Genomic DNA, 55695 nt, shown 5'->3' on the forward strand with positions numbered 1-55695 from the left:
GCCGACCGGGAGGTACGCGGCGCCGGCCATCATCACGCCGTACGCGGCGGCCACCTGCTCCGGGCCCTTGTCGAGGGTGATGCCGACGAGCCGGTCCCGCAGTTGCTCGCCGCGGGTGGCGTCGGCGACCCGGTGCCGTACGGCGTCGGCGCGGGCGGCGAGTTCACCGTAGGAGACCTCCCGGGTGGCGGTCAGTACGGCGGGCCGCTCGGGATGGGCGGCGGCGCGGTCCAGGAACGGCTCGTGCAGCAGTCCGGTGGGGCGCGGGCCGTCGGTGGTGTTGGCCCGCTCGCGGCCGGTGAGCTGGTGCGCGGGGAGCGCGACGGCCAGTTCCTGGTCCCACGTCGTGTCCTCGCGGGCCAGCCGGGCGACCGCTTGGCAGTAGGTGGTGAACATGTCGTCGAGGAGGCCCTCGGGGAAGAGTTCCTCGACGCAGTCCCAGGTCAGGTCGAGGGATCCGGTGAAGTCGACCACCTGGTGGTCGAGCCACACCTGCGGCGTCTGGCTGACGCGGTAGGAGATGTCGCCGAAGTACGCCATGGCGTCCGAGACGTCCGCCGCGGTGCCCAGACCGCTGGTGAACACCACGGGCATCGTGTCGAAGCCGCTCTGGAGTCCGAGCCTGCGGCGTTCGCGCAGTGTCTGGAGCGCGCTGACCTGCCGGTGCCGCAGGTCCTTCTGGAGCTGGGTCTGGGTGGCCTCGGCGCGTTCGGTGAGCGAGCGGCCCGTGGACGCGTCCATCTCCAGCAGGCAGATGGAGGTGAAGTCGCCGACCATGCGGCGCAGGTGGGGGTGGACGATGCGTTTGCCGGCCTCGTTCCGCTCCAGCAGCAGGGGCAGACGGTTGAAGAGGGTGAGGTTGAGGGTGAAGCGCCGGGTGCCGCTCCACACCGCGAGGACCTCGGAGAAGATCGCGGCGAGTACGGCGGTCGGGGTCAGGCCGCGGGCCTCGCAGCGTTCCTGCAGGCGCTTCCAGTCCGCCTCGGGCAGGTGGTACTCGCGGTGGGTGAAGCGCGGCTTGTGGACGCCGACGGGCGACTTCGCCAGCGGCAGGTCCGGTGGCGGGGCGAGGGTGGTGGCGCGGGAGGTCCAGTAGTCGAGGGCGTTGCGGTGCCGGGGGGCCTGGGAGCCGCGTTCGAGGGCCAGTGCGTAGTCGCGGAACGTCACGTCGACCGGGGGCAGCCGGAGCCCGGGGTCCTTGCACAGCGCGCTCCACTCGCTGAACAGCAGGGTGAGGCTGGCCAGGTCGACCATGAGGAGGTCCAGGCTGACGTGCAGCCGGTCGTGCTCGGGGAGGCGCGAGAGACGGATGTCGAACAACGGCCAGTCGGCGGCCGTGTAGACGTGGTGGGACATCTCCTCGCGTACGGCGGTCAGGGCCCGTTCCGCCTCGTCGGGCGGCGCCGACCGCAGGTCGGTACATCGCACCTCGAACTCCGGGACGGTGGCGAGGACGCGTTGCCCGCCGTCCTCGTCCACGATCGCGCGGAGCATGTCGTGCCGCTCGATCAGGGTCCGCCAGGCCCGTGTGAGCACCTGCGGGTCGAGCCGGCGGCCTTCGAGTTCGAAGTACGCGTGGGGCGCCACGTTGCCCAGGACGAAGTTGGAGCCCCGGCCGACCCAGTAGGCGTACTGGATCTCGGTCAGCGGGAATTTCTCGAACCGGTCGGCGTCCCGGGGTGACCGGGTCGTGCGACTGTTGTCCGTCATTGCCGTCCCTCTCAGCCGAGTTCCGCCGGGTTGCGGTGGGACTCGTGCGGCCGGATACCATTGGTTGAAACCGGGAGAGTTGAAGAAGCAAGTGGAGTTGGTCCCGCGAAAGGCGGCGGCAGCGCGACACGGCCGCCTTCGGACGGCGGCACGGCCTTTCCGGTTCGATGTCCTCCTCGCAGTCCCCCGTGAAGCCCGTCCGGACGGCAGGTCCCCAGCTCCGGATGGGCCCGCCAATTAGAACCACGCCGACTTGGCCAGTCCACCGTGAGGACCGTCATGTCGGGGCCGGGTGGCCGGAATGCGCGCCCCTCTTTGTCGGTGCGTCACCCGTTGGCCAAGCCTTTCTCGTCGGAGCGGGTTATTCCCCGATCGCGCGAGTTGGCGTGAAGACGGCGGTGAGGGCGCCGGTACGGCCCCGTACGCCGGGAGACCGCGAGGTGTCCGCCGGGCCGCGCCCCCTCCCCCGCGCGGGTTTCCGCGAACCGCTTCCGGCGGCCGTCGCCGCTCCTACACTGGTGGCCCGGTCCACGAGGGGAAGGGCCGGGACACGGCTCCGCGGCTCCGGTGGGTGACCGGCGGGGCCGTGCGCGGGGGCGTGAGCAAGGGGACCGGTATGACGTCCGAGAATTCCACCGCGGGCAGGAACTGGGCGACCACGATGATGGTGCTCGCGTTACTGGGCCTGGTGGTGGCGGCCTTCGGCCTGATCCCCCCGTACTGGAGCACCTTCTTCGCCCCCGGCGGCCGGTCCGACGGCCCCGGCACCCGGCAGGACGCCGCACCGCCCGTACCGTCGTGGACTGCGGTGCCCCGCCCGGACGACGAGGCCGCGGCGCCCGCGCCGACGGGGAACGACGCGCCCACGGCCCCGGACGCACGGCAGGACCCGCCGGCTTCCGACGGCCCTGAGGGCGGCCGGGCCGACGCACCCACGGAAGGCGGCCGGGCGGACGGCCCCGCGGAGGGCGGCCGGGCCCAGGACGAGCCCGACGCCCCGGACGACACCGGGGCCCGGGCCCCCGAGCACTCCGGACCGCTGAACGTCTCGATCGACATGGGCAGCCGCGGCAGGATCGGACCCGACACCTATCGGCGGGGCGCGACCCCGGGGGCCGACACGGAGGTCTACGACCGGACCGGCCGCATCGACACCGGTTGCTACGTCCGGTGGGAGCTCACCCGGGCCGGTACCGTCGTACGGACCCACACCAGCGAGCGCTGCCGCCCGCCGAGCATCACACTGTTCAACTTCGGCGACAGCCTGGACGAGGCGGGGAGCTACCGTCTCACGGCCGATGTCACCACCGACTGGGGGCAGCAGGGGACCGCCTCGCTGGGCTTCACCGTGGTGGCCGGCGACTGAGCCCGCCGGCGCACCGGCACCCCGCCGCCGGCCCGAGGCCCCGGCCCCGGCCCCGGCCCCGATCGAGTGACACGGTCATGATCGGCGGGTGCGGGGGGCATACGGGCGACGTGGACGACGAAATGATCGACGGGCCGGACGCGGCCCACCGGCGCCCGGACGGGGTCTCGGACAGGACGGTGGAGGCGCTCGGCTCGCTGTCGAAGGCCCTGGAGACCACGGAACGGGCCCGCGGCCACCTCTACGGCTTCCACCAGCTCACCGGCACCGCCGACCTGGAGCTGGACAACGCCGTCCGGCTGCTGCGCGAGGCCGGCCACGACGAGGCGGCCGACCTGGTGGAACGCGAGATCCTGGGCCGCAACGTGATCCCGGGACACTGGACGTTCCAGATCGTCGAGGCCTACAACCGCACCTACTACCGGCCGTTCGCCGACATCGAGCAGGAGCTGGTACGCAGGCTCGCGGGCGGGCGCGACCACCTGTACGAGGCGGAGATGAAGGAAGCCCGCCGCACGCGCCGGCACCCCGACCACACCGCCCGGCCGCCCGGCTGACCGGTCGACCGGCCGACTGGCTGACCGGTCGACCGGCTGACCGCTGGGTGGGTGACCGCTCAGCGGCGCGGGGTGCCGGGGCCGGGTGGCGGTGGCGGGGAGCCGGGTGCCGGTGGCGGCGCGGTGTTCGCGGCGCGCCGGTGGGGCGGGGGCGGGGGGGATCAGTGGGTCAGGTGCCAGTCCGGGAAGGATGGCATCATGGCCGGCGTCAGGGAACGGGCACGCTGCCACATGCCGTGGGCCTGCTCGGCGGGGCGCTGCTGCTCGCCGTGCAGGGCGTTGAGGATCAGCAGGCCGCCGGTCAGGGCCGGCACCGCCCACTGCATGCAGGCGAGCTGACGCTGGGCCTTGTCGGTGTCGATCGGGTGCTTGGCCGCCTTTGCCGCGTCCTCGGGGTCGGACGACGCGGCGAGTTCGATCTTCTTGCCCAGGACCCGGCTGTACGCCGTGGCCGCGAGCGCGGCGCCGGTCAGCACGGTCTTGGCGAGCGTGGAGGCGGCGACACCCTGCTGGGTGGCGACGCGTGGCGCGTTCACCGCCAGCATGCCGCCGGAGCCGAACAGGTGGGCCGCGATGGCCGCGGCGTTGACGGGCGTCCACTTCGCCCAGCCGGAGCTGGCGATCCGCGCGGTGGTGGCCCAGGTGCCTCCCTCGTCCTGCGCCGCGCCGTTCAGTCCGACCGCTCCCATCAGGGACCCGCCGAACCAGGCGGCGAGGCCCACGTCGTGCAGGCTGCGTAGCGTCGTGTTCCGTCCGGACATGCGTTGAACTCCCTCACCGTGGGTCGACGGCGCCGGTGAAGTCGGCCGACGCCCTGCCCACCGTGACCCGCCCGCCGGGACCACGCCATCGCGGATGGTGCGAACGGAGCAGAGGGGGGTGCCACGGCGGCCGGGCCGGGCGGCGGGCCGCGCTGCACGACGGCTGACCCCGTGCGGCGGGCGGTGCCCGTCCGGTACGGCCGCGCGGGCGCCGCCCGGTCGCACCGGACGACACCCGTACCGCGCCCCACCCGTACCCCCGTACCGCGCGGGGCCGGTCCGCTCCCCGGCGCCGAGCCGTGCCCCTCGGCGGACCGCGCTCGCGCTGCGGGCCGTCAGAGTCCCAGCGCGCCCGCCTCGGTGATGCTGGCCCAGTCGTTCTCGGGATTGGCCCAGAAGGAGATCTTGAGGTAGCGGGCGTCCAGGGAGCCGGGGGTGAAGAGCACCGCCTCGGGCGCCGTGGTCGTGCCCGAGCTGCGGCCCTCCCACGCCTTCGTGTACGACACGCCGTCCTGGGAGACGTGGATGGTGTAGTCGTTCCAGCGCAGGTCGCCCCGGTGCCATGCCACCGTCGCGCCGCACAGCCGGCGGACCGCGCCCGTGTCGAGGATCAGGGCGGCGCCGAAGCCCTGGCCGGACCAGCGGGTGGTCAGGTCACCGTCGACGGCGTTGGCCGGCGGGTTGGCTGCCTCGTACGTCGTGGCGGAAGCGGAGGCCACGGGCGCCCCGCGCGAGCAGGTCCGCTGGGGAGCGACGTCGGCGTGGGTGGCGCGCTCGTCACCGAGGCGCAGGGCGTCGTAGCGCAGTACCCGCTGGGTGACGCTCGAGGGGGCTCCGGTGTTCCAGTCCCACTTGTAGATGCCGAACTTGAAGTACGGGGAGCGGGGTCCCCCACCGTGTGTCGCGCCCGTGCGGTGGACGACGCGCTCACCGTTCTTCCACACCTGCAGTACGCCCGTGCTATCCGTACGCCAGGTCACGTGGAACACCCAGTCGACCCAGACCCCGGTGGTGTACGGACCCAGGTCGATGAACTGGCCGCGGAAGTCGATCTTCCAGCGCCCTTCGTCGGTGAGCAGGGCCAGGGGCGGTGAACCCCCGGGGCAGTCGGTGTCGCACTGGTGCCACTGGCTCACGATCTCCGCCGAGGTGTCGTAGCTCCAGGTGCTGTCCAGATTGATGCTGAAGCCGTACCACCGGTCCGCGCCCACCGGTTGCTCGTCGCGCTGGGAGATCTCGGCCCGCTTGCTGCTGGAGACGACCGGGTCCGACTTGCGCAGCTCGAAGCGGGCGGCGTGGGCGCCGTCGCGCGTGGGACCGGTGATGTTCGTCGCTCCGTACGGCGTGGCCCACTGCTTGATGAACTGCGGTGGTGCCGCGGTGGGGAGCGTCCGGTCGGACGACTGCTCCCAGTCGAGGGTGCGCTGCACCCCGGCGGGGTCGGCCGCGGCCGGCCCCACCGGGGTCAGCGCCACTCCCGCCGCGAGGACGGTCGAGGTCACCGCCATGAGCCATGTCCTGAGTCGCGATCGCTGCATGCCCGCGTTCCCCCTTCGGGACGGGTCCTGTGTCGCCGTGCCGCACCTGTCCGGTGCCGGGCGCCGACTCTTCCCGCCGCCGCCGGGTGGCGGCAAGGCCCGACGACCGGCGCGCGGGAGCACGGCGGCCCCCTCCTCCGTACCCCCGACGGATGGGCCACACGGTCGCCCTGCGGCAGCCGTACGCCTCCTCCGCACCCCCGCCCGGGCCGCCCGGTCAACATGACCGGCGCACCCGATCACCCCACGGGTCACCGAGGACACCGGCCGCCCCGGGCCGTGGCCGGGTATCGGCCCCCGCGGGGCCACCTGATCGGATGGACGCTGCGGTGGAGCAGGCCGACGGTGCCGGGCAGCCCGCCGGACTCGGCACGTACCTCCAAGTGCCGTAGAAAGCCGGTGTTTCGGCCCCGCCCAGTGCGAGGCGGAGGCACGCACGTCCGGGTCGGGCCGCTGCCTGGTCACTCACACTTGAAGACGGACTCGATGTCGTCAACGGCCCAGAACGGAAGCTGGTCCCAGTTCTCGTGCGGACCGACCGCCATGACGTCCCCTGTCCGGTTCTGTCCGCTGTACAGGCAGACTCGCATGTCGGTCTGGTTCGAGAGGGACGACGTCACGTTGTTGAAGAGACCAAGAGACCGGGAGTAGCCACTGGTGCCGGCGTTGGCGAGGTTGTGCGACAGGACATTCAACTGGCCGCTCCGGTACTGGAAGTCCCGGTAGAGGCACAGGAGTCCTGGATTGCAGTTCGGCGGCGCCGAAGCAGCGGTTGCCGGGGGCCCCACCATCGCCCCCGCCACTACCAAGGTCGACACAACAACTCCAGCACGAAGCCGCGCAGTACCCATGTCTCTCCTTACGCCGTTGCTGGGACCTGTCCGAGCTTCTTCATGATCGCCCTGCGTCGTCCCGGCGACGGCGAGGCCGCCCAACCCCTTAGTGCGACAGCGGGGCGCTGCAGCGTCAAAGCCCGCTGATCGAGGGTAGCCCGGCGTACTGACGGCCTGCCAGACGGGCATTTCAGGCCGTCCGGCTTCTCGTGAGCATCCACGGCACCCCCATGATCCGATGGTCTGGCCCATACCGCGCGATGCCGGGTCCGCGTGGGACATGGCGATGGCCGCGGCCGCCGATCAGTGGCACTGTTGCATGACCGAGGCAGTCGAAACATCTGCCCGCCTTGAACAGCCGAGGTGACGAAGCGCAGGGCGGATCTCGGCACGGTGCCGACTCCACAGCGATTTCCGGGTTCTCACGTGCCAAGGTTGAGCGGGGCAGAGACCAAAGGCACCGGAAGCGGAACCGGCAGACCACCGTTCGTGCCGTGACCGCCCGGGCCGGACGGATCGGAGGTCGGAGCGCTGATCGATGCGGTCACCGCACTGGACGGCCCCTAGGCCGAGTATCGGAAGTGCTATTAGCGGAGCTGAACGAGGGTTGATTTTCACGGTGCGGTGCCCGGGGCGGGCTGAGACTCAGTCACCGGACCGTTCCAGGAAGCCGGCGAGGCTGCGGTTCGCCTCGGGCGGGATGGCGTGTGGAAGCGCGTGATGGGACACATCCGGCAGCACGGTCGTTGCGACGCGTGGCAGCAGCGCCTCGGCGCGGGCGGCCACCTTGGAGGGGTCATGGGTCCTGCTGCTTCCGGCGAGGAGCAACAGGACCGGCAGGTCCAGGCCGCGCAGGGCGTCCGGTGCCGGGCGCAGCCCGGCTACGGGTCGGAAAGAGGGGAAACCGGCGGCCGCCTCCTGGAGGGCGAGCCAGTCGGGATCGAGGGCGGAGCCTTTGGTCTCCCACTCCAGGAAGGCGCGGACCCGGCGGGGTGTGTTCCGCAGCAGCATGGGCAGTGCGTGCAGCAGGTAGGCCGGACTGAACCCGGCGAAGCACTGGGTCGGGTCCAGAAGGGCCAGGCGGCGTATCCGGTCGGGCGCGCGCATGGCGTGATGCAGCGCGATCCAGGCGCCGTACGAGTGTCCGCCCAGGTCGGTCTCGGCCACTCCGAGGCCGTCGAGGAGCGCGTCCAGCCAGGCCGACAGGTCGGCGACCGTACGGGGGCGGCGGTCGCCGTCGGGAGTGCTGCGTCCGGGGGCGCCGATCAGGTCGACGGCGAACACCCGGTGGGTGCGAGACAGTTCGGCCGCCTGCGCGTACCAGGACGCGGAGGTTGCGCCCCCTCCGCCGGGCAGGAGGACGAGCGAGGGCCTGTCGGCCGGGCCGCATACGTTGACGTGTGTCGTGCCGAAGGGCGTGGGAATGGTCGCCGTCTCGCGAGCGGCAGGCCACTTGGTCATGACCTTGTCGTAGGCCATGAGGAAGTTGTCGGCGTCGTAGGTATCGCGAGCGTTCATGAACGGCGACTCCTCTATTATCTCGCTCAGCAAGATACTTGTTGGGCGAGATGATACGTGGAGGTGGTCCGTGCCCGATCAGGAGGGTGAGGAACTCGTCGAACGAGCCGAGCCGGGGCCCGAGATGGAGATCGTCCACCTGCTGCGCGCGGTGGCCGTCGACCTGGGCAGGCACAGCACCCGGTTCGCACAGCGCAACGGCATGCACCCCACCGACGTGCGTGCGCTGATCGCCCTGATGGACGCCGCCCGCGCCGGCGAGGAGACCACAGCAGGGCACCTGGGCACCGCCCTTGGGCTCAACTCGGCAGGAACCACAGCACTGGTCGACCGCCTGGAACGGGCCGGGCATGTGCGGCGGGTGCGGGATGCGCGGGACCGCCGCAAGGTCACCATCGAAGTGGACGAGCGGGCGATCGCCCTCGGCTGGTCCCACTTCGGACCGCTCATCGATCGGGCGGTGGACCTGCTGCGGGGATACGACGAGCGGGAACTGGCCGCGATCAGGGGCTTTCTGACTGGGATGCGGAAGGCAGCGGTCTAGGATGTGTCTCGAATATGCTGGTCACAACCACTCGTTGATGGCCGCGACGAGAACGGTTGCCTCGTAACGAACCGCGAGTTCGTCGTATCTCGTGGCCACGGCACGATGCCTTTTGAGGCGATTGATGCCTCACTCGACCGCGTGGCGCTCGCGGTAGTCGACCGGGTCGAACTTCGGCGGCCGACCGCCGCGGTATCCGCGCTGCTTGCGGTGACGCGCCTGGTCGGCCTTGTCCGGGATGGTGCAGCGGATGCCTCGTCTACGCAGGTAGGCGCGATTCCTGCGGGAGGCGTAAGCCTTGTCAGCGCGCACGCGGTACGGGCGAATGCGTGGCCGGCCCACCCCGACGCGGGGCACGCGGATCTTCTCCAGCACGGCCTCGAACTGTGGCGAGTCGCCGCGCTGCCCGGCCGTCACCACGATCGATAGAGGCTTCTGGCCCTGCTCGACAGCCAAGTGCAGTTTGGTGGTGAACCCGCCGCGCCAGCGTCCCAGTCCGTGATCACGAGGCTCGGTGACGACACCGCCCGGCGGTTCCTTCTGCAGGTCACCGTGCTCTCGGGCCCCGGCCGCATGTTGATGAGCGCGACACACCGTGGAGTCGACGCTCAGGTCCCACGAGATCACCCCCTGCGCGTCGGCCAGAGCCTGGAGCCGGGTGAGAACCCGGTGCCAGGTGCCATCCCGCCGCCACCGGCGGAACAAGTCGTAGATCCGGCCCCACGGCCCGTACTCGACGGGCACATCCCGCCACGGAACACCGGTCCGGACACGGAACCGTATGCCGTCGACCAGCTGCCGCCGCGGCCAGACGGGCGGCCGCCCCACCTTCGCCCCCGTCGGCAACAGCGGCTCCAGCACAGCCCACTGTTCATCCGTGAGATCTCCCTGCCCCATGAAACACGATCATTCATAGGTCAAGATCCACTTTCGATACACGGCCTAGCACATCAACGGTCCCCACCCCGGCGGAATGCTCAACTCTACTGACGTATACGTTATTTGTGCCATGCTCGGCCCTGTGGGGGACACACTGGGACCCGGGGCGGTGCTGGCCGGCGGCCGCTACCGGATCGAGGCGAAGCTCGGCAGCGGCGGCATGGCCGATGTCTTCCGGGCCTACGACACGAAGCTGGCCCGGATGGTCGCTCTCAAGGCGATGAAGACCGGTCTGTCGTCCGACGGCGGATATCCGGCCCGGTTCCGACGCGAGGCGCAGGCCATGGCCGCCATCAGCCATCCGCATGTGGTGGCGGTCCACGACATGGGGGACGAGCCCGTCCCGTACATCGTGATGGAGCTCGTCGACGGTTCCAGCCTCGCGGATCTGCTGCGCGCAGGGCATCCCCTGCCGGTTGCGCAGGCCCTGCATCTCGCATCACACGTGCTGGCCGGGCTCGCAGTGGCCCACGCGCACGGACTGGTGCACCGTGACATCAAGCCGGGCAACGTGCTGCTGGCGGCGGACGGGACGGCGAAGGTGGCGGACTTCGGCATCGCCCGGGCCGCAGCGGGGGCCGGTGCCGCCCTCACACGAACCGGCCTGTTGATCGGCACCCCGCACTTCATGTCGCCCGAGCAACTGCTGGGCCGCTCCGACATCGACGGCCGGTCCGATCTCTACTCGGTCGGTGTGATGCTGTTTCAGATGCTCGCCGGACGGCTCCCCTTCGAGGCGGACTCCAGCTACGCGCTCGTATACCAGCACCTCAACGCTCCGCCGCCCACCCTTGCCTCCCTGGGCATCGCGGCAGGCCCGGCGGTGGAGGCCGTACTGGCCCGCGCCCTGGCCAAAGAGCCCGCCCACCGCTATCCGGACGCGGAGTCGATGCGCGCGGCACTGCACCAGCCCGCCCCCACGGCCCGGACGCGGCAGGCCCCCTACGTACCGCCGCGACCGTCTCAGCCCCCACCGACCGCCGCCCCCCGCGACCGGGTGTCACGCGCCCGCCGGCTATTCATCGCCCAGGTCGCCTGCCTGCTCGCGTGGCTGCTGGGAGCTCAGACCGAGACGACCTGGCTGGGGGTCGGGGCCCTCGCGGCGCCCATCGTCGCACTGCCGGGGCTGTGGGTGTCATGCTCGGCGGCGCTCCGGCATCGCAGGCCATGGAGCACGGCCTTCAAGATCAAGGCGACCGTCGCCATGCTTCTCCACGGAGGAGTGGTGCTCTTGCTCGTGACCGTCATGGTGATTGTGCTGGTGGCTCCGAACGGGCTGTGACCGCCACGGTCCACCCACCACACGCGGCGAGCCCGGCGGTTCGGGTGGTCAACCCGCGCCATCGCGCGGGGCGGCTGATGCACCTGCTCCGCATGATCCGGCAGCGTGCCGGTGGGCCCGGACGGTCGAGTCCATGGACGAAGATGAAGTCGATGGACACCGTCCAGTCGCGATCGTCGTCGATTTCCGCCGCTCCCACGCCCGCGGCGAGGATGCTCTTCCAGGCACCGTCCACGGCCCACTGCGGTCCCACGTCGCATCCGGTGACCACCATGGCCGCCGAGGTGGACCGACGGGCCGAGTCGGTGCCGTCGCGTTACGTGACGCGCGGCGCGTGAGGGCGACTCGCGGCGGGGCGACACCCGGGGTCAGGATTCGTCGTCCGGCCGCTGCCGCGCGGCCGCGTCCCCGGGGTGTGCGGGGGGTGGTGCGGGGGCGCCGCTCTCCGCGGGGGCTGCGGGTTTCGTGTGGAGGATGGCGCGGGCCTGTTCAGCGGCCCGGGCGATGCTTTCGGAGACGAAGTCCAGGAAGCGCGCCACGTTCTCGAGGCGGGTGGCGGCGGGGGTGCCCGGGCCGAGGACGCCGACGCCCTGGCGGGCGATCTCGACGATCTGGGCGGTGGACCGGGCGCTGGCCATCATCGACCGGTACCAGATGTCGTCGTCGACGACGTACCGTTCCCGGCGGCGCTCGTCGCGTTCCCGGCGGACGAGGCCCTGGCTGTCGAGGAACGCGATCGCCTTCGAGATGGACGCCGGGCTGACCTGGAGGCGCTGGACCAGCTCGGAGGCGGTGAGGCTGCCGCTGTCGGTCAGGGTGAGGCAGGCCATCACCCGGGACATCATCTTGGGCATGCCCGACGCCATCATCACGGTGGTGAGCACCTCCTCGTACTCGCGCACGGCCTCCGCGTCACGCCCGTGGACCTGCGGGGGCGCCCCCGTGAGACCGCGGGACGCCACCTGCCTGCGCCGCCGGGCGCGACGCTCCGTGGCGCGGTGGGCCAGGTCGGCGCGGTAGGCGGTGGGGCCACCGTTCCGCATCACTTCACGCGTGATCGTCGAGGTAGGGCGGTCGAGGCGCCTGGCGATCTCCGCGTAGGCGAGGCCGTCGGCCAGTCCCAGCGCGATCTGCTGCCGTTCCTGCTGGGTGAGTCTGCCTCCCGGCACCGTGTCCTCCTCGATGATCCGCACGTCCGCGCAGCATAGCTTTCACCCTCAGGTCATTGCAATCAAATTCGAGAGGAGCATTGCGTTACCTCCAAGGCCAATGCAACGAAATCAGGCGGTTGAGCTGCTCTTTTGTTGATTATACGCAACGAGAATGTTGCCGACTTGCCGAACGCAACGTAGCGTTTCTGTCATCGGAAACGACATGCCACAGGAGCTCACCATGCAGAAGTTCGCCACCCCCGCCCCGGTCTCCGCCGTCCTGGACATCCCGGCCGGGCACATCCGCCTCATCGCCGCCGACCGCGCCGACACCGTCGTGGAGGTCCTGCCGGCCGACCCCGCCAAGGACCGCGACGTCAGGGCCGCCGAGCGGACCACGGTCACCCTCGCCGACGGCGTCCTGCGCATCGACGGCGCGCCGGCGAAGAACCCGGTCCTCGGCACCTCGGGATCCGTGGAGATCACCGTCCAGCTGCCCGCCGGCTCCCACGTCGAGGCCACGGCGGCCGCCGCCGACATCCGCGGCGTCGGCCGGCTCGGCGACGTCACCGTCGAATGCGCCCAGGGGCCGCTCAAGCTCGACGAGACCGCGAGCGCCCGCCTCACCCTCATGGCCGGCGACATCACGGTCGGCCGCCTCGGCGGCCCCGCCGAGATCCGCACCCAGAAGGGCGACCTCCGGGTCGGCGAAGCCGTCCGCGGCACGGTCGCCCTGCGCACCGAATCCGGTGACATCACCCTCACCGCCGCCTCCGGCACCTCCGCGTCCCTCGACGCCTCCACCGGATACGGCCGCATCCACAACGCCCTCAGGAACAGCGAGGGCCCCCACGCCGATCTGGAGGTCCGGGCCACCACCGCCTACGGCGACATCACCGCCCGCAGCCTCTGAAGCCCCTGCGTACGGGCGCGCGGCGCGCACGGACGTGGCCGGGCTGCGATGCTGGGCGCAGGAGCGTTGCCGGAGCCGGACGGACGGTGGTGATGGCGCCATGGCCGGAATCGAGAAGAACGGTACGAGTCCGGCCTGGCCGCCAGCCGATCCCCAGGGAGAGCCGTTCCTGCAGACCCGGTTCGCGACACCGACGCTGCCGGTGACGTTCCTGCCGCGGAATCGCCTGATCAGGCACCTCGACCAGGCGATGGGGACATCGCTGACCATGGTCAACGGTGCCGCCGGCGCGGGCAAGACCCTGCTCGTCGCCCACTGGGTCGCCGGCCGGGACGAACCGGTCGCCTGGCTCACGACCGACGCGGCGGATCCGGGGCCCGGCATGCTGTGGGCCTACCTGCTCCAGGCGCTGCGGCTCTCGGGGATCGAGCTGCCCGCGCAGATCGGCTGCCCCACGGAGGCCGGTCGTGTGGACCACGGGCTGCTGGTGCGTCTGGCCTCCTTCCTGAGCACGCGCGACCGGCCGGTGATCGTGGTGCTGGACGAGTTCGACCGGGTGACGGACCCCGAGTTCGCGCGCCACCTGGAATTCGTCCTGCACCACGCGGGGCGGGGCATGCGGCTCGTCCTGGTCACCCGTACCGAACCGCTCCTCCCGCTGCACCGCTACCGGGCGGCCGGCGACCTGACCGAGATCCGGGGCGCGGAGCTGGCCTTCACCCCCGACGAGGCCTCCGCGCTGCTGGAGACGCACGGGCTCAGCCTCCCCGCGGAGGCCGTACGTTCCCTGCTGCGGCGCACCGGGGGGTGGGCGGCCGGCCTGCGGCTGAGCGCCCTGGCGGCCGGCGAGAGCCCCGCGCCGGAGAGGTACGTGAAGGAGTTCGAGGCGGACCGGACCACCGTCGCGGACTTCCTTCTGGCCGAGGTGCTCGAACGGCAGTCGCCCGAGAAGCAGGACCTCCTGCTGAAGGTCAGCGTTCTGGAGCGGTTCCGTCCGCCGCTGGTGGACGCGCTGACCGGACGGGCCGATGCGGAGGCCATCCTGCGGGAGCTCCACCGCGAGAACGCGTTCGTCGAGCACCTCGGCCACGCCTGGTACCGCCTCCACCCGCTGTTCGCCGAGATCCTCCGCGCCCACCTGCGCCTGCGGAGCCCCGGTTGCGAGCCCGAGCTGCACCGGAGGGCGGCGCACTGGCTGCGGCGCGGCGGGCCGCTGGAGGAGACCCTGGCGCACGGGGCGGCGGCGGGCGACTGGGCGTTCACCGCCGGCGCCCTGGTGGACGACCTCGCCATCGGCCAGCTGTTCACCGGGCTTCGCTCCGCCGACCTCACGGAGCTGTTCTCCCGCATGGGGCCGGAGGCCGCCGGCCCCGCGCCCGAACTCGTCCGGGCGGCGCGCGACCTGACGCGGTCCGACGTCGACCGGGGCCTGACCCATGTGCGCCGCGCCGAGGAGGGCCTGCGCGGGGACGGGCCCGACGGGGCGGCGGCCCGGCTGAGCTGCGCCCTGCTGGAAGCCCTCGCGGCGCGGCTCGCCGGTGCGCCGGGAAGGGCCGACGCGGCGGCGGAGGCCGCCCGGAGCGTACGCGAAGAGGTCCCCGCGCACCTCCTGGACAAGCATCCGGAACTGACCGCCCTCCTGCTCGCCCATGTGGGATCGACGCGGCTGTGGGCGGGGCGCTTCGACGACGCGCAGGCCGCGCTGTCCCAGGTGGCCACCACCGCCGGCGGCCCCTCGACGGCCCTGCCGCTCCAGGACGCGCTGGGCGGCCTGGCGCTGATCGACTACCTGAACGGGCGGCTCGCCAGGGCCGAGCGCAAGGCGCTGACGGCCGTCTCGGCGGCGGAGCGGTGCAGCGAGGAGCCGACGGCCGGTTCGGGCGTCGGGCGGCTGGTCCTCGCCGGCGTCGCCGTCGAGCGCAACGAGCTGGACAGGGCCCAGCGCCTCCTGGACGCGCCGGCCGGGGCGCCCCACGGGACCCGGGACCCCGTGGCACGGGCGGCCCGCGCCCTCGTCACCGCGCGTCTGCTGCTGGCCCGCGGGGAGCCGCGCACCGCGCTGCGTGCGGTGGAACCGGCGATCACGACCGATGTGGCCTCGCCCTGGGCGGACGGGTGCACCGCACTGGTCGCCTCGGCCGCCCACCTGGCGGAGGGCAGACCGGAGGCGGCCGCCAGGCTGCTGGGCACCGTGCCCGAGGACGAGCCGGCGTGCGCCGTGGAGGTCGCCCGGGCCCGGCTGGCGATCGGCGAGTCCGTCGCGGTGGAGGACCTGCTCGCCGCCCTGCCGCCCCGGGGCCGCGCCGGGCCCGGCCCCGCACTGACAGTCCGGGCCCTGCTGGTGCGGGCGCAGGCGGCGCACCTGGCGGAGGATTACGGGGCGGCGCGCCGGCTGGTCGCCCAGGCCCTTCAGGAGGCGCGCCGCGAACGGGTGCGGCGCCCCTTCTTCGAGGCCGGACCGTGGCTGCGGCCGCTCCTGGGCTCGGCGCCCCTGCGCGGTCTGGCCGAGGGGTGGCTCGCCCCCCGCCCCGCGACGCCCGGGGCACCGGCCCGGCCGGAGGAGGAGGGTCCGCCGCCGGTCCTGGAGGAGCTCAGTACACGGGAGCTCGACGTGCTGCGGCGGCTGGCGCAGATGATGTCGACCGAGGACATCGCCGCCGACCTCCAGGTGTCGGCGAACACCGTCAAGACGCATCTCAAGAGCGTCTACCGCAAGCTGGCGGTCAACCGGCGCAATGACGCGGTACGCCGCGCCCGCGAGCACCGGCTGCTGTGACGGGCCGCTTCCCCCTATGCCGACATGCAGACCTGCCGACATGCCGACCTGCGCCGAAGTTCCGGCGTGCCTGCCGGGCCGCGTCGGCGCGGCCCGCCCGGCCCGGCCACGCGGTCACCTCTGCGGGGTGAGGCCGCAGGGGGCCACGGGACGGAGGATCGAGTGGTACGCCGAACCCGCCTGTCCCGGGGCCGCCAGCGGGGAGCAGCTGATGCGCTACGAGATCCGCGTCGAAGGACACATGTCGGAACCGCTGACGAAGGCGTTTCCGGAGCTGGAACACGTGACGATGTCCGGCCAGACCGTACTGTTCGGACCGGTCGTCGACGAGGCGCAGCTGTACGGCCTGCTGGCCCGCTGCCAGTCGCTCGGGCTCACCGTCATGGAGATGCGCCGGCTTCCCGAGTGAGCGGCGCCCCAGCGGCACCCACTGTGCCCCCGTGCCGCGCCGCCGTACGGCGCCGTACCGCGCCGTCCCCGTCGTCCGCGTCGTACCGTGCCGTCCGCGCCGTACCACCCCGCTCGCACCCGCGCCGTACCGCATCCGCTTCGCAGCGGGCGCGGTACGGCGCGGACGCGGGACGACTTCGCGTCAGTCGGGGAACTCGGCGTGGATCCTGCCCGAACGGGCCGCGGCGCCCAGCGCCTCGAAGTCCCGTTCGTTCCGGTCGGCGTAGGCCTGGGCGAACTCGGCGAGTGCCCGGTCGAACCGGTCGCTGCCGCCCAGGTAGGCGCCGATGGCCACGGGGTCGCCGGACCGGGCGTGGGCGCGGGCCAGGCCGGCGCCGCACAGCTGGGCGAAGAGGCGCAGCATGGCGGGGTCCATGGTGTCCGGCCGGGCGATGCCCTTCCAGTCCCGCAGCTGGCGGACGTAGAAGTCCCGCCCGCGGCCGTCGAGGCCGACGACGTGCGTCCAGCCCAGGAAGATGTCGCTGGTGGTCTGCATGAGGCGCTGCCCCGCCACCACCCGGCGGCCCTCGTTGTCGTAGTGCTCGGCGTCCGTGTGCTCGGCGAGCACGGACCGCTGGGCCTCCTTGGCCTGGAGCAGCAGGGGGTCGTCGTCGTTCCTGCCGAGCAGGAGCAGGATCCAGCAGCGCGTTCCGACGCTGCCGACGCCCACCACCTTCCTGGCCACGTCGACCAGGTGGTACTGGCGCAGGAGGTGGCGGCGCTCCGAGGAGAGGCTTTCCTCGTACCGGTCCAGCAGGGCCCCGAGCCGGCGCCGGTCGTCGCCGGTCGGGTCGGTCAGCAGGTCCCGGAGCGGGGTGATGAGAGGCGGGTCGGGGGTGATGCGCCGGCCTTCCCCGGTGACCCGGGTGAGCTGCGCGAAGGCCTGAAGGTGGGTGCGGGTGCGCGCCTTGGCGGTGGCTTCCGCGGTGCGGCGCCGGACGTCCTTGCTCATCGACGAGGCGAGCAGCAGCCTCATGCGGTCGGCGTCGTCCTGCGCGTACCAGACGTCCAGGGCACGCATCCCGGCGAACTTGCGGATCCTTTCCCGGTACGCCTGGACGCACGCCCGCACGGCGGCGTTCTGCTCCTTGACCGAGAAGCCGTCGGCCCGGGCGGCGATGGCGAAGCTGGCCGCCAGCCGCTTCACGTCCCATTCGAACGGTCCGGGCAGGGTCTCGTCGAAGTCGTTGATGTCGAAGACCAGCCGGCGCTCGGGTGACGCCAGCAGCCGGAAGTTGAGCAGATGGGCGTCTCCGCAGAGCTGGACCGTCAGCCCGGTGTGCGGCAGGGGGCCGAGGTCGGCCGCCATGATCGCCGCCGCGCCGCGGTAGAACCGGAACGGGGACTCGAGCATGCGCCCGTAGCGGATGGGCACCAGCTCGGGCAGGCGTGAGGCGGACTGCCGCTCGACCACTGCCACGGGGTCGACCCGTTCCGCGTCCCTCTCGAACCGGCCGTGCGAGGAGCGCGTGGCACGGGAGCGTACGCTCCTGCCGTGCGCCGCCCTCTCGGACGGTGTCGGCGGGACCGTCATCATGTGTGGCAGGGCCATGGATCACACCTCCTGATGGGCTGTTCCCGTGACGGTCGGACGCTTCCGTGCCGCGGCCTACTCCGGCGGCGGTTCGCGGCCCTGACGCCGCAGTCCCGCCTGTACCGCGCCGGCGAGGAGTCGTGCCGCGACGCCGACGAGCATCAGCCCGCCGAACATCTGCAGCATCGTCACCACGCGCCCCGTCTGGGAGTCGGCGGTGATGTCGCCGAACCCGACCGTGGAGAATGTGGTCAGGGTGAAGTACAGGGCGTCCGTCTTGGTCAGCGGTTCGCTGAAGGATCCCGGGGAGGAGCGCTCCAGCAGGTAGTAGGCGCTGGCGAAGAGCACCAGGTACAGCGCCAGCGTGGTGGCCAGGGCCTCGACGGCCTTCAGGCGGGGCAGGGCCGACCGTGTGATGGCCCGCGCCTCCCACACCAGGATCACGACGACCGCGAGCAGCCCGCAGATCAGCAGCGCCGACGCCGCGCCCGTCCTGCCCCCCTCGAGGGGGATCAGGTAGTAGGCGGCCACGAGGCCCGCGGCGACGCCCACCGCCCGCGCGAGGACGACGCCCGCCGCCCGCCGCCCCCGGTCCGCTCCCCTGCCGTCCGATCCCCTCCGGTCCGCTGCCCGCCCACCGCCGGGCCCGGCCTCCGGCCCACCGCCCGGCCCGGCTCCGGATGCCGCTGGATCGGTCATGGGCGTCCCTCTTCGTCCGTGGCCCTGTGGGTGGGCGTGTGAGCCTGCGCGGGGCGTACGTCGCCATCGTCCCCCGTACAGCACGTCGGGGGTACGACACGTCGCCGTACGGCACGTCGCCGTGCGGGCCCGTACAGCGGCGAGCCGGCCGGACTCCCATCTCACCGCACCCGCCGCCCCGGCGGATCACCCGCCGGGTGTGACCCCGCTCGTCGCCGTCACGGGACGGGGGCGAACGGATGCAGTTCGTCCGCTCCCTGCCGTACGACGCCGTAGCTGTGCTCGGGGACCTCGTTCCACGCCCCCGGCAGTTCTCCCAGCGGTTCCGACACGACCAGCCGGGTTTCCTCGGACAGGTCCCGCAGGAAGGCGACGTCCGGGTGCAGCGCCTGCAGTGCCTGGATCCTGCTGCTGTAGAACAGCGACCGGGCGGTGCCCTCGCTGGCGTACCGGAACGCCCACACGGCCGTGCCGTCGGTCGTCGCGACGGTCATCTGGAGCGGGTGCGCCACGCCGTGCTCGCGCGCCGTCCGCTCGACGAACCCGACCATGCGGGCGACCGCCTGCGGCGGGTCGTCCCGCAGCCCGAACGTGAGCGCGAGGTAGAACATCACCTCGGAGTCCGTGGACCCCTCGATGCTCGTGAACAAGGAGGGGTCCACGGCCAGGCAGAGGTCGCGCCGGATGACGGGGAAGCCGGCTATGGCCCCGTTGTGCATCCACATCCAGCGGCCGTGCCGGAAGGGATGGGAGTTGGTCTGCTGGACCGCCGTGCCGGTCGAGGCCCTGATGTGGGCGAAGAACAGCGGGGAACTGACGTGGCCGGCGATCTCCCGCAGATTGCGGTTGTTCCAGGCCGGGCCGACGTCACGGACGACCGCGGGAGTGCCGTCCTCGGCGTCCGGTGTGTACCAGCCGACGCCGAAGCCGTCCCCGTTGGTGGTCTCGACGCCGAGCCGGGAGTGAAGGCTCTGGTCGATCAGTGAGTGGGCGGGCTTGTAGAGAATGGTGTCGAGGAGCAGGGGGCTCCCCGAGTACGCCAGCCACCGGCACATGGACGGTCACCCTTTCCCGGTCGGCGCTGCCCGGTACGCACGGGATGCCGACCGCGTTTCCGCCGGCACGTGCTCGTGCCGGCGCCACCACGCCGCCCTGCGCTCTCCGGTCACTCCGGACACTTCGGTCACTCCGAGACTGCCGCCCGCGGGCACCCGGCCGCCTCACCCGGACGGGGTGAGGCGGCCGGGCCACACCGGAAGCGTCGTACGACGGAAGAACCGCGGCGCGCGGCCTTTGCCGGCCCCGGAGCCGACACCCGCCCAAGCCCCCGCCCAAGCCTTCGCCCCGCCCCCGCCCCCGCCCCCGTGCCGGCTCCGGTCGGCACGCCGACGAGGTCTGGAGCGTGCGCGTTCGGCCCCCGGAGACCGCCGGTGGTGGGGGGCTGGCCCTACCAGTGATCGACCAGCCAGCCGGATGGCCCGGGGAACGCCGTGTCGGCGATCGTGAGGGTGCCCGAGCAAGTCCCTTAGAGAAAAGGCAACATCGTGCGCATTGTCACGGCCACCGCCCTCGTCATGGCCCTCGCCGGCGGGGCCGCGCCGGCAGCCGTCGCCCAACAGCCGACCGCCGACGGAATCTGGCGCATGGACGGCTACGGCACGGTGCTGTCCATCCGGAACGGAACTCTCCAGGAGTACCAGACCACCTCCGTCAGCTGCCTCAAGGGCGACTCCGCGCGGCGGACCGGCCCCGGCACGTACACCACGCCCGACGGCACCGTCCTCACCGTGCGCACGCAAGGAGGCCGTGACCGCGGGTCCATACGGGCGGACGGCTCCGTCGGCGACCGGAACCTGCACCGGATCCAGAAACTGCCCGACGCCTGCACCCGTCCGGTCCCCGAGGATCCGCTCGCCGCCTTCGACGTCTTCTGGCAGTCCTTCGAGGAGAACTACCCCTTCTTCTCCGCCAAGGGCATCGACTGGCACGCCGTGCGCGACCAGTACCGGCCCAAAGTGCACGTGGAGACGACCAGGGACGAGCTCTTCGCCGTCTTCAGCGAGATGGTGAAGCCCTTGTACGACTCCCATGTCGCCGTTCAGGACGGTGCCCGCGTCTTCGCGCAAGGACGCCCCGGCACCGTGCCGCCCACCGCGGAGCTGGACGCCAAGGTCAAGAAGTTCATCGTGGAGCGCGACCTCGAGGACGCCCGGAACCTCCAGGAATTCGCCAACGGGCGGATCACCTACGCCGACCTGTCCGACGGGCAGGGCTACTTGCGGATATCCGGCTTCGGCGGATACGCGGGCGCCGGCGCCCCCTACGCCGCCCAGCTCGCCGAGCTCGACAGGGCGTTGGACACGGTCCTCAGCCAGGAGCGCATCCAGCGCCTAGAGGGTCTGATCATCGATCTGCGGATCAACGGCGGCGGCTCCGACGCCCTGGGAATTCGCATCGCCGAGCGCCTCACCGACATCCCCTACGTCGCCTACTCCAAGCGGGCCCGCAACGACCCCGCCGACCCCACCCGGCACACTCGCCCCCAGCCCGCGTACGTCGCACCCGCCCAAAGCCCCCGTTACACCGGTCCGATCGCCGTGCTGACCGGCGGCTCGACCGTCAGCGCGGGCGAGACCTTCACCCAGGCCCTCATGGACCGGCCCGGCCGGACGATCCGGATCGGGCAGCCCACACAGGGCGTCTTCTCGGACGTCATGTCGCGCAAGCTCCCCAACGGCATGTCGGCCTGGTTGCCGAACGAGGAGTTCCTGACCGGGTCCGGCAGGACCTTCGACGGCGCGGGCATCCCACCGCACCTCACTGAGCCGGTCTTCACGAAGGAGGAGTTCGACAAGAAGAGGGACTCGGCCCTCGACAGGGCTCTGCACGTCCTGCGGAACCACGGCGGCGCCACGAGCTGACACAAGAGCGGCGCGACCGGGGCCGGGCCCGGAGGCCGAGCCCCCTACCCGTAGTACTTCGGAGCTACGCCCCAGGTGCGCTCCCGGGAGGGACGCCGACCAGCGGACATGATCACTAATTTCGGCACCGGAAAGCCCAACACCCCCGGTACGAAAGGACCTTCCGCATGGCGTCCCGCCCGCGCCGCACCCTGCTCGCCGCGCTCGTCGCCGCCTCCGTGGCCCTGCCGCTGTCGGGCGCCGCGCGTCCCGCCGCGGTCCCGGCGCCCGCGCCCGCCCCCTCCGTCCTCGGGCCTCTGACGTCCGCCACCCCGGCGGCCCTCGAGGAGCGGTACGCCGCGGCCCGCGACGGCATCCGCGCCGCCGCCCGTACCGCCGCCGGACACGGCGACGCGCGACGGGCCGGCGCGCTGCGGTCCATGGCCGCACCGGACCGCCGCTTCCTCGTCTTCGACGGCCGGGACGGCGGCCGTACCGTCGAGGTATTCGGCGACCTGGCGCGCGCGGAGCGGATCGCCGTGCTCGTCCCGGGCTCGGACACCGGTCTGGACACCTACGGCCGCTTCCGCACCGGCGCCGAGGCGCTGCTGCGCGAGCTGGGCGGGGCGTCCGGCCGGGCCGCCGTCGTCGCCTGGATGGGCTACAAGACGCCCGGCACCGTCAGCACGGACGCCCTCACGACCGGCCGGGCCGAGGACGCCGCGCCGGGGCTGCGCGCCTTCGTCGACGGCTTGCGGGGCGCCAGACCCGCCGCCCGCATCACGCTCTTGTGCCACTCCTACGGCTCGGTCGTCTGCGCCCGCGCGGCACCGGGCCTGCCCGTCGCCGACATCGTGCTGTACGGCAGCCCCGGCACAGGCGCCGACCATGTGCGGCACCTGCGCACCCGGGCCCTCGTCTGGGCGGGCCGGGGCGCTGGCGACTGGATCGCCGGCGTGCCGCACGGGCGGCTGCCCCTGCCGTGCGTGACGGCCGGCTTCGGGACGGACCCGATGGACGCCAAATTCGGCGCGCGCCGCTTCGACGCGGGCGCCGGCGGCCACAGCGACTACCTCGCGCCGGGCTCCGTGCCCTTGAAGAACATCGCCCGCATCGTCGCCGGGAAGGGGACGAGCCTTGCGTGACCTCGTCCGGCGGATCGAATCCGCCACTCCCCCCGGGCGCGACCGGGCCGTCGACGCCCTGCGCGCCCTCGCCATCCTCGGCGTGGTGCTGGGCCACTGGCTCGTGACCGCCCTGGTCGCCGACAGCGGCACCGTGCGCACCGCGAGCCCGCTCCAGTACATGCCGCACCTCGCACCCGTCTCCTGGGCGTTCCAGACCCTCGCCGTCTTCTTCCTGGTGGGCGGGTACGCGGCCGCGCGCGGTCTGGACTCCACCCGCGCCCGTGGCGGGTCGTACGGCCGGTGGCTCGGCGCGCGCCTGGCGCGGCTGTCGCGGCCGGTCACCGCCGTCGTCGCGCTGTGGGCGGTCGTCGCCGTGCTCACGCTGGCCTCCGGCGTCGGCCTCGCGACCGTACTGGCCCTGGTCAAGCTGGTGTGGTCGCCGCTGTGGTTCCTGCTCGTCTTCGCTGCGCTGACCGCCGTGACCCCGCTGGTGCGGAGGCTCCATCCGCTGTGGCCGCTGGCGCTCGTGCTGTACGTCGACGTGTTCCGCTTCGGATTGGACGGCCCGGCCGTGCTCAGCTGGATCAACGTGGCCGCCGGGTGGCTCGTCCCGTACTGCCTGGGCGCCTCCTGGGCGCGTGCGCTGCCGGGCCGCCGGGCCGGCTGGGGTCTGCTGCTCGGCGGCTCGGCGGCCACCGCCGGGCTGGTCCTCGTCGCCGGCTACCCGGCCTCCATGGTCGGCGTGCCCGGCGCCGCGATCTCCAACCTCAACCCGCCCACACTCGCGGCGGTCACCTTCGGCCTCGCCCAGTGCGGCGCCGCTCTGCTGCTGATCGGACCGCTGCGCCGGGTCCTGCGGCGGCCGGCGGTGTGGGCCGCGGCCGCGCTGGTGAACCTCTGCGCGATGACGGTCTTCCTCTGGCACCAGACCGCCATGATCGCCGTCACCGCGCTGGGTCTGCTCGCGGGGCGGCCCCTGACCGGCCTGCACACTCCTCCGGACGGCGCCGGCTGGATCGTCGCCCGGCTCCTGTGGCTGCCGCTGTTCGCGGCGGCCCTGCTGATCTGCCGGTCGGCCTTCCGTACGTACGAACAACCCCGGCGTCCCTCCGGCGGCCGGGTCGTGGCCCAGGGGCGTCCGGCCCCGTCGGAGGCGGTGCGCGATGCCTAGGGTGGGAACAGTGAACAAGTGGGGGAACATGACGAAGCGACCGGTGACGGGCGTCCGGGCGCTGACCCGCACGCTGGTCCAGGACCTCTGGGCGGGCGGCGCCCGGCGGCCGTCCGACGGCAGGCCCACCCGCCCCATGGGCGACTGGCTCCCGGCCGTCGTCGTGCTGATGGTCGTGTGCGCGGCGCTCGCCCTCGTCATCAACGCCGAGGAGTACGCCGGCGGCTACGGCATGGGCATGGAACTGGGCCTGCTGCTCTCCCTGATCCAGGCCTCGGCATTCGTCGCCGTACTGTTCCGGCCGCTTCCGGCCTGGTGGGCCTCCACCTTCGCCATGGTCGCCGTCGCCTGGATCGCCCGCACGCACGAACTGCCCACGGCCGCCCCATGGAACGCGCCGGACGTACCGCTGCACCCGGAACCCTGGACCGCCACCGGGCTCACCCTGCACGCCGTGGTGCTGTGCGGAGTGGCGTTGCGCGTACGGCTGCGGGTCGCCGCCGAGGTGCTGACGATCAGCGTGGTCGTGGTCCTGGCGTGCGGTGTGTACGAATCCGGCCTCAGCCCGTACGCCCGCAAGGTCACGGTCGCGATCCTGCTCGTCGCCGTCGTCGTGGGTGCCTCGCTCCGCGGCCGCCAGGTGGCCCGCAGCGCGCTGGAGGCCCAGGAGGAACGCACCGCGGAGGAGCGGGCCCGGCGCACCCTGCTGGAGGAGCGCCAGCGCATCGCCCGCGAACTGCACGACGTCGTCGCCCACCACATGTCGGTCATCTCCATCCAGGCCCAAGTCGCCCCGCACCTCGTCGAGAACCCCTCCGACGAACTCACGGAGAACCTCGCGGGAATCCGGCGCAGCGCCGTCGACGCGCTCGTCGAACTCCGGCGCGTACTGGGCGTGCTGCGCTCCGAGGACCCGGACGGTGACACCCGGCACGCCCCGCAGCCCGGCCTCGACCGGCTCGACGAACTGCTCGCCGGCGTGCGCGCCGCCGGACTCATCGTCACCACCGGCACCACGGGCCGGCCCCGGCCCCTGCCGCCGGGAGTCGCCCTGTCGGCGTTCCGTATCGTTCAGGAGGCGCTCAGCAACGCGATGAGGCACGCGCCGGGCGCCCCGGTCCGGGTGGACACCGCCTACCTGCCGTCCGGGGTCTCCGTCCGGGTCACCAACGTCGCGCCCGAACGACCCGTCGCGCCCTCGCCCGGCGCGGGCCACGGCCTGCTCGGCATGCGTGAGCGCACGGCCATGCTGGGCGGCGACCTGGCCACCGGTCCGACCCCGGACGGCGGCTGGGAAGTGACCGCGATCCTGCCGACCGAGCCCGCGTCGGCCGAACCCCTGGGGGACCCCGCATGACGACGCCCACCATCCGCGTACTGATCGCCGACGACCAGGCGATGGTCCGCCAGGGGTTCACGGTGCTCCTGGGCGCCGAGCCGGACATCGAGGTCGTCGGCCAGGCCGTGGACGGGGCCGACGCGATCGCCAAGGTCGCGCAACTGGCCCCCGATGTCGTCCTGATGGACATCCGCATGCCGGGGATCGGCGGTATCGAAGCCACTCGCCGCCTCACCGAGGAGCCGGGGAGCCCCGTCAAGGTGCTGGTGCTGACCACCTTCGACCTCGACGAGTACGTCTACGACGCCCTGCGCGCAGGCGCGTCCGGCTTCCTCCTCAAGGACGCCTCGGCGGCCGAGCTCGCCCACGCGGTGCGTGTCGTCGCGGGGGGCGACGCCCTGCTGGCCCCGACCATCACCAAGCGCCTGATCGCGGAGTTCTCCCGCATGACCAAAGCCCCGCGCGGACCGCTCAAGGACCGCGTCGCCGGTCTCACCGAGCGCGAGACCGAGGTCCTCTCCCTGATCGCCCACGGCCTGTCGAACGCGGAGATGGCCGAGCGCCTGGTGGTGGCGGAACAGACCGTGAAGACCCATGTCAGCCGGATCCTGGTCAAACTCGGCCTGCGCGACCGCACTCAGGCCGCGGTCTTCGCCTACGAGACGGGAGTCGTCCGCCCGTCCGGATCCTGAAGGAGCCGCACCGCGGTGCTCCGGGGCCGGTCGCACGAGCCCTCTCCGGCGGGCAGTCGCCGAGCCGGCCCGGTGCACCCCCGGCGGCACGCAGCGGGACCCCGTCCGGCGAGGTGCCGGCCTCCGGCAGGTCGCCCTGGGTGTCGTAGGGGAAGGAGGTGACCTTGCCGTTGGTGCCCTTCACCGGGCACCACCGGCCTTCCGAGCCACCGCAGTTCTGCCCGTGTACGGGCTCCGGCCCCGTTCGGTGATGGTGGCGGTGCCGGTGGCGGTCCGGGCGTTGCCACGGGTGTCGCACCCATGGGCCAGCCACGCCACCGTCGATGTCCTGGCCTGCCGTCCCACTTCCGTGGCATGTCGGCTGCCCGCCGCACCCTCGGCACCATGTGATCGTTTGAAGCGATGTGACGATCAGTGCTTCCTCGGTGCGAGCCCGAGGCAGGGCCATGGTGGCTGCCGCGTTGACGTTGTTCCTCGCCGGTGCCTGCGCGGCGCGGCCGGGGCCGGCACTGCCTGCCTCGGAGAAGGGCCGCGGCGACATGATCGCGGCCGCTCAGCGGATCCTCGTGCACCGGTGCCTGCACGCCCGGGACGCCGCCGGGCCGCCCCCGCGGCAAGAGGTGCTGTTCGGAACCGGACCAACCGAACTGGCGATCACGCTCAACACCGGTTACACCGTCCGCGCCCACACCGACGGCTGCCTGGCCGCAGCGCACAGGTACCTCTACGGCGACCAAGAACGATGGTTCCGCGCAGAGGTCACCGTCAACAACCTGCGCCCCGAGGCGCAGGCCCGCCTCCGTGAGGATGCCGACTACCGGGCCGCGCTCGCTCGGCGGGCGGCCTGCGACGACCACGACACCTCATGTGTCCGGGCCGCCGGCCTCGAGCGGCTGCGGGCCCGACTGGAGCCGGCCCGGCTCGCGGAGGTCCGCGCCGCGCACCGCGGCGACATCACCACCCACGACCGCCTGCGCGACCGCGCGGTGCGGCGCGCGGCCGGCCTCCTGGCCGACCGCCCCACCACAAAGCCAGAAAGGCAACGAACCCTCATGACCATCACCAGGCTGCTCACCTCCGCCACTGCGGCCCTCCTCGTACTCACCGGCAGCCTCGCCGCAGCGACGCCGGCCGGCGCGGCCGACTGCCCCAGCGGCCATTTCTGCGCCTGGGAGCACGCCGACTACCAGGGCCAGCGGGCGAACTGGTCGGGCGACGACGGTTGGTGGGAGAGCAACATCGCCGCCGACGACTCCTCGTGGGCCAACCACGGCATCGAGGGCCCGGGCATCCCCGCCCACGTGCAGGTCTTCGACGAGGCCGGGCAGGGCGGCGCGATGACCCTGTGCCTCACCCCCGGCCAGGAGGTCAACTACAACGGCGCGGCCAACGACCGCGGCGACTCCCACCGGTGGGCCCACGGCTGCTGACATCCGGCGCGCCGACGTGTACCCGGGACGAGCCTTCCGCCCCGTGCGCTGTGCCCGCTCCCCCGTGCCTCTCGCGGGGGCGGGCACCGGCAGCGGCGTGGTAAGGGGTCCGGACCCGACCCGTCAGTCGTCGAAGCGGTGGCGGGAGGTCTCGATGTGACCCAGGTACCGGTGGGTCCAGTCGCACAGCCCGTCGATGGTCACCCGCAGGGCCTGGCCCGGTTCGGTGAGGGTGTACTCGACCCGCGGCGGCACCACCGGGTGCACCGTCCGCTCGATGAGGCCGTTGCGCTCCAGCATGCGCAGGTTCTGGGTGAGCATCTTGTGGCTGATGCCCTCGACCTCGTCCCGCAGCTCGCCGAAGCGCAGGGTGCTTTCCCCCAGGGCCTCGATGATCAGGAGGGCCCATTTGTTGGCGAGGTCCGAGAAGATCTCCCGTGCGAGCGAGTCGGCACGCCTCACGTCCGCTTCGTCGGGCGAGCCTGGGAGCTGCTTGGTCACCATAAGGTTCCCCAGTCACTGAAAAGTGCGTTCTTCCATGTCAGCGAACACTCTCTTACGGTTCCGAAGTAACCACAAGAGAGCGACCGCGTCGCGGCGTTCGCCGACAAGAAGGAAGCAACATGCCCATCACCCTGGTGAACCCCGTCGGACTGCCGAAGATCGATGCCTACCATCAGGTGTCGGTCGCGACCGGCTCGAAGCTGGTCTTCATCGCGGGCCAGGTCGCCTGGGATGCCGACGGTGTCACGGTCGGCGAGGGTGACCTCGCCACTCAGGCCGAACAGTGCTACCTCAACATCGGCACCGCGCTGGCCGAAGTCGGCGCCTCCCTCGACAACGTGGCGAAGCTGACCGTCTACGTCGCCGACTGGAGCCCGGACATGATGCCTTTGCTCATGGAAGGGATCACCCGGGCGGTCGCGAAACTCGGGGCCACCTCCGCACCGCCGGCCACCCTGCTGGGCGTCGCGGCGCTGGACGTACCCGAGCACCTCGTCGAGATGGAAGCCACCGCTGTCATCGACTGACGGCACATGGACGCACAACCCGTCCCGCCCCGCGACGGCCGGCCCGAGCGCGTCCGGGCACGCGCCGCGCGGGTCGGTCGCCGATGTGCGGGTCAGCCCAGGCAGTCGAAGACCTCGTCCCAGAAACCGCATCCGTCCACGTCGAGGTCGTGGGCGATCATGCGTGTCCGGAGGCGGGCGGCGGCGGCCTCGCGTGTCGCGTCGTCGGGCGACTCCAGGGCGGGCGACGCCTCGGCCATCAGCGCGAGAAGCACGGCCAGCGAAGGCAGGGACTCGGCGGCCGGTCCCTGCCACCCGTCGGCGTGGTCCCAGCCATTGGGGTCGTAGTGGGTGATGCCACCGTCGGCCGCTTCGAGCATCAGGTGCTGGTCGCCGTGGAGGGCGATGGTGAAGGAGAAGTTCTTCGGCGGGGAGTCGTCGTCGGGGTAGCGGTTCCCGTAGATCTCGTCGGAGTCGAACGGAATCCTGCTGTCCGCGTCCCGCAGATGGCTGGTGTCGATTCCCACGGCGTCGAGTCGGACGGCCGGGAAGCCGACGGTGCGCAAGAACTCCCTCGTGCCCGCATGCGTCAGTTCGGCGGGGAGGCCGGCCTCGTCGGGTCGCCAGAGCGAGCCTTCACCCAGGCGCGCCTCCAGCCATGCCGCGTCCGGCGTGTGCGGAGTGTCGTCGTTCTCCACCGCGTGTCCCCCATGATCAGTCGTCGTTCGATCCTGCCCCCAGTCAACCGCACGCCTCTGACAACGCCCTCCTCTGCCCCTCCTCGGCATACGGTGGCGGGCCGTGCCGGGTGAGGCCGGGCCGGACGACGGTTGCGGGCGCCGGTGGTGTACGAATTCCCTCGTGAACGAAGAGACCCCGGCCGCCGCGACCGTCCGCGTCTTCATAGCCCTGGCGCCGCCCGACGACGCGAAACAGGAACTGGAGCAGGCGTTGCGGCCCGCCTATGACGCCCATCCGCAGATGCGGTGGAACCGCATCGAGGACTGGCACATCACCCTGGCGTTCCTCGGCGAGCTGCCGAGGGAGGCGGTCGCGGGGTTGCGGCCTCCGCTCGCGGAACTCGCGGCTCGAAAGGCGCCGTTGCTGCTGTCCTTGCGGGGTGGCGGGCATTTCGACGAACGCGTGCTGTGGAGCGGGATCGGCGGGGACGTCGAAGGGCTGCACCTGCTCGCGGGAGAGGTGCGGGCGCTGGTCGCGGAGCACGGGGTCCCCTTCACGGACCGGCCGCTCAACCCCCATCTGACGCTCGCCCGCTCCCGCCGCGACGACGCTTCGAGCGCGGTCCGGGCCGCGGAGAGCCTGTCCGGGTTCACCGGCCGCACCTGGCCGGCCGAGCGTCTGCACCTGGTCGGCAGCAACTTCGGCCGCGGCCCGGGCCCGATCCGCTACCGCGACATCGAGTCCTGGGCGTTCGAGGGCGCGAGGCCCTCGTAGGGCGCGTCATGGGGTGTGATCGACGAGCGGTTTCCGTCCCTCGCCGATCCTCGCTCCGGTCCTCGTGCCGAGAGCAGCGTCTCTCGTGCGGGGATCCGTCGTGCCGTACGTGCCGATCGGCGGGCATGGCCGCCGCCCGGTGCGGCCGCGGCAGCGGTTCGGAGGGGCGCCGGCAGCCGTACCGACGGGTGCCGGTACGGCGGTGCCTCGCCGCGTCCGCCGCGCGGCGTGGGCCGTACGCCACCCGTACGGTGCCGGACGGCGCCGGGCTCAGGCGAGGGCGGCGACCAGCAGGGTGAATGCGGCGATGATGACGGCGACGCGGACGTAGTGGAAGCGGTCCCAGCGATTCATCTGCTGCTTCCAGTCGGCGGGCCGGTTCTCGGGGGTCCACGTCTTGCCCCGGTTGTTGATCGGGACCAGCAGCAGGATCGACATGATCACGCTGAGGATCAGCAGCGCGCCCGCGGTGACCACGAGGCCGGCGCCGGAGTGGTGCCGTCCGGCGATGGCCCAGGCCGCGACCAGGACGAGCGAGCCGATGTACCAGACCGGCATCACGGCGCCGAGCATCCGGCCCCCATGGGCGCGGCCGAGCTGACCGCTGTCCTCCGGCAGGGCGTTGAGGATCGGGTTGATGACGAAGGCGACCGAGAACTCCACCCCCACCATCACGCCGACGAGCACGGTGGTGAAGACCTCGAGTGCGTTGAGCATGATGACCCCTCAAAAATCTAGCGCCGCTAGGTGACAAGGCAACGCTAGTACTACTGCCGCTCGATTGTCTAGCACTGCTAGGATCTCCTCATGTCAGTACAGGAACGCAAGGAGCGGGAACGGGCGGACCGCGAGCGCCTCATCGTGGCGACGGCCCGCGAACTCGCCGAACAGCAGGGCTGGGACGCGGTCACCACCCGTCGGCTCGCCGAGCGCATCGAGTACAGCCAGCCCGTCCTCTACAGTCACTTCCGCGGCAAACGCGAGATCATCGGCGCCGTCGCCCTCCAAGGCGCCGCCGAGATGGCCGTGTCGCTGCGGGCGGCGGCATCCGCCGCGGACGGCCCGCGCGCCCGGGTCACCGCTCTCGCCCGGACCTATCTCGACTTCGCCGAACGCAACCCGGCGGTCTACGACGCCATGTTCCGGCTCGACGGCGGCCTGGCCTTCGCCGTGGAGGACACCCCCGAACCACTGAAGGACGCCTTCGCAGCCCTGCTGGAGAGCCTCGGGGAAGTCGCCGGGGACGGTGTCCACCCGGGCCTGTTCACCGAGACGTTCTGGGCGGCCCTGCACGGGCTGGCGACCCTGACCAGGGCGGGAAGGCTGCCGCCGGAGGACGCCGAGCGGAGGACGGAACTGCTCGTGGACCGACTGGCCGCGCTCTGACACCTTCGCCGCGGCGGGCAGGCGACCGGTGCCTCGGTCGCCCGCCCGCCTGCCCCCTGCCGGCCGGCCCGTCGGCCGCCGACCCGCTGCCCACCTGCGCCCTCTCCCCCGGTCACCGGCGCCCGTAGGGCACGGCCACGGAGCGCCGGCTTCCGCCGCGCCGGCGGCCCGGCCGACGTACGCCACGAAGGACGGAAGACCCACGGAGAAGGGCCTTCCGCCGCAACCTTCCCCTGCTGGGCGTTTTAGGACATGGGGTGACCTAAAAGCGCCCTTCACTGGGACGCGTAGCAACGAACGCGACGCACCAGGGTCGACGCCCCGGCAGAGCACGTGGAGGACGCACCATGAAGATCGCAATTCTCGGTACGGGGGCCGGCGCCCGCTGCCACGCCACCGCGCTGGCCGGACTCGGCCACGACGTCACCGTCGGGACGCGCGACCCCGGGGCGACCCTGGCCCGCACCGAACCCGACATGATGGGCACACCGCCGTTCGCCGGCTTCCTGGCCGACCATCCCGAGCTGACCCTGGCCACGTTCGCGGACGCGGCGGCGGCCGGCGAGGTGGTCGTCAACGGGATCGACGGCGCCAACGCGGTCGCCGCCCTGACCGCCCTGCCGGGCCCGGCACTGGCCGGGAAGACGCTCATCGACTACGCCGTCCCCTACGTCTACCAGCAGGAAGGCGACACCGAGCACCCCTGGCCCACCCCTTGGGGCGTGATGCCGCGTCTGGCCACGCTCGACACGGACAGCCTCGCCGAACAGATCCAGCGCGCGCTGCCCGCCACCAAGGTCGTCAAGGCCTTCGTCACCCAGGAGCAGCAGACCGTCGTCGCGCCGAACACCGTCGGTTCCGGCGATCACACCATGTTCGTGGCCGGGGACCATCCCGATGCCAAGGAGACCGCCACGGCGCTGCTGCGCCTCTACGGCTGGCGCGACATCCTCGACCTCGGCAGCCTGCACGCCGCGCGGGGCATGGAGATGTACGCCCACTTCCACATGGCCGTCAACCTCGCCCTCGGCGGCCGGCCCTTCGGGGTCAAGATCGTGCGCTGACGGCCCGCCGGGCCCGCGGGACGGGCCCCGTTCCGGGCGGCCGGCAGCGGGCCCGTACGATCGCCGGGACCGACCCAGCAAGGAGCCCCCGCCCGTGACCGCCGTCCTGCCGCCGCCCCGCACCGCGGGCGGTCTGTCCGTGGAACGCCTGACGCGCACCGAGGACGGCGAACGGCTCGGCGCCCTGTTGTGGCGGGCCGGCCCCGGCTGGCGGATGATCAGCAGCGCGGTGCTGGGCGGTGGGATCGGCGAGCGGTCCTGGGTGCTCAACGCCCAGGTCGTCCACGGCTACCGGCGCACCGACCCGGAGCGGCACCTCGCCGAACTGGCCCGTGAAGCGGGCGAGTCCGCGCCTGGAGTGGGGCTGATGACGGCCGCCGACGTCGCGCACCACGCCCACGCGCACGACGCGGGTGCGGAAGCGGTGGTGACGGCGGCGGTGGGGGTGCGCGGCTGGGCCGCCTCACCGGCCGAGGGGTCACCGCTGCCCGCCCCTCCGGGGACGGTGAACATCGTCGCCGCCCTGCCCGTGGCGCTCACCGACGCGGCGTTGGTGAACGCGGTGGGCACCGCCACGGAGGCCAAGGTGCAGGCGCTGCTGGACGCCGGGTACGACTGTTCCGGCACTCCCACCGACGCCGTGTGCGTCGCGGCCCGCGTGCCTGGCGATGGCCGGGAGGCGTACGCCTTCGCCGGACCGCGCTCCCTGTGGGGCGCGCGCCTCGCCCGAGCTGTCCACGCGGCCGTGCGCGACAGCGTCCGGGCCGCCGCCACCGGGCCGGCCGACGGGCGCCCCGCCGAGGGGCACCGGCACCGGTAGGGCCGGTTGTGAGCCGGCCCCGGCCGGGACCCTCGTCCCAGCGGCCCGGGGCGCGTTGGGCGAACAGTGTCCCGGCGGCGCGCCGCTGTGCCAGAGTGCTGGTGGGGTCCGCGGGGCCGTCGCTACCGACGTACGGATCATGGGGGCAGGGTGGGGGTACGCAGGCTGCTGTCGTTCTCGGACGCGTTGACGCTGCTCGGCGGTGATCCGCCCGCCGTCGCCGCGCTGGACCGGGCGCTCGGCGGGGCGCTGAACGTCGCGACGGGCGGGGTGGGCGACGGGCTCGTGCGGATCGCCGACGCCCGGGGCAGCGTGCTGGCGCTCGGGCGCGGCGCCGTGCGGGGCGTCGGCAGACGCCTGGGCCTGGCCGACGGCCGGGCCGAGCGCACCGAGCTGCTGCACGCCGCGCACACCGTGATCGTCGTCCTCGCCTGGTTCCAGGCCCTGGAGGAGCGGGACCCGCCCGTGCGGCTGGAGGACCTGGAGCTGACCCGGGGCGAACAGCTCGCCCTGGCGGGCGCCCCGGGGGCGGCGGAGCGGGGCGCCGCGTTCGCCCGGGCGCTGGCCGCCGTGGACGCCCCGAGTCCCGCGCCCCACCGCCCCTTCGAGGCGGTCACCGAGCAGTTGCGGGGCTGGTACGAGGGCCTGTCGGCCAGGTTCCTCGACTTCGCCGAGGGGCTCCGTGCCTGGAGCGCCCGGCCGCCGGCCGTCCGGGACGCGGCCCGGCACGTGATCCGCGCCGAGCTGCCGCGCGAGGCGGTCCGGCAGTACGAGTCCCTGTACGCCCGGCTCGCCCAGGAGGCCCCCGAGTTCGGGTTCTGGACGACGCAGCTGGAGCACCGCGCCACCCGGGACGAGGTGCGCCGCTCCCTCGGGGGCGTCACCGAGCTCCTCGCCGGCCTGGCGCGGACGGCGCGTCCCCCCGCCGACGTCGCCGCGGCGCTGGCCCGCGCGTCCGAGGCCGTGCTGACCCGGCCGGTGCTGGACGCGTCGTCGGGCCCGGAGGGCGTACGGGTGCCGGCGTTGCGGGAGATGTACCTGGACCCCGACTTCCGGGTGCGGGAGGTGACCGGTCCCGGCGGACCCGCGACCGAGGCGTGGTGGGCGGACGCCCCGGTGCGCCGGGACCTCACCTCCTACCTGGCCGGCGCGCTGACGTCGCCCGGGGCGGCCGTCGCGCCGCTCCTGGTGCTCGGGCAGCCGGGCGCGGGGAAGTCCGTGCTGACGCGGGTCCTCGCCGCGCGGCTGCCGTCCGCCGGGTTCCTGCCCGTCCGGGTGCCGCTGCGGGACGTGCGCGCGGAGGACGACCTGCAGGACCAGATCGAACAGGCGGTGCGTACCGCGACCGGGGAGCGGCCGTCCTGGCCGGAACTGGTCCGCTCCGCCGGGGGCACGGTTCCCGTCCTGCTCCTCGACGGGTTCGACGAGCTGCTGCAGACCACCGGGGTGCACCACAGCGACTTCCTGACCCGGGTGGCCCGGTTCCAGCGGCGCGAGGCGGACCAGGGCCGCCCCGTGCGGGCGCTGGTGACCAGCCGCACCGCCGTCGCCGACCGGGCCAGGTACCCGGACGGCCTGGTCTCGCTGCGCCTTGAGCCGTTCCGGCCGGAGCAGGTCCGCCGCTGGCTCGCCCTGTGGAACGAGGCGAACGCCGGCTGCTTCGCCGCCCGCGGGCTGCGGCCGCTGACCTGGGAGGCCGTCGAGCGGCACGGGGCGCTCGCCGCGCAGCCGCTGCTGCTGACGATGCTGGCGCTGTACGACGCCGCCGACAACGCCCTGCGCCGGGCGGGCGACGGCCCCTTCGACGAGGCGGAGCTGTACGAGGAGCTGCTGACGTCCTTCGCCCGCCGGGAGATCGACAAGGCCGGCCCCTCCCCCGCCGCCGTCCCGGACGAGGAGGCCGGGGCCCGCGCCGAACGGGAACTCCAGCGGCTCTCCCTGGTCGCGTTCGCGGTGCACAACCGCCGCCGCCAGTGGGTGTCGGCCGCCGAACTCGACGAGGACCTGACGGCGCTGCTGGGCCGGGCCGCCACCGAGGACTCCGGGTTCCGCACCCCGCTCGGCGCCGGCGAAGTGGCCCTCGGCCGCTTCTTCTTCGTCCAGCGCGCCCAGTCGGTGCGGGACGGCCGCGTACTGGCCACGTACGAGTTCCTGCACGCCACCTTCGGCGAGTACCTGGTGGTCCGGCTGGCGCTGCACGTGCTCACCAGTCTCCTGACGCACCGTCCGTCCCTGTCGGACGCCCGCGGCAGCGTCGACGACGACCTGGCGTACACCCTGCTCTCGTACGCGCCGCTGTCCTCACGGCAGATGCTGCGCTTCGCCGGGGCGATGGTGCGCCGCATCCCCGCGGCCGAGCGGGACCGGCTGGCGCGTCTGCTCATCGAGGTGCTGGAGCAGCACGGGCAGCGGACGCGGGAGACCCACCGCGCGTACCGGCCCACGCGCTTCCCCGCCTCCCCGCGGCTGCGCACGTCGGCCCGCCACGGCATCTACGGGGCCAACCTGGTCCTGGTGATCCTGCTGCTGCGGGAGCGGGTCACGGCGAGCGAGCTGTTCGCGTCCTGGAGCGACCACGCCAGTGCCTGGCACCGTCATGTGCTGTTGTGGCGCTCGTCGTTCGACGAGGAGCAGTGGACGGACTTCGCCCTGTCCCTCTCGGTGCGGCGCACCCGGAGCGAGCGGGGCAGGGAGCTGGAGCTCACCCTGCGCTCCGGCGCACCGGGGCCGCCGGAGCCGATGGACATGAACTGGCTGTACCGCTACCCGCCGGGCAACGACGGCCCGGGGTGGTCGCGTACGTACTGGGACGAGCTCCGGCACAAGGCGGACGTCTCCTGCGGCACGAACGACGGTGTCGTGCGGCACGCCATGGACCCCGTCTACACCTGGCTCGGCCCGGCCGTCACCACGTTCGTCACCACGCCGGGCGAGCGGGCCACCTCCCTGGCGCACGACGTGCTGGAGCTGCTGCTCGGTGCGGAGGACCTGCCGCCCGGCGAGCGGGACGCCGTACGGGCGCGGGTGATGCGCGGCCTGGACGGCATTGCGCCCGGGGTGCGGGACCGGGTGCTGCGCCTGCTCGCCGCTCAAGGGAGCCCGCCCGCGGGGACCGGCCCGGAGGGCGGGGGCTGAGGCCCGCCGTGGGGGCGCGCCCCCGGGTGGCCGGCGGGCCGGGGTCACCGCCGGTTCACGGGTTCACGGGGTCCGGGTCCACGGGGGTCCGGGCGAGCGCCTGCTCCAGGTCGGCCCACAGGTCGTCGACGTGCTCGACGCCGACGGACATCCGTACCGTCCCCTGCCCGATGCCCGCGGCGTCGAGGGCCGCCGCGTCGAGTTGGCGGTGCGACGTGGAGGCCGGGTGCATCACCAGGGTCTTCACGTCGCCGAGCGAGGCGGTCAGGGCGGCCAGGCGGACGGCCTCGACGAAGGCGCGGCCCGCCTCGCGCCCGCCCGCGAGGTCGAAGGAGACGACCCCGCCGCCGCCCCGCGGCAGCAGCCGGCGCGCGACGGCGTGGTCGGGGTGCCCGGCGAGCGCCGGGTGGCGTACGGCCGCGACCGCGGGATGCGCGGCGAGCCGGCCGGCCAGGTCCGCGGCGGTGGCGCTCTGCCGCTCGACCCGCAGCGGCATGGTCTGGAGCCCCCGCAGGGTCAGCCAGGCGGCGAACGGGTCGGTGACGGCGCCCTGTTCGACCGCGTAGTGGCGGATGCGGTCGTACAGTCCGGCGTCCGCGAAGACGGCGACCCCGCCGAGGACGTCCGCGTGTCCGGAGAGGTACTTGGTCGCCGAGTGGATCACCACGTCGGCGCCGTGCTCGATCGGCCGGCACAGCAGGGGTGAGGCGAAGGTGTTGTCCACGGCGCTGGGAACACCGGCCTCGGCGGCGACGGCGATCAGCGCGGGCAGGTCGCAGACCCGGGTGGTGGGGTTGGCGATGGTCTCCAGGTAGAGCAGGCGCGTCTCGGGCCGCAGCGCCCGCCGCACCTCCTCGGGGTCGGTTCCGGAGACGTACGTGACCCCGATGCCCCGGCGCGCGGCGAGGTCGGTGAGGAGCGCGTACGTGCCCCCGTAGAGGCACCGTTGCGCGATCACGTGGTCCCCGGCGGAGAGCAGGCCGAGTAGCAGGCCGTTGATGGCGCCCATCCCGGAGGCGTAGGAGAGGGCGGCGGCTCCGCCTTCGAGCCGGGCGACGGCGTCCTCGAGGGTGCGGACGGTGGGGTTGCCCAGCCGGCTGTAGACGAAGGTGCCGGGCGAGTCGAAGGCGTCGGCCATCGCGTCCGCGCTGTCGAAGGAGAAGACGTGCCCCTGGTGCAGGGGGACGCCGAGGGGTGTGCTGCCGGTGACCGGCACCCTGGGCGGGTGGACGGCGAGGGTCTCGGGCCGCAGTGCCGCGGTGTCGTCGCTCATGGATCCAGTCAACGGGCGAACCGCTTGCGCGCACAGGGCCAATCCCGGCAGATTGGTCCGGCGATGGAACCAATTGCCACTCCCCTGGACGAGTTCGTCGCCCGCCTCGGCCGCTGGTCGGCCGGGCGGGGGCCGCTGTACCTGCTGCTCGCCGCCCGCCTGCGGCAGTTGATCGACGAGGGGCTGCCGGCCCCGGGGGCCCTGCTGCCGCCCGACCGGCGGCTCGCCGGTGCGCTCGCGGTGGGGCGCACGACGGTCGTGGCGGCCTATGACGTCCTGCGTCAGGAGGGGCGCCTGGTGCGGCGGCAGGGCAGCGGGACCCGCGTGGCGTCCGCCGCGCTGGTGCCGGGCCCCCGGGTCAGGGAGACGTCCAACCCGCTCTTCCTGCACCTGCTGGAGACGCCGGACGACGTGATCCTGATGAGCTGCGCGGCGCCGGTGGACCCGCCGACCGAGCTGACCGAGGCGTACCGGACGCTGACGTTCCCGGCCGGTGACCTGGGCTACCACCCGGCGGGGCTGCCGGCCCTGCGGGAGGCGGTCGCCGAGCGGTACGGGGCGCGCGGCGTCCCGACCGGTCCGGAACAGGTACTGGTCACCACCGGTGCCCAGCAGGCCCTGTCGCTGCTGACCCGGCTGCTGGTGGCGCCGGGTGACGGGGTCCTCGTGGAGGCGCCGACGTATCCGGGGGCGCTGGACCTGTTCCGGGAGGCGGCGGCCGTCCCGCACCCGGTCGAGGTGGGGCCGGCGGGGGTGGACGTGGCGGGGGCCGTCGCGGTGATGGAGCGTCCCCGGCCGGCCCTGGCCTATGTGATCCCCCGCTTCCAGAACCCCACCGGGGCGGTCCTCCCGCCACTGGCCGGCCGCCGGCTCGTCGAGGCGGCGAACCGGCTCGGCGTGCCGCTGGTGGACGACGAGGTGCCGGTGGACCTGGCGTTCGAGGCCGGGGCGCCGTCTCCGTCGCTCTCCTCGTACGGCGACGTGGTCGCGGTCGGCTCGCTGAGCAAGGTGGTGTGGGGCGGGCTGCGGATCGGGTGGGTGCGGGGTCCGGCGCCGCTGATCGCCCGGCTGGCCCGCCTCAAGGCCCTCCACGACCTCGGGACGGACGTGCCGGCGCAGTGGGTGGCCACCCGGCTGCTGGCCGGCTTCGCGCCGATCGTGGCGGCGCGGGCACGCACGCTGCGCGCCCGTCACGACCACCTGCGGGCCGAACTGGCGCGGCGGCTTCCCTCGTGGAACTGCCCACCGGCCGGGGGCGGCCAGACGTTGTGGGTCCGCCTCCCGCACGGCGACGGTGTGGCCTTCGCCCAGGTCGCGCTGCGGCACGGGGTGGCGCTGCTGCCGGGTGCCACGATGGACGCGCTGGGCGGCAGCGCGCGGTGCCTGCGGCTGCACCACATGCTGCCGCCGGAGGTGCTGTCGGAGGCGGTGGACCGGCTCGCGCGGGCGTGGGACGAGTACGCGCCCCAGGCGGCGCCGTCCTCACCCGGCCGTGCGGGCTCCCCGGCGTTCCCTCCCCCGTTCCCTCCGGTCGGCTCGCCGGCCGGATCACCGGCCGCGCTCAACGCGATAGCGGTGTGACGACCGAGGACCGGGGCCGCTGCGCCGGGGGCCCTGTGCCGGTCCCGGGGCGGGGCGGGGCGGGGCAGCCGTGGCTCGGCGCCGGTCCCGGCTGCCGGGGCCGGCGTTCGGGAGCCGGAGGCCGGGGGCGGGAGCGGGGGCGGGGGCGCAACCGGTGACCGGGGGGGCCGGGCCGTCGGTGCAGCCGGTGGCCATGGGGTCATCAGGCCTTAGGATCCCGGAAGTTGTATCGACCACCAACTCCATGACCGACCAGGGGGAACACCCATGTCTCAGCAGCGTCTCAGCCGCCGCGGAATACTGGCCGGCGCCACCGCCGCGCTGGTGGCCGGCTCGGCGTCGGGCACCGCATCGGCGGCCGACGTGCCGGCGCCGAGCCCGTACCCGCTCAAGCCGCCGCACCAGATCGAGGCCGAGGCCCTCGTCGACTACCTGCGCCTTCGTCCCTGGAGCGACGGCGCGAACCGCTACAAGACGGCGGGACAGTTCCCGAACGAGAACTCGGCACTGTCCTGGGGCGCGCCCGGCCACCCGGAGCAGTTCTCGGCGTTCGCCCAGTGCTCGTCGTTCCTGACCATGGTCCTCCAGCGCGCGTACGGCACCGGTACGGCGTACGGGTGGGCCACCCGGGAGTACTTCGCCCAGCACTTCAGGACGGAGCCCGGCAAGTTCTACCCGACCGCCGAGAAGTTCCGTGAGGGCTTCGCGAACGCGGCGGCCGTTCCGCACTTCACCGCGGTCACCAAGCCGGTCAACCTCCGGCCCGGGGACCTGGTCGCCTTCGACTACGACCCGGAGACGACCACCGAGCCGTACACCGGGCACATCGTCATGATCCGGGAACGCAAGGGCACGCTGGCGTCCCCGGCGGACCGCCAGGTCGGCGAGGGTGTCGTCCCGTACGTCTTCGAGATCATCGACTGCACCAGCGACCCGCACGGCAACCCGGCCGCCTCCGCGGGCGCGGAGGCCACCTACCGGGGCTTCCCCGACACCCGTATCGAGGAGCCGGCGGAGGGCGCCTCGGGGTGGACCGAGCACAACGGCGTGGGGTACGGCCACATCGTGTTCTACGCGGATCCCACCACGAAGCTCTTCGCCGGCTACCGCTGGAGCGTGAACTCCTCGACCGCGCGCAGGGCGGCCGACCGTCCGATCGCCGCCGCCCGCGTCCACCTCGGCTGACGCCCGGCGCCCGGGTGCCGGCGCGTACGGCGGTCCGGCACCCGGGCGGGGCGGGGCGCGCCCGGGAGGGAACGGCGGGGCACGCGGGGCGCGGCAGGGATCAGCGCGCGCCGTCCAGCACTTCGCGCAGGGTCAGGGCGAACTCGTCCGGGGCGCCCTGCTGCCCGTACTCGCCACCGAGGAAGCCTCCGTGGTGGCTGGGGAAGAGCGTCAGGGCGGTGCCCAGCAGCCGGGCGATCTCCGCCGCCGCCCGGGCGGGGAACTCCCCGTCCGACTCCTTGCCCGCCGCCACGACCACGCGCGTGGGTGCGGCCAGCAGCGCGGCCGTGTCGGGGGCGAAGCCCGTGCAGCCGAGCATGTTCTGCCCCAGCAGGGGGTCGTCCCGCGAGCCGTCGTCCTCGCTCGGCAGGCCGAAGGCCGCCGGGTCCGGTGCCGGCTCCGCGCGCCAGTCGTCGGGGAAGAGGCCCTTCCGGCCCGCGGCGGCGATGAACTTGGCCATCGCCGGTCCCATGCCCTGCCGCAGGTAGGTGGTGTGGATGTCCTCGCACACGCCCAGTGCTGCCACGCTGTCGGGCAGCACGCGCGCCACGGGCGGCTCGTGGGCGACGAGCGTCGCGACCTTTTCGCCGTGCCGGGCCACCAGGGCGAGCGCGTTCACGGCGCCACCGCTGCTCGCGAACAGGTCGACCGGGCCGCGGCCGAGCGCCTCGATCACGCGCCGCACGTCGTCCGCGTGCTCCTCGGGGGCCGTCCGGGGGGCGCCGTCGGTGCGCGGGCTGCGGCCGGTGCCGCGCGGGTCGTAGGTCACCACGGTGCGGTCGGTGAAGCGGGCGGCGAGCGAGGCGAAGCCGGCCGCGCCCATCGGCGAGCCGATCAGCAGCAGCGGCCGACCGCCGGTGCCGTCACCGTCCGGGTGCCGCACGTCGTAGGTGAGCGTCGCGCCCGGCGCGTCCAGGGTCCGGCTCTCGGTCTCGGTCTCGGTCATGTCCGTCTCCTCAGGGGGTGTGCCACTGCCCCTGTTGACCGGCCCGGCGCCGCGAACTCATCGGTCGGCGGCGGAACCGTGCCCCCACCGTGCGGGCACGGCGATGGCCCGAACGTGTCTGCGGCCGGAATCCGGGGGCACATGGACCGTTGCACCGCACCGTCCGCCGCTTTCACCGCTTCGCGCATCCGCACACGCGCGCATCCGCGCATCCACGCACCGAACATCCGCACATCGAGCATCCGACAAGGGAGCCGTCCCATGCTGGGCATCGTCGCCGCCGTTCTGTTCTTCGTCGCCTTCCTCATCAACGCCGCCGAGATCGGCACCAACGACACGTTCTCCTCGGGCAACGTCATGCTGCTGGGCCTGACACTGCTCGCACTGCACGTCGCGGGTATCGGCACCTCCTGGCACTCCCGCCGTCGCCGCTGACCTCCCCTCCCGGAGGGCCCGGCTGCCGGCCGTTCCACGTATCCGTACGCGCCGCCGGACGGACCGGTGCGCCCACCGTGCGGGCACGGTGGACGCACCGGTGGACGCGGCTGGAGCGGTGTGCCCGGGGGCCGGCGCGCCCGGGCACATGGGGGGTCCCACTCCCGCGAAAGCGTCCCGAGCCGGGCGGCGCGACGACGCCGGCGGCGGCCTAGCCGGGCTGGTCGCCGCTGTAGCGGTAGATGTTGCCGGCCGCGTTGACGCCCCACACCGTGCCGTCGGGGGCCGCACCGATGTCGGTCAGCGCGCCGGGGATGTTGATCCACGGGTTAGAGTCGTTACCGGTGTAGCGGTAGATGCCACCGCCCGAGTTCACCCCCCACACGTTGGTCCTCGACCCGGCCGAGATGCGCGCCAGACCACCGGAGATCTGCTTCCAGGTCGTCGAGCTCTCGTCACCGGTGTAGCGGTAGATGTTCCCGGCGGAGTTGACCCCCCACACCGTGCCGTCCGCCGCCGCACCGATGTCGGTCAGCGCGCCGGGGATGTTGATCCACGGGTTGGAGTCGTTGCCGCTGTAGCGGTAGATGCCGCCGCCCGAATTCACCCCCCACACGTTGGTCCTCGACCCGGCCGAGATGCGCGCCAGACCACCGGAGATCTGCTTCCAGGTCGTCGAGCTCTCGTCACCGGTGTAGCGGTAGATGTTCCCGGCGGAGTTGACCCCCCACACCGTGCCGTCCGCCGCCGCACCGATGTCCTTGAGGGCGCCGGGGATGTTGATCCAGGGGTCCGCGTCGTCCCCGCTGAAGCGGTAGATGTTCCCCGCGGAGTTGACCCCCCACACGTTGGTCCTAGAGCCCGCGGAGATCGCCGTGAGAGCACCGGTGATCTGAGTCCATTCAGCCATGATCTGAGCCCCTGTCGTCGGGTTCCGTAACCAGGTGATGGACGACGGGAGGGTGGGGCAAACGGGTGACGATGCCCGCCGGTCACCGGAAACTACGGAAAATCGATGTTTGGCGGGGAGGCCGCCGTACGCCTCGGAGTGCCTGGTCTCCCGTCCCGGTCAACCGATGTCCGGAATCCGTGTACCTCGCACGAGTGACCCGCGTGGCACCCTCTCGCCATCGCTGCGCGCATGAACGAGCGACGACGGGACAGTGCCGGCGAACCGACGCCGAGCGGCACCGAGTGGCACCGGGCGACACGGGGCGACGCGGACGGCTCGCCGGCGAGGAGGGCCCGCGGGGCCGGCCTCAGGCCGTACTCGTGCCGACCGCCGGTCCGTCGGACGCCGGCCGGACGGCCGCTCCGGCCCCGGGCCGCGTGTCGGGGCGGAGCACGCCGGCCGCCGCGGCGGCCACCGCGCAGAGCGCCACCGGGAGCAGCAGGGCGAGGTTCAGCGGTACGAGGTGGGTCAGCGGGCCGATGACGGCGGGCCCGGCCAGCATGCCGAGGTAGCCGAGCCCGGCGACCCGGGAGACGTGGGCGCCGGCCGCGTCCTCGTCGGTGTGGCCCGCGGCGCTGAAGAACTGCGGTACGCAGCCGGACAGTCCGAGCCCGAACACGGCCCAGCCCGCGAGCGCGGGCACCACCCACGGGGACAGCGCGGCGACGGTCAGCCCGGCGCCTGCGGCGGCGGCGCCGTAGCGGACGACGAACACCGGGCCGGTACGGGCGGCGACCCGGTCGGTGAGCAGACGGCCCACCGTCATGGCGGTGGCGAAGGCCCCGTAGGCGAAGGCGGCGGTGGCGGCGGGCGCGCCCAGCACGTCCTCCAGGTGCAGCACGCTCCAGTCGTTGGCGACGCCCTCGCAGAGCATCAGCAGCAGGGCCAGGACGGCCAGGACCCACACGCGCCGGGGCGTGCGCCGCCGGCCGGCCGGGCGCGCGCCCTCGCCCGTCGCGCCGGCGACGGCGGCCGCCGCGTCGGTCGCGCTGTCCTCCCCCGTGGTGGCGGCGCCCTTCCCGGCGCCTCGCGGCGGGCCGAGCAGTGCGGGTGTGGCGACGAGGGTCACCAGGAGGCCGGTCGCGGCGACGACGGTCAGGGTCGCGCCGAGGTCCCACCCCCAGGTGATCAGACGCGCGCCGACGAGTGCGGCGAGCACACCGCCCAGCGAGAACACCGCGTGGAACGCGGACATGACCGGTCGGCCGTAGGCGCGCTCCACCTGGACGGCGTGGGTGTTCATGCTGACGTCGAGGCAGCCGTTGCCGAAGCCCAGCAGGAACAGCGCGACCCCGAGCCAGGGCGCGTCGGCCGCCAGGGCGGGCGCCACCACCGCCGCGCTGCACAGCACGGCGCCCGCGGGCACCACCCGGCGGGCGCCGAGGCGGTCGGTGAGACGGCCGCACATCTGCATTCCGGCGAACGCGCCGCCACCCAGCAGCAACAGCAGCCATCCCAGGACGGCGTGGCTGATCCCGGTGCGCGACTCGACAGCGGGGATGTGCACGATCCACATGCCCATCACGAAGCCGTTCAGGGCGAAGAAGGCGAACGTGGCGAGGCGGGCGGCCCGCAGGGTTCTGTTCATGACCGCGAGCATAATGAACAAGGAACATGTTCGATACGTTGACTTTCGCACACGCATCCTGTGCAATACGCGTATGGGAACCACGGAACGACACCGCCGGATCGCCGACGCCCTGCGGGAGGCGCACGAACTGAGCGTGGCGGAACTGGCCGGGCTCACCGGCAGCTCCGAGATGACGGTGCGGCGCGATCTGGAGATCCTGGCCGATCAGGGGGTGCTCGAACGGTTCCGCGGCGGTGCGCGCAGTCTGCTGCTGCGCGGCGAGGAACCGCCGTTCGGGCTGCGGGCGCGGGAGGGCGAGGAGGCCAAGCGCCGGATCGCCGCCGATGTCGCCGCCCTCATCGCCGACGGCGAGTCCGTCGTCCTCGACAGCGGGACGACGTGCCTGGAGGTCGCGAAGGCGCTGCGCGACCGTCGTGTCACCGTGATGCCACTGTCGCTGCACGCCGCCAACGCGCTGACCGGTGCCCCGTCCGTGCGGCTGCTCCTGCCGGGCGGCGAGCCGAGGCCCGGCGAGCTGGCGCTGACCGGGCCCCTCACGGAGGCGTCCCTCGCGGCGGTCCGTTTCGACACGGCCGTCATCGGCTGCTGCGGCCTCACCGCCGACGACGGTCTGACCGCCTACGACCTCGCCGACGCGGCCGTCAAACGGGCGGCGATGGCGTCGTCACGCCGCACCGTCGCGGTCGCCGAGGCGGCCAAGTTCTCCCGCACGGCGCTGGCGTTCGTCGCACCGCCCACCGCGCTCCACGCCGTCGTCACCGACGTCACGGCACCGGCGGCGGCGACCGACGCGCTGGCCGCGGCCGGCGTCACCGTACGGAAGGTGTGACCCCGCCATGACGTCCCGCGGACGCGCTGCCCGGGAGTGACGCACGGCTTCTTCGCCATGGCGGGCACGCTCGACGCGGGGAGCCGCGCGGCGGAACAGGCGGCGGCGTTCCTGCGCACCGCGTTCGACGGCGGCGCCGCCACCACATGAGCCCCGGACGCCCGGGCGCCGATCACCGGGACACGTCGCGCCCCGGTGAGCCGCCGCCTGCCGCGTCGGCCGCTCGGCCGCCGGTGCCCGGTCGTCGGCGTGGCCGCGCGTGCCGGGTTGTGCGACACCCCGGGGGCGCCGGCCGCGCCGAGCCGAGGGGAGAAGGTCCGCGAGTGAAACCGTCCGCCGGGGCGGAGCGCGCGGCAGGGACCGCGGCGAGACCTACGCCACGTACAAGTACGCGTTGATCTCCGTGCCCGACGCCTCCCAAGTGAACTTGGTCCGCGAGTCCTTGGGACACGCCTTCGCCTCCTTGCGGCTCTGGCCGTCGGTGAAGGCCGCGAACGCCTTCACGAAGGCGCACTTCCCGTCCGCCTTCGTGTCCCTCACCCAGCCGTCGATGACGACCCTGCCTCCGACGCACTCGATGCTCCACGCGGCCTCACCGCCGGTCGTGGAGGGCGACAGACGGGCGGGGCACTTGGCCTCCGCATCGGCCGGGCCGGCGGTGGCGGGAGCCGCGGCCAGCGTGACCGCCACCACGACGGCACCGGTCAGGGCGGACAACCTGGCGGCGATCTTCATCCTTACCTCCGTGTGAGCGAGTCGAGTCGACGGTGCATCGCGACCAGACGCTAGTGATGTCGTCCGCTCCGCAACCACCCGCAAACCGGTCATTCGGCGAACCGGCCCGGCCTGCCCGGATGCGGACGCTCCTTCTTTCGGTCACCGCGCTCTGCCCGGCGGCCCGCGCGTCCGTGGCGTGCCGGGCGGCCGTCACGACGTGACCCGGCGGGAAACACGCGCGACGCGCAGGGACGCGGCTCTGCGGGTGGCTCGCGGGCCCGTGCCCCGCGCGGCGGGCGGGCGCCGGGGGCCGCGTGCACAACGCGCCGAAGCGTCCCGCCGGCCCGGCCGGTGCGCCGCCCTGGACGGGCGGCTCTCACTTGTCGTGAAGTGTGCGATCCACCGCCGCGGCCCCGGCGACCCCTGCCCAGGCGCCCGCCTCCCCGGCGGGGGCCATCGTCCGGAAGTCGCCACGGGACACCGCGTCCTCCACGACCCGTCGTCGGGACGGCCTGCCCTGGCCCTGCCAGTGGAACAGCAGGGTGTCGACGCGGAGGGGCACGCGGGCGCCGAAGGGGTGGACGTGCAGGCCGGTTGACGGTGATGACCGCTGTGTCGGCGTCGATCCAGCGCAGGCCGGCCGCCTCCAGTACCGGGCGCGCCGCCGGGGCGTCCTCGTCGGCGGTGGCGAAACGGCCGAGGGTGCTGCGATGTCCGGCATCGGGGGATGCTACTGCGTGCCCCGGAGCCACCGGGGCGTCAGCCGCCGTACAGCCAACTGCCGTACGGGGCCTCGTCCACGAGGTGGTACAGGCCGACGGCGCCGGGGAAGAGCACGAGGGCCGACACCCCGAGCCGGAGCATCGCCGGGGCCGCGACGGTGACGGCGTCCGACTGGCTCTTGACGGTCCGCCAGTCCCGGCAGCGGCGGATGTCCCCCTGGGAGGCCCACCACAGGAAGAGGCCGAACAGTGTCCCGACCCCTGCGAGGGAGGCGGCGAAGCCGCCGACGACGGCGAGGAACGTCTCTCGGTCGTGGTGGTCGCCGACGCACAGGGAAAGGGCCCCGAGCAGCGGGACGGCGGCGAGTCCGGACAGCGCCCCGCGGGCGACCACGTCGCGGAGTCGGAGCGGGGGTCGGGTGATCTCGTCCTGGGCACGCATGTGCCGCACGGTAGCCGGGGACCGGCGTGCACCGTCGGCGGGCCCCCTGCCGCGGGCGGGCGCCCCGCCTGCGGCGTGGGGCGCCCGCTTCCCGAACCCGTCAGGCCGAGCCGCTGACGGCCGGTGAGCCGGTCCTGGCCGTTCCCCGTACGATGCGGCGCCGGCGGGCCGGCATGCCGAGGAGCGGGTTGGCGACGCCCCAGGCCGCGCCCTTGCAGATCAGCTCCTTGTAGACGGCCGCGGGCCGGCCGGTCAGGGCCGCGCCGACGGACCGGTCGTCGGCGGTGACGTACTGGATCAGGCCGTCCTTGCGGCCCAGCGAGATGCACTGGTTGTAGTAACGGATCGTGAGGCTGGGGACCTTGCCACCGGTCAGGCGTGCGGCGATGGTGTCGGCGGCCTGCCACGCGGTGGGGACTCCGGAGGCGCACGACATGCGCAGCGGCTTGTCCCCGGGGCCCATGACGAGCGCCGCGTCGCCGACGGCGTACACGTCCGGGTGCGACACCGAGCGCATGGTCCCGTCGACCACGATCAGGCCGGTGCCGGTGGTCTCCAGGGTGGTGGCCCGCGCGATGGGGTGGACCGCGAAGCCGGTGGTCCACACGGTGGCCGCGGACGGGAGGTCCCTGCCGTCCGCGGTGATGACGCGGTCGGCCTCCACACCGGTGACGGCGGTCCGCTCGTGGACCGTGATGCCGAGCCCGTCGAGGACCTTCCGCAGGTGGCGGCGTCCCTTGTCCGACAGCCAGTCGCCGAGGCCGCCGCGGGCGGCGAGGGCGACGGAGAGGTCGGGGCGGGCCTCGGCGATCTCGGTGGCGGCCTCCAGGCCGGTGAGGCCGCCGCCGACGACGACCACCGGCCGTCCGGCGTCCAGGCCGGCCAGGCGTTCCCGCAGCCGGAGCGCTCCGGGGCGGCTCGACAGCTCGTGGGCGTGCTCGGCCACGCCGGGGACGCCCTGGTCGTTCCAGCCGCTGCCGAGGGCGTACACGAGGGTGTCGTACTCCAGTTCCTCGGCATCGCCGTTCCCGTCCGCGACGGTGACCGTCCTGCGGTCGACGTCGATGCCGGTGACCTTGGCGCACCGGGGCCGGACACCGGTGCCCCGGAACATCTCGGCGAGGGGCCGGGGCTTGAGGTCCTGGCCGGCCGCGAGCTGGTGCAGCCTGACGCGCTCCACGAAGTCGGTTTCGGTGTTGACGAGCGTGATGGCGACGTCGTCGCGGTGCAGCCGCCTGGCCAGGCGGCCGGCCGCGACGGCTCCCGTGTATCCGGCGCCGAGGACGATGATGCGGTGCTGCATGGTGGGTGCTCCTGTCTGCGCGGGCCCGCCCCTTGTCGTGCGCGGCTTCGCCCTATGAACCGGGCGGCCCGCGGTTTCCTGACAGGCCCCCGGTGTGAAGCGGCTCACACCTGGGGGCGGGGGCTTCCCGTGACGGTCAGAAGGCGCGGAACAGCGGTTCCCCGTGCTCGGTCGCGGCCCACACCTCGGTCGCGCGCTGGAGCTTGTCGGGGTTGACCTGGCTGCGGAACGCGGCGATCCCCTCGCCGGTGATCTCCAGGCACATGATCCCGACGACCCGGCCGTCGACGACCGCCACGACGGCGATGTCCCCGTTGGCGGTCGTCACGTACATCTCGGGCGAGCCGCCGACCAGGGCGCGCTTGGACGGTGCCGGCTTGAACAGTCCCCGCATGAACTTGGCGACCGCGAGGGTGCCCTCGACCGCCCGGGCGCGCGCCGGGACCTTCCCGCCGCCGTCGCCGACCGCCAGGACGTCGGCGGTGAGCAGCTTCACGAGCGGCTCGGTCCTGCCCGTGGTGGCGGCGGCCAGGAACTCCTCGACGACCCGCCGGGCGGCGGCCGCGTCGATCTCGGCGCGGGGCCGGCCGTCCGCGAGGTGCTTCTTGGCCCGGTGGAAGATCTGCTGGCTGGCGCTCTCGGAGACGTCGAGGATCTCGGCGATCTCCCGGTGCGGGTAGTCGAAGGCCTCGCGCAGCACGTAGACCGCCCGCTCGTTGGGCGTCAGCCGCTCCATGAGGGTGAGGACCGCGTACGAGACCGACTCGCGCTGCTCCGCGGTGTCGGCCGGGCCGAGCATCGGGTCGCCGTCGAGCAGCGGCTCGGGCAGCCATTCGCCGACGTACGTCTCGCGCCGGGCGCGGGCCGAAGTGAGCTGGTTCAGGCAGAGGTTGGTGAGCACCTTCGTCAGCCAGGCCTCGGGCACCTCGATGCGCCCGACGTCGGTCGCCTGCCAGCGCAGGAACGTCTCCTGTACGGCGTCCTCGGCCTCGCTCGCGGAGCCGAGGAGGCGGTAGGCGATGGCTTCCAGGCGCGGCCTGGCGACCTCGAACCGGTTCACGTCCTGCATGGTCAGCGGCATGGCCGGATCCTAGCCGGGCGGGTGGCCGGACGGCTCGGGGAGGTCGCGGAGCGGGGTGCGGGGGCCGGCCGGGGGGTGGGGCGGTGGCCGCGGCGGCCCGTCCGGCGCTCGGAGGGGCGAGGAGCGGGGTGGGTGGCACGGAGGGTGGGCGGTGCGGTGCGGACCGGGTGGCACGGGGGGGGTGAGCGGTGCGGAGGGGGGCGGAAACAGCGAAGGCAAGGAGGTCAGCCGCTCCTTGCCACTCTCAACGTATAGCGCACGGGGGGCCTTGCGGCAAGGCCCCCGTCATGACGCAGAATCGTCGGCCTGAGCCAGAACCTCCGGTAATCGACGCTTTGCGACGTATCTACTGCTTCGTCGCAGTGGGCACCGCGCCGGACGCGGTGCGCCGGCGGCGTGGAAGAGGGGGATCTCATGATCGACGTGATCGTCGTCGGTGGCGGGCCGACCGGTCTGATGCTGGCGGGCGAACTGCGGCTGGCCGGGGTGAGCACACTGGTGCTCGACCGGCTGGACCGGCCGACCGAGCAGTCCCGCGCGCGTGGCCTGCACGCGCGCAGCGTGGAGGTGATGGACCAACGCGGCCTGCTGGAGCGGTTCCTGGCGCTCGGCGAGACCGTCGCGGTCGGCGGGTTCTTCGCCGGCATCGACGCGCCGTGGCCGGACCGGCTCGACACCGCGCACCCGTACGTGTTGTCCATCCCGCAGACGGTCACCGAGCGCCTGCTGGCCGAGCACGCCGCCGCGTCGGGGGCGGAGATCCGCCGCGGCTGCGAGCTGGTCGGGCTCGACCAGGACGAGCGGGGGGTGACCGCCGAGCTGGCCGACGGCACGCGGCTGCGCTCGCGCTACCTGGTGGGCTGCGACGGCGGCCGCAGCACGGTCCGCAAGCTGCTCGGTGTCGGTTTCCCCGGTGAACCCGCCACGGTCGAGACACTGCTGGGCGACATGGAGGCGACCGAGGACCCGGAGAGGATCGCGGCCGTCGTCGCGGAGGTCCGCAGGACGCAGATGCGGTTCGGCGCCATCCCCGACGTGGACGGCAACAAGGGGATGTACCGCATCGTCGTGCCCGCCGAGGGGGTGGCCGAGGACCGTACGGCCCCGCCGTCGCTGGAGGAGTTCCGGCAGCAGCTCCGGGCGTTCGCCGGGACCGACTTCGGGGTGCACTCGCCGCGCTGGCTCTCGCGCTTCGGCGACGCCACCCGGCTGGCCGAGCGCTACCGGGTGGGACGGGTGCTGCTGGCCGGGGACGCGGCGCACATCCACCCGCCCACCGGCGGGCAGGGTCTCAACCTCGGCATCCAGGACGCGTTCAACCTCGGCTGGAAGCTGGCCGCGGAGGGCGGCGGCCGGGCGCCGGTGGGGCTGCTGGACAGCTACGAGGCCGAACGCCGGCCGGTGGCGGCCGACGTGCTGGACAACACCCGGGCGCAGATGCTGCTGCTCTCCCCCGAGGCGGGTCCCCGGTCGGTGCGCCGGCTGTTCGCCGAACTCATGGACTTCGAGGAGGTGAACCGGTACCTGATCGAGAAGATCACCGCGATCGGGGTCCGTTACGACCTCGGCGGCGGCCACGACCTGGTCGGCCGCCGGCTGCGGGACGTGGCGCTGGAGCGGGGGCGCCTGTACGGGCTGATGCACGGCGGGCGCGGGCTGCTGCTCGACCGGACCGGCCGGCTGTCGGTGGCGGGGTGGTCCGGCCGGGTCGACCACGTCGTTGACGCGGCCGGTGAACTGGACGTACCCGCCGTGCTGTTGCGGCCGGACGGTCATGTGGCCTGGGTCGGCGACGACCAGCGGGAGTTGCGCGGCCGGCTGTCCGAGTGGTTCGGCGCGGCCTCGGACTGAGCGTCGCCGCTCCCCGGCCGGCGAGCGGGGGATCCGTTCGTGCGGGACGGGGGAATGGGCGGCTCCCGGCGCGCGTTCGCACGGGTGCCGACGGTGGCCGCCGCCGGCCCGTGACCGTACGTACCCGTCCGAAGGGACCACGCCGCAGTGACGACGGACCAGCGCACCATCACCAACCCGGGCACCCTGCACGACCCCGCCGCGTTCGGCTACAGCCACGCGGTCTCCGCGCCGGGCGAGCTCGTCTTCATCGCGGGCCAGTACGCCTCCGACGGCACCGGAGCGCCCGTGCCCGGAGACTTCGCCGCGCAGGTCGAGTTGTCGCTCGGCAACCTGCGGCACGCCCTGGAGGGCGTCGGTCTGGGCTTCGAGCACGTGGTCCGGCTCGGCTCGTACGTCGTCGACCACGACCCCGGGAAGCTGGAGGTCCTCGGCAAGGCTCTGCACGCGGCGTTCGGCGAGCGCCTGCCGGCGCAGACGCTGAGCGGGGTGGCGGCGCTCGCGCTGCCCGGCATGCTCTTCGAGATCGACGCGGTGGCGGTGCGCCCCGCCGCCTGAGCCGTGCGCCCGCCCCGCCGACCGAGCCGTGCGTCCCGCCGCCTGCACCGTGCGTCCGGCCGGCTGATCAGCCAGTGTCGAGTACGTCGGCGTAGAGCGCGAACAGGCGCAGGTCCGACGGCCGGTCACCCGCCCGGGCCGCCCGGAGGTGCCGCCAGCAGTCGGCCGTCAGGCGGCGGGCGCGGCTGCCGGGCCAGGGGGCGGGCAGCAGCTCGGGAGGCAGGAGGGGGTCGGGGGTCATCGCCGCGCCGACGTGCGCGGCGAGCTCCACGGTGGTGGTGAGCCGCTCGGCGTCCGACGGTTCCGGGTCGTGGGTGAGGCGGGCGAGGCGGGACGCCGCGAAGTCCGCGAGCCGTTCGTACCGGGCGGCGATCCGGTCCAGCGGCCAGAGCGCGGCGGCGAGTTCGCGCGGCTCGTCGGTGCCGCCGATGCGCAGGTCGGTGGTGGTGAGGCGGGTGAGCGCGTCGAGGACGCCGAGCCGGCGGGCGTGGGCCTCGACGAGTTCGGCGACGGGGTTGGCGGTGACGTACAGGCCGCTCTGGACGGGCGCCGCGCCGAGATGGAGGAGGCTTTCGCGCAGGGCGTCGCGGGCGGTGCGGCGCGTTTCGGGCACGGCGAAGGCGAACAGGTGCCACGTGCCGTCCCACGGGGCGAGTCCGGCGTCCTGCCGGTAGGCGTGGCGGAGGTACGCGGCGTCCGGCGCCAGGGTCCCGGTGGCGTCGGCGAGGGCGCGGAGGGTCGCACCGCGGCCGCGGCCCTCCTGGGTGAAACGGCCCTCGGTGACGAGCCGTTTGACGCACAGTCTGACCTGCTGGCCGGTCATGCCCAGCGACTCGGCGACGGTGTACAGCTCGTCGGCGTCCACGGTGCCGTCCTCGCGGACGAGTGCGTGGACGAGCAGCCGGGTGGGGATCTCCGGCCTGTCGGCCGGGTCGCCGGCGTGGCCGGTGGTCGCGTTCACGGTGTCTCCTTCGTGTCCGGCGCGTCCGCGGCGGTGACCCGGCGGTGCATGGTCGTGACCGCGCCGAAGCCCATGAGGCCGCGCAGGTAGGGGGTCCGCTCGGTGCGGACGGGGGCGAAGCCGTGGCGCTCGTAGAGCGCCTTGGCGCGGGGGTTGGCGTCGATGACGTCCAGGCGGATCCGGTGGCAGCCGTGGTCGGCCGCGATGGCGGCGATCTCCTTCAGCAGCAGACCGCCGATGCCGGTGCCGCGGTGCGCCGCGTCCACGGCGATGCCGTCCATGACGAGTTCGCCCTCGGCGGGTTCGCGCTCGAAGAGGGCGAGGAGCGCGAGTCGCGGCAGACCGCGGAGAAGACCGTACTCCGTCAGCACGTCCTTCGCGCTCCCGCCGGTCAGCGCGCGGTCGCCGAGCCGGTACCCGGCCACACCCACCACCCGGTCGCCGATGAGCGCGGTGACGCCCCGGTCGTGCCGCAGGTGGGCCGCGATGAACCGGCGCCCCGCCTCGGGCGGGCCGAGCGCCGGGGAGAGCTTGCGGCCGAACGCCTCCCAGTAGAGCTCCGCCACCCGCTCCTCACCGCCCCGCGGTACGCCTCTGCGGATGACCGGCCGGCCGCCGGCCACCGCTGCCCCGTCCTCGGTCCTGTCCATCGCCGCGTCCTCTCGTCGGGTCCACCGGACCACACCACCTGAACGCAGAGTATACGCTCGTTTTAGCAACGAACGTTCTTGACATGAGCGAAAACTGGTGAGGGGTGGGACATGATCGCGGGGTTCCGGGCGCCCGGACGGCGCGGACGACGGTGGACGGTGTGGGTCTGGGTCCTGGTGGGGGCGCTGCTGGCGGGCGTCGGGGCGGCAGGGCTGATGGTGTGGCAGAACACGTACGCGCTCCGTGAGGAGAAGGTGTCGCTGCGGCACGACGGCAAGCTGCTCCGGGGGGTGCTCGCCCTGCCAGCATCGGGCGACGGGCCTTTCGGCGTGGTGGTCTTCGTGCACGGCGACGGCCCGGTCGACGCGACGCACGAGACGTTCTACCGGCCGCTGTGGGAGTCCTTCGCCCGGGAGGGGTACGCGTCCCTGTCGTTCGACAAGCCCGGGGTCGGCGGTTCGGAGGGCGACTGGCTCGACCAGAGCATGGCGGATCGGGCGGAGGAGACCCTGGCGGCCGTGGCCTGGGCGCGCGCACGCCCGGACCTCGACGGCCGCCGCGTCGGCCTGTGGGGGGCGAGCCAGGCGGGCTGGGTGCTGCCCAAGGTCGCGGCGCGCGACCGGGGTCTGCGGTTCGTCGTCGCCGTGTCCCCGGCCGTCAACTGGCTGCGCCAGGGCCGGTACAACCTCCTCGCCGAGCTGCGCCGGGAGGGTGCCACGGCGGAGCGGCGGGACGCGGCGCTGCGGCGGCGGGAGACCACGCTCGCCCTGCTCGCGCGCAAGGCGTCGTACGCCGAGTACCGCGCGGCGGTCGGCGACGGGGGCGACGTGACGGCCGCGCGATGGTCGTTCATCACCCGGAACCACACCGCCGACGCGACGGCTGACCTCCGGGCCATGCGGGGTACACCGGTCCTCCTGGTGCTGGCCGGCCGGGACGTCAACGTGGACGTCGCCGAGACGGAGGCCGTCTACCGCCGGCTCCTGCCCGCCGCGTCCCTCCACGTCGTTCACCATCCGGACGCCACGCACGCGCTGGTGGAGCACGACGTGGAGCGCTCGGGGTGGCGCCTGACACTGACCGCGGTCTTCGCACCCCGGCAGCTGTACGCCGACGGGGTCCTCGCGGCCCAGGCCGGCTTCGTCCGGCGGCTGAACACCGGGGACGGGGCGGTGCGCGGGCGCGGCGGCGGTGCGGGGCTGTGAGATGCCCCGCGCGGCCCTTGAGAAGGGCTCCACGGACTGTCCATCACGGCCATAGCGGTCGGAATGAGCGATTCCGACCACATGGTCTGCTCCAATGACTGTTTTCGGTCAGAACACATCATCAAGTGATCGCACGCGTGGCCAGTCGGTTTCGCTCCGTCACTCCCCCTGATCACCCGCCCCCACTGGACCGGCACCCCCGCGATTCATCCGGCAGCCACCCAGGACGGTTGAAGATTTTCCTGACACAACACCAAACAGTCGAAAGAAACGACCGAAAGTGTCCATCGTCTTTTGACTACTGATCGACCGTTCAGTGAAGGTCGTTCACATGTCCGTCACATCCCGGGCCGTGAGCAGCGGCCCTCTGCGTATGCGCGACTTCCGTCTGCTGCTGGCCGGGGCGGCGGCCGGGCAGCTCGGCGCCCACGTCACCCTGGTCGCCCTGCCACTCGTGGCGGTGCTCGTACTCGAGGCGACCGCGCTGGAGGTGGGGCTGCTCACGGCCGCCGAGACCGCCGCGTTCCTGGTGATCGGACTCCCCGCGGGCGCCTGGGTCGACCGCATGCGGAAGCTGCCGCTGATGGTCCGGGCCGACGTCGTCCGGGCCGTGGCCATGGCGAGCGTCCCGGCGGCGGCCCTCGCCGGTGTCCTCACCATGGCGCAGTTGTACGTGGTCGCCCTGGTCACCGGCGTCGCGACCGTCTTCTTCGACGTGGCCCACCAGAGCTTCCTGCCCCACCTGCTGCCGAGGGACATGCTGGTCAAGGGCAACGGGGCGCTGGAGACCGTGCGCTCGTCGGCGCAGGTCACCGGTCCCGGGATCGGTGGCGGTCTGGTGCAGCTGGTGGGCGCCCACCTGGCCGTCGTGGTCGACGCCGCCGGATACGCCCTGTCCGCCCTCTTCCTCCGGGGCATCCGGAAGGAGGAACCCCTCCCCGAACCCGCCCCCGGCCGGTCCCTGCGCGCCGATGTCGCCGAGGGCCTGCGCTTCGTGCTGGGTCAGCCCCTGCTGCGGGTGATCGCCGCTTCCACCGGCCTCGGCAACTTCTTCACCGCGCTGCTGATGGCCACCCAGACGGTGTTCCTCGTCCGCGTGCTGGGCCTGGAACCCGGCGCGGTGGGTCTCGTACTGTCGGCCGCCGCCGTCGGCGGACTCGCGGGCGCGCTGGCCGCCGGCGCGCTCGCCGCGAAGCTGGGCCAGGCCCGGATCATCTGGCTCTCCGCACTCGTGACGGGGCCGTTCGCGCTGCTGTGGCCGGTGTCGCAGCGG

51 protein-coding genes and 1 pseudogene (2 of these 52 only partly in view) are annotated in these 55695 nt (G+C 73.3%); 28 read left to right on the forward strand and 24 right to left on the reverse strand.

Annotated features, from left to right (window positions below):
- On the reverse strand, window positions 1–1710 hold the 5' end (the start) of the coding sequence (locus A4V12_RS31385) for a non-ribosomal peptide synthetase (protein WP_064072852.1). It extends 2706 nt beyond the left edge of the window; only the first 1710 of its 4416 coding nucleotides appear in the window; its start codon is at window positions 1708–1710; the stop codon falls past the left edge of the window.
- 616 nt (window positions 1711–2326) lie between these two features.
- Between A4V12_RS31385 and A4V12_RS31390 the strand changes: the two genes are divergently transcribed.
- Complete coding sequence (locus A4V12_RS31390; RefSeq protein WP_064072853.1) at window positions 2327–3076, forward strand: hypothetical protein; 750 nt, start codon at window positions 2327–2329, stop codon at window positions 3074–3076.
- Between the two features lie 122 nt (window positions 3077–3198).
- Window positions 3199–3633: a hypothetical protein gene (locus A4V12_RS31395; RefSeq protein WP_064072854.1), complete on the forward strand. Its 435-nt coding sequence runs from the start codon at window positions 3199–3201 to the stop codon at window positions 3631–3633.
- 161 nt (window positions 3634–3794) lie between these two features.
- Here the strand turns inward: A4V12_RS31395 and A4V12_RS31400 are convergent, their stop codons facing one another.
- From A4V12_RS31400 to A4V12_RS31415, 4 genes are all read right to left on the reverse strand, one after another.
- Entirely contained in the window at window positions 3795–4394 is a 600-nt protein-coding gene (locus tag A4V12_RS31400) for a hypothetical protein (protein ID WP_064072855.1), read from the reverse strand.
- 335 nt (window positions 4395–4729) lie between these two features.
- A complete protein-coding gene (locus A4V12_RS31405; protein ID WP_079137510.1) occupies window positions 4730–5932 on the reverse strand; it encodes a heparin lyase I family protein in 1203 nt (400 codons plus the stop codon).
- A gap of 461 nt (window positions 5933–6393) precedes the next feature.
- Window positions 6394–6750 carry a peptidase inhibitor family I36 protein gene (locus A4V12_RS37825; protein ID WP_064072857.1) on the reverse strand — a complete coding sequence of 119 codons (357 nt, stop codon included), beginning with the start codon at window positions 6748–6750 and terminating at the stop codon, window positions 6394–6396.
- A 660-nt stretch (window positions 6751–7410) separates the two neighbouring features.
- Window positions 7411–8283 (reverse strand): alpha/beta fold hydrolase, encoded by an 873-nt coding sequence (locus A4V12_RS31415; RefSeq protein ID WP_064072858.1) that lies wholly within the window; start codon window positions 8281–8283, stop codon window positions 7411–7413.
- A gap of 124 nt (window positions 8284–8407) precedes the next feature.
- Here A4V12_RS31415 and A4V12_RS31420 point away from each other — a divergent pair, with 124 nt between their 5' ends.
- The gene (locus A4V12_RS31420; RefSeq protein ID WP_064072934.1) at window positions 8408–8827 is read left to right on the forward strand and encodes a MarR family transcriptional regulator; all 420 of its coding nucleotides are present in this window, start codon (window positions 8408–8410) and stop codon (window positions 8825–8827) included.
- Window positions 8828–8848: 21 nt separating this feature from the next.
- On the opposite strand, the pseudogene A4V12_RS31425 reads toward A4V12_RS31420, so the two are convergent.
- Window positions 8849–9724 (reverse strand): annotated as a pseudogene (locus A4V12_RS31425) (IS5 family transposase).
- Window positions 9725–9848: 124 nt separating this feature from the next.
- On the opposite strand from A4V12_RS31425, the gene A4V12_RS31430 reads away from it, so the two are divergent.
- Together A4V12_RS31430 and A4V12_RS31435 are read left to right on the forward strand one after the other, a co-directional pair.
- Window positions 9849–11048, forward strand: a complete 1200-nt coding sequence (locus A4V12_RS31430) for a serine/threonine-protein kinase (RefSeq protein WP_159028974.1) — start codon at window positions 9849–9851, stop codon at window positions 11046–11048.
- 152 nt (window positions 11049–11200) lie between these two features.
- The gene (locus A4V12_RS31435) at window positions 11201–11386 is read left to right on the forward strand and encodes a hypothetical protein (protein ID WP_159028975.1); all 186 of its coding nucleotides are present in this window, start codon (window positions 11201–11203) and stop codon (window positions 11384–11386) included.
- A gap of 30 nt (window positions 11387–11416) precedes the next feature.
- Here the strand turns inward: A4V12_RS31435 and A4V12_RS31440 are convergent, their stop codons facing one another.
- Window positions 11417–12217, reverse strand: coding sequence for a helix-turn-helix domain-containing protein (locus A4V12_RS31440; protein WP_064072935.1), 801 nt, complete (start codon window positions 12215–12217; stop codon window positions 11417–11419).
- A gap of 223 nt (window positions 12218–12440) precedes the next feature.
- On the opposite strand from A4V12_RS31440, the gene A4V12_RS31445 reads away from it, so the two are divergent.
- The 3 genes from A4V12_RS31445 (at window position 12441) to A4V12_RS31455 (ending at window position 16297) form a co-directional block, all read left to right on the forward strand.
- Window positions 12441–13112 carry a DUF4097 family beta strand repeat-containing protein gene (locus A4V12_RS31445; RefSeq protein ID WP_064072861.1) on the forward strand — a complete coding sequence of 224 codons (672 nt, stop codon included), beginning with the start codon at window positions 12441–12443 and terminating at the stop codon, window positions 13110–13112.
- Window positions 13113–13212: 100 nt separating this feature from the next.
- Complete coding sequence (locus A4V12_RS31450) at window positions 13213–15888, forward strand: LuxR C-terminal-related transcriptional regulator (RefSeq protein WP_064072862.1); 2676 nt, start codon at window positions 13213–13215, stop codon at window positions 15886–15888.
- Window positions 15889–16099: 211 nt separating this feature from the next.
- Window positions 16100–16297: a hypothetical protein gene (locus A4V12_RS31455; RefSeq protein ID WP_064072863.1), complete on the forward strand. Its 198-nt coding sequence runs from the start codon at window positions 16100–16102 to the stop codon at window positions 16295–16297.
- A 183-nt stretch (window positions 16298–16480) separates the two neighbouring features.
- Here the strand turns inward: A4V12_RS31455 and A4V12_RS31460 are convergent, their stop codons facing one another.
- From A4V12_RS31460 to A4V12_RS31470, 3 genes are all read right to left on the reverse strand, one after another.
- Window positions 16481–17890 (reverse strand): DUF2252 domain-containing protein, encoded by a 1410-nt coding sequence (locus tag A4V12_RS31460; protein WP_064072864.1) that lies wholly within the window; start codon window positions 17888–17890, stop codon window positions 16481–16483.
- Between the two features lie 57 nt (window positions 17891–17947).
- A complete protein-coding gene (locus A4V12_RS31465; protein ID WP_079137514.1) occupies window positions 17948–18571 on the reverse strand; it encodes a potassium channel family protein in 624 nt (207 codons plus the stop codon).
- A 218-nt stretch (window positions 18572–18789) separates the two neighbouring features.
- Entirely contained in the window at window positions 18790–19626 is an 837-nt protein-coding gene (locus tag A4V12_RS31470) for a class II glutamine amidotransferase (RefSeq protein ID WP_064072866.1), read from the reverse strand.
- 489 nt (window positions 19627–20115) lie between these two features.
- Here A4V12_RS31470 and A4V12_RS31475 point away from each other — a divergent pair, with 489 nt between their 5' ends.
- The 6 genes from A4V12_RS31475 (at window position 20116) to A4V12_RS31500 (ending at window position 27230) form a co-directional block, all read left to right on the forward strand.
- Entirely contained in the window at window positions 20116–21492 is a 1377-nt protein-coding gene (locus A4V12_RS31475) for a S41 family peptidase (RefSeq protein WP_064072867.1), read from the forward strand.
- A gap of 167 nt (window positions 21493–21659) precedes the next feature.
- Window positions 21660–22616: an alpha/beta hydrolase gene (locus A4V12_RS31480; protein ID WP_064072868.1), complete on the forward strand. Its 957-nt coding sequence runs from the start codon at window positions 21660–21662 to the stop codon at window positions 22614–22616.
- Complete coding sequence (locus A4V12_RS31485; RefSeq protein WP_064072869.1) at window positions 22609–23769, forward strand: acyltransferase family protein; 1161 nt, start codon at window positions 22609–22611, stop codon at window positions 23767–23769. The genes A4V12_RS31480 and A4V12_RS31485 overlap by 8 nt, the downstream gene beginning before the upstream one ends.
- A gap of 28 nt (window positions 23770–23797) precedes the next feature.
- A complete protein-coding gene (locus tag A4V12_RS31490; protein ID WP_064072936.1) occupies window positions 23798–25126 on the forward strand; it encodes a sensor histidine kinase in 1329 nt (442 codons plus the stop codon).
- Window positions 25123–25800, forward strand: coding sequence for a response regulator (locus A4V12_RS31495; protein ID WP_064072870.1), 678 nt, complete (start codon window positions 25123–25125; stop codon window positions 25798–25800). Before A4V12_RS31490 ends, A4V12_RS31495 begins: the two co-directional genes overlap by 4 nt.
- Window positions 25801–26852: 1052 nt before the next feature.
- A complete protein-coding gene (locus tag A4V12_RS31500) occupies window positions 26853–27230 on the forward strand; it encodes a peptidase inhibitor family I36 protein (protein ID WP_064072937.1) in 378 nt (125 codons plus the stop codon).
- A gap of 123 nt (window positions 27231–27353) precedes the next feature.
- On the opposite strand, the gene A4V12_RS31505 is transcribed toward A4V12_RS31500, so the two are convergent.
- Window positions 27354–27734, reverse strand: coding sequence for a winged helix-turn-helix transcriptional regulator (locus tag A4V12_RS31505; protein ID WP_064072871.1), 381 nt, complete (start codon window positions 27732–27734; stop codon window positions 27354–27356).
- 119 nt (window positions 27735–27853) lie between these two features.
- On the opposite strand from A4V12_RS31505, the gene A4V12_RS31510 reads away from it, so the two are divergent.
- Window positions 27854–28261, forward strand: a complete 408-nt coding sequence (locus A4V12_RS31510; RefSeq protein ID WP_064072872.1) for a RidA family protein — start codon at window positions 27854–27856, stop codon at window positions 28259–28261.
- 92 nt (window positions 28262–28353) lie between these two features.
- Here A4V12_RS31510 and A4V12_RS31515 read toward each other — a convergent pair whose 3' ends face one another.
- Complete coding sequence (locus A4V12_RS31515) at window positions 28354–28938, reverse strand: SUKH-4 family immunity protein (protein WP_064072873.1); 585 nt, start codon at window positions 28936–28938, stop codon at window positions 28354–28356.
- Between the two features lie 163 nt (window positions 28939–29101).
- On the opposite strand from A4V12_RS31515, the gene thpR reads away from it, so the two are divergent.
- On the forward strand, window positions 29102–29695 hold the full coding sequence (gene thpR / locus A4V12_RS31520) for an RNA 2',3'-cyclic phosphodiesterase (RefSeq protein WP_064072874.1): 594 nt from the start codon (window positions 29102–29104) through the stop codon (window positions 29693–29695).
- Window positions 29696–29965: 270 nt separating this feature from the next.
- Here thpR and A4V12_RS31525 read toward each other — a convergent pair whose 3' ends face one another.
- Window positions 29966–30412, reverse strand: coding sequence for a DUF1772 domain-containing protein (locus A4V12_RS31525; RefSeq protein ID WP_064072875.1), 447 nt, complete (start codon window positions 30410–30412; stop codon window positions 29966–29968).
- Between the two features lie 90 nt (window positions 30413–30502).
- On the opposite strand from A4V12_RS31525, the gene A4V12_RS31530 reads away from it, so the two are divergent.
- From A4V12_RS31530 to A4V12_RS31545, 4 genes are all read left to right on the forward strand, one after another.
- On the forward strand, window positions 30503–31081 hold the full coding sequence (locus tag A4V12_RS31530; protein WP_064072876.1) for a TetR/AcrR family transcriptional regulator: 579 nt from the start codon (window positions 30503–30505) through the stop codon (window positions 31079–31081).
- A 347-nt stretch (window positions 31082–31428) separates the two neighbouring features.
- A complete protein-coding gene (locus tag A4V12_RS31535; protein ID WP_064072877.1) occupies window positions 31429–32145 on the forward strand; it encodes an NADPH-dependent F420 reductase in 717 nt (238 codons plus the stop codon).
- A 94-nt stretch (window positions 32146–32239) separates the two neighbouring features.
- Complete coding sequence (locus A4V12_RS31540) at window positions 32240–32965, forward strand: adenosylcobinamide amidohydrolase (protein ID WP_064072878.1); 726 nt, start codon at window positions 32240–32242, stop codon at window positions 32963–32965.
- 150 nt (window positions 32966–33115) lie between these two features.
- Window positions 33116–36100, forward strand: a complete 2985-nt coding sequence (locus A4V12_RS31545; protein WP_064072879.1) for an NACHT domain-containing protein — start codon at window positions 33116–33118, stop codon at window positions 36098–36100.
- Window positions 36101–36155: 55 nt separating this feature from the next.
- Here A4V12_RS31545 and A4V12_RS31550 read toward each other — a convergent pair whose 3' ends face one another.
- Window positions 36156–37373, reverse strand: coding sequence for a trans-sulfuration enzyme family protein (locus A4V12_RS31550; RefSeq protein WP_064072880.1), 1218 nt, complete (start codon window positions 37371–37373; stop codon window positions 36156–36158).
- Between the two features lie 63 nt (window positions 37374–37436).
- On the opposite strand from A4V12_RS31550, the gene A4V12_RS31555 reads away from it, so the two are divergent.
- Window positions 37437–38954, forward strand: coding sequence for a PLP-dependent aminotransferase family protein (locus A4V12_RS31555; protein ID WP_079137517.1), 1518 nt, complete (start codon window positions 37437–37439; stop codon window positions 38952–38954).
- 267 nt (window positions 38955–39221) lie between these two features.
- Window positions 39222–40139: a hypothetical protein gene (locus A4V12_RS31560; protein ID WP_079137518.1), complete on the forward strand. Its 918-nt coding sequence runs from the start codon at window positions 39222–39224 to the stop codon at window positions 40137–40139.
- A gap of 100 nt (window positions 40140–40239) precedes the next feature.
- Here the strand turns inward: A4V12_RS31560 and A4V12_RS31565 are convergent, their stop codons facing one another.
- Window positions 40240–41124 (reverse strand): alpha/beta fold hydrolase, encoded by an 885-nt coding sequence (locus tag A4V12_RS31565; RefSeq protein ID WP_064072881.1) that lies wholly within the window; start codon window positions 41122–41124, stop codon window positions 40240–40242.
- 261 nt (window positions 41125–41385) lie between these two features.
- On the opposite strand from A4V12_RS31565, the gene A4V12_RS38190 reads away from it, so the two are divergent.
- Window positions 41386–41559, forward strand: a complete 174-nt coding sequence (locus A4V12_RS38190; protein ID WP_199831436.1) for a hypothetical protein — start codon at window positions 41386–41388, stop codon at window positions 41557–41559.
- A gap of 211 nt (window positions 41560–41770) precedes the next feature.
- Here A4V12_RS38190 and A4V12_RS31570 read toward each other — a convergent pair whose 3' ends face one another.
- Together A4V12_RS31570 and A4V12_RS31575 are read right to left on the reverse strand one after the other, a co-directional pair.
- Entirely contained in the window at window positions 41771–42469 is a 699-nt protein-coding gene (locus A4V12_RS31570) for a tectonin domain-containing protein (RefSeq protein WP_064072882.1), read from the reverse strand.
- Between the two features lie 349 nt (window positions 42470–42818).
- Entirely contained in the window at window positions 42819–44099 is a 1281-nt protein-coding gene (locus A4V12_RS31575; RefSeq protein ID WP_064072939.1) for an MFS transporter, read from the reverse strand.
- Between the two features lie 73 nt (window positions 44100–44172).
- Here A4V12_RS31575 and A4V12_RS31580 point away from each other — a divergent pair, with 73 nt between their 5' ends.
- Window positions 44173–44931 carry a DeoR/GlpR family DNA-binding transcription regulator gene (locus A4V12_RS31580; protein ID WP_064072883.1) on the forward strand — a complete coding sequence of 253 codons (759 nt, stop codon included), beginning with the start codon at window positions 44173–44175 and terminating at the stop codon, window positions 44929–44931.
- Window positions 44932–45303: 372 nt separating this feature from the next.
- Here A4V12_RS31580 and A4V12_RS31585 read toward each other — a convergent pair whose 3' ends face one another.
- From A4V12_RS31585 to A4V12_RS31605, 5 genes are all read right to left on the reverse strand, one after another.
- Window positions 45304–45666, reverse strand: a complete 363-nt coding sequence (locus A4V12_RS31585; RefSeq protein ID WP_079137519.1) for a hypothetical protein — start codon at window positions 45664–45666, stop codon at window positions 45304–45306.
- A gap of 358 nt (window positions 45667–46024) precedes the next feature.
- Window positions 46025–46210 (reverse strand): hypothetical protein, encoded by a 186-nt coding sequence (locus A4V12_RS31590; RefSeq protein ID WP_064072884.1) that lies wholly within the window; start codon window positions 46208–46210, stop codon window positions 46025–46027.
- 197 nt (window positions 46211–46407) lie between these two features.
- On the reverse strand, window positions 46408–46812 hold the full coding sequence (locus tag A4V12_RS31595) for a DUF6336 family protein (RefSeq protein ID WP_064072885.1): 405 nt from the start codon (window positions 46810–46812) through the stop codon (window positions 46408–46410).
- 100 nt (window positions 46813–46912) lie between these two features.
- Window positions 46913–48115 (reverse strand): NAD(P)/FAD-dependent oxidoreductase, encoded by a 1203-nt coding sequence (locus A4V12_RS31600; protein ID WP_064072886.1) that lies wholly within the window; start codon window positions 48113–48115, stop codon window positions 46913–46915.
- Between the two features lie 136 nt (window positions 48116–48251).
- On the reverse strand, window positions 48252–49196 hold the full coding sequence (locus A4V12_RS31605) for an RNA polymerase sigma-70 factor (protein WP_064072887.1): 945 nt from the start codon (window positions 49194–49196) through the stop codon (window positions 48252–48254).
- Between the two features lie 414 nt (window positions 49197–49610).
- Between A4V12_RS31605 and rox the strand changes: the two genes are divergently transcribed.
- Together rox and A4V12_RS31615 are read left to right on the forward strand one after the other, a co-directional pair.
- Entirely contained in the window at window positions 49611–51047 is a 1437-nt protein-coding gene (gene rox, locus A4V12_RS31610) for a rifampin monooxygenase (protein ID WP_064072888.1), read from the forward strand.
- A gap of 147 nt (window positions 51048–51194) precedes the next feature.
- Window positions 51195–51605 carry a RidA family protein gene (locus A4V12_RS31615; RefSeq protein ID WP_064072889.1) on the forward strand — a complete coding sequence of 137 codons (411 nt, stop codon included), beginning with the start codon at window positions 51195–51197 and terminating at the stop codon, window positions 51603–51605.
- Between the two features lie 67 nt (window positions 51606–51672).
- Here the strand turns inward: A4V12_RS31615 and A4V12_RS31620 are convergent, their stop codons facing one another.
- Together A4V12_RS31620 and A4V12_RS31625 are read right to left on the reverse strand one after the other, a co-directional pair.
- Window positions 51673–52566 carry a PaaX family transcriptional regulator C-terminal domain-containing protein gene (locus A4V12_RS31620; RefSeq protein ID WP_064072890.1) on the reverse strand — a complete coding sequence of 298 codons (894 nt, stop codon included), beginning with the start codon at window positions 52564–52566 and terminating at the stop codon, window positions 51673–51675.
- Complete coding sequence (locus A4V12_RS31625; protein ID WP_064072891.1) at window positions 52563–53216, reverse strand: GNAT family N-acetyltransferase; 654 nt, start codon at window positions 53214–53216, stop codon at window positions 52563–52565. Before A4V12_RS31625 ends, A4V12_RS31620 begins: the two co-directional genes overlap by 4 nt.
- A gap of 111 nt (window positions 53217–53327) precedes the next feature.
- Between A4V12_RS31625 and A4V12_RS31630 the strand changes: the two genes are divergently transcribed.
- Both A4V12_RS31630 and A4V12_RS31635 read left to right on the forward strand, forming a co-directional pair.
- Window positions 53328–54422: an alpha/beta hydrolase family protein gene (locus A4V12_RS31630; protein ID WP_064072892.1), complete on the forward strand. Its 1095-nt coding sequence runs from the start codon at window positions 53328–53330 to the stop codon at window positions 54420–54422.
- A gap of 331 nt (window positions 54423–54753) precedes the next feature.
- On the forward strand, window positions 54754–55695 hold the 5' portion of the coding sequence (locus A4V12_RS31635) for an MFS transporter (RefSeq protein ID WP_064072893.1). 375 nt of this gene lie beyond the right edge of the window; only the first 942 of its 1317 coding nucleotides appear in the window; the start codon lies at window positions 54754–54756; the stop codon falls past the right edge of the window.

The organism is Streptomyces noursei, assembly GCF_001646665.1.
Classification (GTDB): Bacteria; Actinomycetota; Actinomycetes; order Streptomycetales; family Streptomycetaceae; genus Streptomyces; species Streptomyces lavendulocolor.

Excerpts from the sequence above, each read along its gene's own strand:
- A4V12_RS31390 (WP_064072853.1), top strand. The coding sequence starts at position 2,327 with ATGACGTCCGAGAATTCCACCGCGGGCAGGAACTGGGCGACCACGATG.
- A4V12_RS31395 (WP_064072854.1), top strand. The coding sequence starts at position 3,199 with ATGATCGACGGGCCGGACGCGGCCCACCGGCGCCCGGACGGGGTCTCG.
- A4V12_RS31400 (WP_064072855.1), bottom strand. The coding sequence starts at position 4,394 with ATGTCCGGACGGAACACGACGCTACGCAGCCTGCACGACGTGGGCCTC.
- A4V12_RS31405 (WP_079137510.1), bottom strand. The coding sequence starts at position 5,932 with ATGCAGCGATCGCGACTCAGGACATGGCTCATGGCGGTGACCTCGACC.
- A4V12_RS31415 (WP_064072858.1), bottom strand. The coding sequence starts at position 8,283 with ATGAACGCTCGCGATACCTACGACGCCGACAACTTCCTCATGGCCTAC.
- A4V12_RS31420 (WP_064072934.1), top strand. The coding sequence starts at position 8,408 with ATGGAGATCGTCCACCTGCTGCGCGCGGTGGCCGTCGACCTGGGCAGG.
- A4V12_RS31435 (WP_159028975.1), top strand. The coding sequence starts at position 11,201 with ATGGACACCGTCCAGTCGCGATCGTCGTCGATTTCCGCCGCTCCCACG.
- A4V12_RS31445 (WP_064072861.1), top strand. The coding sequence starts at position 12,441 with ATGCAGAAGTTCGCCACCCCCGCCCCGGTCTCCGCCGTCCTGGACATC.
- A4V12_RS31450 (WP_064072862.1), top strand. The coding sequence starts at position 13,213 with ATGGCCGGAATCGAGAAGAACGGTACGAGTCCGGCCTGGCCGCCAGCC.
- A4V12_RS31455 (WP_064072863.1), top strand. The coding sequence starts at position 16,100 with ATGCGCTACGAGATCCGCGTCGAAGGACACATGTCGGAACCGCTGACG.
- A4V12_RS31460 (WP_064072864.1), bottom strand. The coding sequence starts at position 17,890 with ATGGCCCTGCCACACATGATGACGGTCCCGCCGACACCGTCCGAGAGG.
- A4V12_RS31465 (WP_079137514.1), bottom strand. The coding sequence starts at position 18,571 with ATGACCGATCCAGCGGCATCCGGAGCCGGGCCGGGCGGTGGGCCGGAG.
- A4V12_RS31470 (WP_064072866.1), bottom strand. The coding sequence starts at position 19,626 with ATGTGCCGGTGGCTGGCGTACTCGGGGAGCCCCCTGCTCCTCGACACC.
- A4V12_RS31480 (WP_064072868.1), top strand. The coding sequence starts at position 21,660 with ATGGCGTCCCGCCCGCGCCGCACCCTGCTCGCCGCGCTCGTCGCCGCC.
- A4V12_RS31490 (WP_064072936.1), top strand. The coding sequence starts at position 23,798 with ATGACGAAGCGACCGGTGACGGGCGTCCGGGCGCTGACCCGCACGCTG.
- A4V12_RS31495 (WP_064072870.1), top strand. The coding sequence starts at position 25,123 with ATGACGACGCCCACCATCCGCGTACTGATCGCCGACGACCAGGCGATG.
- A4V12_RS31500 (WP_064072937.1), top strand. The coding sequence starts at position 26,853 with ATGACCATCACCAGGCTGCTCACCTCCGCCACTGCGGCCCTCCTCGTA.
- A4V12_RS31505 (WP_064072871.1), bottom strand. The coding sequence starts at position 27,734 with ATGGTGACCAAGCAGCTCCCAGGCTCGCCCGACGAAGCGGACGTGAGG.
- A4V12_RS31510 (WP_064072872.1), top strand. The coding sequence starts at position 27,854 with ATGCCCATCACCCTGGTGAACCCCGTCGGACTGCCGAAGATCGATGCC.
- A4V12_RS31525 (WP_064072875.1), bottom strand. The coding sequence starts at position 30,412 with ATGCTCAACGCACTCGAGGTCTTCACCACCGTGCTCGTCGGCGTGATG.
- A4V12_RS31530 (WP_064072876.1), top strand. The coding sequence starts at position 30,503 with ATGTCAGTACAGGAACGCAAGGAGCGGGAACGGGCGGACCGCGAGCGC.
- A4V12_RS31535 (WP_064072877.1), top strand. The coding sequence starts at position 31,429 with ATGAAGATCGCAATTCTCGGTACGGGGGCCGGCGCCCGCTGCCACGCC.
- A4V12_RS31550 (WP_064072880.1), bottom strand. The coding sequence starts at position 37,373 with ATGAGCGACGACACCGCGGCACTGCGGCCCGAGACCCTCGCCGTCCAC.
- A4V12_RS31555 (WP_079137517.1), top strand. The coding sequence starts at position 37,437 with ATGGAACCAATTGCCACTCCCCTGGACGAGTTCGTCGCCCGCCTCGGC.
- A4V12_RS31560 (WP_079137518.1), top strand. The coding sequence starts at position 39,222 with ATGTCTCAGCAGCGTCTCAGCCGCCGCGGAATACTGGCCGGCGCCACC.
- A4V12_RS31565 (WP_064072881.1), bottom strand. The coding sequence starts at position 41,124 with ATGACCGAGACCGAGACCGAGAGCCGGACCCTGGACGCGCCGGGCGCG.
- A4V12_RS38190 (WP_199831436.1), top strand. The coding sequence starts at position 41,386 with ATGCTGGGCATCGTCGCCGCCGTTCTGTTCTTCGTCGCCTTCCTCATC.
- A4V12_RS31570 (WP_064072882.1), bottom strand. The coding sequence starts at position 42,469 with ATGGCTGAATGGACTCAGATCACCGGTGCTCTCACGGCGATCTCCGCG.
- A4V12_RS31575 (WP_064072939.1), bottom strand. The coding sequence starts at position 44,099 with ATGAACAGAACCCTGCGGGCCGCCCGCCTCGCCACGTTCGCCTTCTTC.
- A4V12_RS31580 (WP_064072883.1), top strand. The coding sequence starts at position 44,173 with ATGGGAACCACGGAACGACACCGCCGGATCGCCGACGCCCTGCGGGAG.
- A4V12_RS31585 (WP_079137519.1), bottom strand. The coding sequence starts at position 45,666 with ATGAAGATCGCCGCCAGGTTGTCCGCCCTGACCGGTGCCGTCGTGGTG.
- A4V12_RS31595 (WP_064072885.1), bottom strand. The coding sequence starts at position 46,812 with ATGCGTGCCCAGGACGAGATCACCCGACCCCCGCTCCGACTCCGCGAC.
- A4V12_RS31600 (WP_064072886.1), bottom strand. The coding sequence starts at position 48,115 with ATGCAGCACCGCATCATCGTCCTCGGCGCCGGATACACGGGAGCCGTC.
- A4V12_RS31605 (WP_064072887.1), bottom strand. The coding sequence starts at position 49,196 with ATGCCGCTGACCATGCAGGACGTGAACCGGTTCGAGGTCGCCAGGCCG.
- rox (WP_064072888.1), top strand. The coding sequence starts at position 49,611 with ATGATCGACGTGATCGTCGTCGGTGGCGGGCCGACCGGTCTGATGCTG.
- A4V12_RS31625 (WP_064072891.1), bottom strand. The coding sequence starts at position 53,216 with ATGGACAGGACCGAGGACGGGGCAGCGGTGGCCGGCGGCCGGCCGGTC.
- A4V12_RS31630 (WP_064072892.1), top strand. The coding sequence starts at position 53,328 with ATGATCGCGGGGTTCCGGGCGCCCGGACGGCGCGGACGACGGTGGACG.